The organism is Pseudomonas sp. IAC-BECa141 (genome assembly GCF_020544405.1).
Lineage (GTDB): Bacteria > Pseudomonadota > Gammaproteobacteria > Pseudomonadales > Pseudomonadaceae > Aquipseudomonas.
Map to the genome: position 1 here is coordinate 5,215,492 of NZ_CP065410.1, position 57,385 is coordinate 5,272,876.

Annotated in this window: 53 protein-coding genes, 4 tRNA genes and 1 pseudogene (1 of these 58 cut by a window edge); 33 read left to right on the forward strand and 25 right to left on the reverse strand. The window is 60.4% G+C overall.

Translation table 11 applies throughout. The annotated features are described in order from the left end of the window. Positions 1–23 precede the first annotated feature (23 nt). From ilvC to I5961_RS23870, 3 genes are read right to left on the reverse strand one after another with little or no spacing between them, the layout of a single operon-like run. Entirely contained in the window at positions 24–1,040 is a 1,017-nt protein-coding gene (gene ilvC, locus I5961_RS23860) for a ketol-acid reductoisomerase (protein WP_007959661.1), read from the reverse strand. Between the two features lie 48 nt (positions 1,041–1,088). Next, positions 1,089–1,580, reverse strand: coding sequence for an acetolactate synthase small subunit (gene ilvN, locus I5961_RS23865; protein WP_003205610.1), 492 nt, complete (start codon positions 1,578–1,580; stop codon positions 1,089–1,091). Positions 1,581–1,582: 2 nt separating this feature from the next. Beyond that, the gene (locus tag I5961_RS23870; RefSeq protein WP_085697686.1) at positions 1,583–3,307 is read right to left on the reverse strand and encodes an acetolactate synthase 3 large subunit; all 1,725 of its coding nucleotides are present in this window, start codon (positions 3,305–3,307) and stop codon (positions 1,583–1,585) included. A gap of 400 nt (positions 3,308–3,707) precedes the next feature. On the opposite strand from I5961_RS23870, the gene I5961_RS23875 reads away from it, so the two are divergent. Continuing rightward, positions 3,708–4,124, forward strand: coding sequence for a DUF4124 domain-containing protein (locus tag I5961_RS23875; protein ID WP_085697481.1), 417 nt, complete (start codon positions 3,708–3,710; stop codon positions 4,122–4,124). An 18-nt stretch (positions 4,125–4,142) separates the two neighbouring features. Here the strand turns inward: I5961_RS23875 and I5961_RS23880 are convergent, their stop codons facing one another. The 3 genes from I5961_RS23880 to mrcB are packed head-to-tail and all read right to left on the reverse strand — an operon-like array spanning position 4,143 to position 7,565. Continuing rightward, a complete protein-coding gene (locus I5961_RS23880; RefSeq protein ID WP_085703192.1) occupies positions 4,143–4,478 on the reverse strand; it encodes a YqcC family protein in 336 nt (111 codons plus the stop codon). Further along, entirely contained in the window at positions 4,478–5,224 is a 747-nt protein-coding gene (locus I5961_RS23885; protein ID WP_227233557.1) for a tetratricopeptide repeat protein, read from the reverse strand. The genes I5961_RS23880 and I5961_RS23885 overlap by 1 nt, the downstream gene beginning before the upstream one ends. Positions 5,225–5,240: 16 nt before the next feature. Beyond that, complete coding sequence (mrcB, locus tag I5961_RS23890) at positions 5,241–7,565, reverse strand: penicillin-binding protein 1B (protein WP_085697484.1); 2,325 nt, start codon at positions 7,563–7,565, stop codon at positions 5,241–5,243. Between the two features lie 118 nt (positions 7,566–7,683). On the opposite strand from mrcB, the gene I5961_RS23895 reads away from it, so the two are divergent. From I5961_RS23895 to I5961_RS23910, 4 genes are all read left to right on the forward strand, one after another. Beyond that, a complete protein-coding gene (locus I5961_RS23895) occupies positions 7,684–9,240 on the forward strand; it encodes an AAA family ATPase (protein ID WP_085703191.1) in 1,557 nt (518 codons plus the stop codon). A 91-nt stretch (positions 9,241–9,331) separates the two neighbouring features. Continuing rightward, positions 9,332–9,676: a pentapeptide repeat-containing protein gene (locus I5961_RS23900; RefSeq protein ID WP_007959639.1), complete on the forward strand. Its 345-nt coding sequence runs from the start codon at positions 9,332–9,334 to the stop codon at positions 9,674–9,676. Positions 9,677–9,896: 220 nt separating this feature from the next. Further along, entirely contained in the window at positions 9,897–10,169 is a 273-nt protein-coding gene (locus tag I5961_RS23905) for a TfoX/Sxy family protein (RefSeq protein ID WP_085697486.1), read from the forward strand. A 15-nt stretch (positions 10,170–10,184) separates the two neighbouring features. Continuing rightward, complete coding sequence (locus I5961_RS23910; protein WP_085703190.1) at positions 10,185–10,967, forward strand: Crp/Fnr family transcriptional regulator; 783 nt, start codon at positions 10,185–10,187, stop codon at positions 10,965–10,967. Positions 10,968–11,192: 225 nt separating this feature from the next. Here the strand turns inward: I5961_RS23910 and I5961_RS23915 are convergent, their stop codons facing one another. Genes I5961_RS23915 through I5961_RS23930 form a run of 4 tightly spaced genes read right to left on the reverse strand, consistent with a single transcriptional unit; the run spans position 11,193 to position 14,739 of the window. Continuing rightward, positions 11,193–12,044 carry a ChaN family lipoprotein gene (locus tag I5961_RS23915; protein WP_085703189.1) on the reverse strand — a complete coding sequence of 284 codons (852 nt, stop codon included), beginning with the start codon at positions 12,042–12,044 and terminating at the stop codon, positions 11,193–11,195. A gap of 21 nt (positions 12,045–12,065) precedes the next feature. Further along, positions 12,066–12,833, reverse strand: a complete 768-nt coding sequence (locus I5961_RS23920; RefSeq protein ID WP_085703188.1) for a heme ABC transporter ATP-binding protein — start codon at positions 12,831–12,833, stop codon at positions 12,066–12,068. After that, complete coding sequence (locus I5961_RS23925; RefSeq protein ID WP_227235637.1) at positions 12,833–13,816, reverse strand: FecCD family ABC transporter permease; 984 nt, start codon at positions 13,814–13,816, stop codon at positions 12,833–12,835. The genes I5961_RS23920 and I5961_RS23925 overlap by 1 nt, the downstream gene beginning before the upstream one ends. 50 nt (positions 13,817–13,866) lie before the next feature. Further along, the gene (locus I5961_RS23930) at positions 13,867–14,739 is read right to left on the reverse strand and encodes a heme/hemin ABC transporter substrate-binding protein (RefSeq protein ID WP_085697491.1); all 873 of its coding nucleotides are present in this window, start codon (positions 14,737–14,739) and stop codon (positions 13,867–13,869) included. 162 nt (positions 14,740–14,901) lie between these two features. On the opposite strand from I5961_RS23930, the gene I5961_RS23935 reads away from it, so the two are divergent. Beyond that, positions 14,902–15,219 carry a Rieske (2Fe-2S) protein gene (locus I5961_RS23935; protein ID WP_085703186.1) on the forward strand — a complete coding sequence of 106 codons (318 nt, stop codon included), beginning with the start codon at positions 14,902–14,904 and terminating at the stop codon, positions 15,217–15,219. On the opposite strand, the gene sfsA is transcribed toward I5961_RS23935, so the two are convergent. Both sfsA and I5961_RS23945 read right to left on the reverse strand, forming a co-directional pair. After that, on the reverse strand, positions 15,216–15,929 hold the full coding sequence (sfsA, locus tag I5961_RS23940; protein WP_085703185.1) for a DNA/RNA nuclease SfsA: 714 nt from the start codon (positions 15,927–15,929) through the stop codon (positions 15,216–15,218). The two genes, I5961_RS23935 and sfsA, sit on opposite strands and share 4 nt — an antisense overlap. Then, complete coding sequence (locus I5961_RS23945) at positions 15,929–17,101, reverse strand: pyridoxal phosphate-dependent aminotransferase (RefSeq protein ID WP_227233558.1); 1,173 nt, start codon at positions 17,099–17,101, stop codon at positions 15,929–15,931. The genes sfsA and I5961_RS23945 overlap by 1 nt, the downstream gene beginning before the upstream one ends. A gap of 334 nt (positions 17,102–17,435) precedes the next feature. On the opposite strand from I5961_RS23945, the gene dksA reads away from it, so the two are divergent. From dksA to I5961_RS24015, 14 genes are all read left to right on the forward strand, one after another. Then, positions 17,436–17,879, forward strand: a complete 444-nt coding sequence (dksA, locus tag I5961_RS23950) for an RNA polymerase-binding protein DksA (protein ID WP_085697495.1) — start codon at positions 17,436–17,438, stop codon at positions 17,877–17,879. Between the two features lie 83 nt (positions 17,880–17,962). Continuing rightward, positions 17,963–18,859 carry a tRNA glutamyl-Q(34) synthetase GluQRS gene (gene gluQRS, locus I5961_RS23955; protein WP_227233560.1) on the forward strand — a complete coding sequence of 299 codons (897 nt, stop codon included), beginning with the start codon at positions 17,963–17,965 and terminating at the stop codon, positions 18,857–18,859. Between the two features lie 77 nt (positions 18,860–18,936). Further along, a complete protein-coding gene (locus I5961_RS23960) occupies positions 18,937–19,113 on the forward strand; it encodes a hypothetical protein (protein ID WP_003176118.1) in 177 nt (58 codons plus the stop codon). Next, a complete protein-coding gene (locus I5961_RS23965; protein WP_166742304.1) occupies positions 19,097–22,051 on the forward strand; it encodes a sensor histidine kinase in 2,955 nt (984 codons plus the stop codon). The genes I5961_RS23960 and I5961_RS23965 overlap by 17 nt, the downstream gene beginning before the upstream one ends. Positions 22,052–22,073: 22 nt before the next feature. Then, on the forward strand, positions 22,074–23,507 hold the full coding sequence (locus tag I5961_RS23970) for a sigma-54-dependent transcriptional regulator (protein WP_227233561.1): 1,434 nt from the start codon (positions 22,074–22,076) through the stop codon (positions 23,505–23,507). A 733-nt stretch (positions 23,508–24,240) separates the two neighbouring features. Beyond that, a complete protein-coding gene (locus I5961_RS23975) occupies positions 24,241–25,641 on the forward strand; it encodes a polynucleotide adenylyltransferase PcnB (protein ID WP_085697498.1) in 1,401 nt (466 codons plus the stop codon). Between the two features lie 3 nt (positions 25,642–25,644). Next, a complete protein-coding gene (gene folK, locus I5961_RS23980) occupies positions 25,645–26,130 on the forward strand; it encodes a 2-amino-4-hydroxy-6-hydroxymethyldihydropteridine diphosphokinase (RefSeq protein ID WP_085697499.1) in 486 nt (161 codons plus the stop codon). Between the two features lie 379 nt (positions 26,131–26,509). Further along, positions 26,510–27,310: a 3-methyl-2-oxobutanoate hydroxymethyltransferase gene (gene panB / locus I5961_RS23985; RefSeq protein WP_085697500.1), complete on the forward strand. Its 801-nt coding sequence runs from the start codon at positions 26,510–26,512 to the stop codon at positions 27,308–27,310. After that, positions 27,307–28,167 (forward strand): pantoate--beta-alanine ligase, encoded by an 861-nt coding sequence (gene panC / locus I5961_RS23990; RefSeq protein ID WP_085703182.1) that lies wholly within the window; start codon positions 27,307–27,309, stop codon positions 28,165–28,167. Before panB ends, panC begins: the two co-directional genes overlap by 4 nt. A gap of 358 nt (positions 28,168–28,525) precedes the next feature. Continuing rightward, positions 28,526–30,190 carry a glucose-6-phosphate isomerase gene (pgi, locus tag I5961_RS23995; protein WP_085612637.1) on the forward strand — a complete coding sequence of 555 codons (1,665 nt, stop codon included), beginning with the start codon at positions 28,526–28,528 and terminating at the stop codon, positions 30,188–30,190. A gap of 191 nt (positions 30,191–30,381) precedes the next feature. Continuing rightward, complete coding sequence (acs, locus tag I5961_RS24000; RefSeq protein WP_085697501.1) at positions 30,382–32,319, forward strand: acetate--CoA ligase; 1,938 nt, start codon at positions 30,382–30,384, stop codon at positions 32,317–32,319. Between the two features lie 144 nt (positions 32,320–32,463). Beyond that, positions 32,464–33,480, forward strand: coding sequence for a class I SAM-dependent rRNA methyltransferase (locus I5961_RS24005; protein ID WP_227233562.1), 1,017 nt, complete (start codon positions 32,464–32,466; stop codon positions 33,478–33,480). Positions 33,481–33,589: 109 nt separating this feature from the next. After that, complete coding sequence (locus I5961_RS24010) at positions 33,590–36,541, forward strand: DUF748 domain-containing protein (RefSeq protein ID WP_227233563.1); 2,952 nt, start codon at positions 33,590–33,592, stop codon at positions 36,539–36,541. Beyond that, positions 36,541–36,837 carry a DUF2845 domain-containing protein gene (locus I5961_RS24015; protein WP_085697504.1) on the forward strand — a complete coding sequence of 99 codons (297 nt, stop codon included), beginning with the start codon at positions 36,541–36,543 and terminating at the stop codon, positions 36,835–36,837. Before I5961_RS24010 ends, I5961_RS24015 begins: the two co-directional genes overlap by 1 nt. Positions 36,838–37,002: 165 nt before the next feature. Here the strand turns inward: I5961_RS24015 and I5961_RS24020 are convergent, their stop codons facing one another. Further along, on the reverse strand, positions 37,003–37,359 hold the full coding sequence (locus I5961_RS24020; RefSeq protein ID WP_085697505.1) for a BON domain-containing protein: 357 nt from the start codon (positions 37,357–37,359) through the stop codon (positions 37,003–37,005). A 305-nt stretch (positions 37,360–37,664) separates the two neighbouring features. Next, the gene (locus tag I5961_RS24025) at positions 37,665–38,081 is read right to left on the reverse strand and encodes a pilin (protein ID WP_011335978.1); all 417 of its coding nucleotides are present in this window, start codon (positions 38,079–38,081) and stop codon (positions 37,665–37,667) included. 226 nt (positions 38,082–38,307) lie between these two features. Between I5961_RS24025 and pilB the strand changes: the two are divergent. From pilB to yacG, 5 genes and pseudogenes are all read left to right on the forward strand, one after another. Then, a pseudogene (pilB, locus tag I5961_RS24030) lies at positions 38,308–40,007 on the forward strand (type IV-A pilus assembly ATPase PilB). A gap of 2 nt (positions 40,008–40,009) precedes the next feature. After that, on the forward strand, positions 40,010–41,227 hold the full coding sequence (locus I5961_RS24035) for a type II secretion system F family protein (protein WP_227233565.1): 1,218 nt from the start codon (positions 40,010–40,012) through the stop codon (positions 41,225–41,227). A 1-nt stretch (position 41,228) separates the two neighbouring features. After that, a complete protein-coding gene (locus I5961_RS24040; RefSeq protein ID WP_227233567.1) occupies positions 41,229–42,101 on the forward strand; it encodes a prepilin peptidase in 873 nt (290 codons plus the stop codon). Next, positions 42,098–42,721 (forward strand): dephospho-CoA kinase, encoded by a 624-nt coding sequence (gene coaE / locus I5961_RS24045; protein ID WP_085697510.1) that lies wholly within the window; start codon positions 42,098–42,100, stop codon positions 42,719–42,721. Before I5961_RS24040 ends, coaE begins: the two co-directional genes overlap by 4 nt. Next, positions 42,718–42,918 (forward strand): DNA gyrase inhibitor YacG, encoded by a 201-nt coding sequence (gene yacG, locus I5961_RS24050; RefSeq protein ID WP_085703175.1) that lies wholly within the window; start codon positions 42,718–42,720, stop codon positions 42,916–42,918. The genes coaE and yacG overlap by 4 nt, the downstream gene beginning before the upstream one ends. A 6-nt stretch (positions 42,919–42,924) precedes the next feature. Here yacG and I5961_RS24055 read toward each other — a convergent pair whose 3' ends face one another. The 3 genes from I5961_RS24055 to I5961_RS24065 form a co-directional block, all read right to left on the reverse strand. Then, the gene (locus tag I5961_RS24055; RefSeq protein ID WP_227233569.1) at positions 42,925–43,140 is read right to left on the reverse strand and encodes a hypothetical protein; all 216 of its coding nucleotides are present in this window, start codon (positions 43,138–43,140) and stop codon (positions 42,925–42,927) included. A 65-nt stretch (positions 43,141–43,205) separates the two neighbouring features. Further along, entirely contained in the window at positions 43,206–43,895 is a 690-nt protein-coding gene (locus I5961_RS24060) for an energy-coupling factor ABC transporter permease (RefSeq protein ID WP_085703174.1), read from the reverse strand. Beyond that, positions 43,892–44,359, reverse strand: a complete 468-nt coding sequence (locus tag I5961_RS24065; protein WP_227233571.1) for an FAD/FMN-containing dehydrogenase — start codon at positions 44,357–44,359, stop codon at positions 43,892–43,894. Before I5961_RS24065 ends, I5961_RS24060 begins: the two co-directional genes overlap by 4 nt. A gap of 130 nt (positions 44,360–44,489) precedes the next feature. Here I5961_RS24065 and I5961_RS24070 point away from each other — a divergent pair, with 130 nt between their 5' ends. From I5961_RS24070 to I5961_RS24090, 5 genes are all read left to right on the forward strand, one after another. Next, on the forward strand, positions 44,490–45,116 hold the full coding sequence (locus I5961_RS24070; RefSeq protein WP_007959580.1) for a DUF1780 domain-containing protein: 627 nt from the start codon (positions 44,490–44,492) through the stop codon (positions 45,114–45,116). Further along, positions 45,113–45,640 carry an MOSC domain-containing protein gene (locus I5961_RS24075; protein ID WP_227233572.1) on the forward strand — a complete coding sequence of 176 codons (528 nt, stop codon included), beginning with the start codon at positions 45,113–45,115 and terminating at the stop codon, positions 45,638–45,640. Before I5961_RS24070 ends, I5961_RS24075 begins: the two co-directional genes overlap by 4 nt. A gap of 51 nt (positions 45,641–45,691) precedes the next feature. Next, positions 45,692–45,865 (forward strand): DUF3094 domain-containing protein, encoded by a 174-nt coding sequence (locus I5961_RS24080; RefSeq protein WP_007909875.1) that lies wholly within the window; start codon positions 45,692–45,694, stop codon positions 45,863–45,865. Between the two features lie 63 nt (positions 45,866–45,928). Further along, on the forward strand, positions 45,929–47,227 hold the full coding sequence (locus tag I5961_RS24085; protein ID WP_085703172.1) for an NAD(P)/FAD-dependent oxidoreductase: 1,299 nt from the start codon (positions 45,929–45,931) through the stop codon (positions 47,225–47,227). A gap of 210 nt (positions 47,228–47,437) precedes the next feature. After that, positions 47,438–47,845: a hypothetical protein gene (locus I5961_RS24090; protein ID WP_007959573.1), complete on the forward strand. Its 408-nt coding sequence runs from the start codon at positions 47,438–47,440 to the stop codon at positions 47,843–47,845. 72 nt (positions 47,846–47,917) lie between these two features. Here I5961_RS24090 and I5961_RS24095 read toward each other — a convergent pair whose 3' ends face one another. From I5961_RS24095 to rluD, 8 genes are all read right to left on the reverse strand, one after another. Then, positions 47,918–49,543, reverse strand: a complete 1,626-nt coding sequence (locus I5961_RS24095; protein ID WP_227233574.1) for a methyl-accepting chemotaxis protein — start codon at positions 49,541–49,543, stop codon at positions 47,918–47,920. A 159-nt stretch (positions 49,544–49,702) separates the two neighbouring features. After that, a tRNA-Pro gene (locus tag I5961_RS24100) sits at positions 49,703–49,779 on the reverse strand. A gap of 97 nt (positions 49,780–49,876) precedes the next feature. Continuing rightward, positions 49,877–49,952: transfer RNA gene (locus I5961_RS24105), tRNA-Lys, on the reverse strand. 5 nt (positions 49,953–49,957) lie between these two features. Then, positions 49,958–50,034 (reverse strand) — tRNA-Pro (locus tag I5961_RS24110). 9 nt (positions 50,035–50,043) lie between these two features. Then, positions 50,044–50,119 (reverse strand) — tRNA-Asn (locus I5961_RS24115). A 298-nt stretch (positions 50,120–50,417) separates the two neighbouring features. Further along, complete coding sequence (gene clpB, locus I5961_RS24120; protein ID WP_085697517.1) at positions 50,418–52,982, reverse strand: ATP-dependent chaperone ClpB; 2,565 nt, start codon at positions 52,980–52,982, stop codon at positions 50,418–50,420. Between the two features lie 131 nt (positions 52,983–53,113). Further along, complete coding sequence (gene pgeF / locus I5961_RS24125) at positions 53,114–53,848, reverse strand: peptidoglycan editing factor PgeF (protein WP_227233576.1); 735 nt, start codon at positions 53,846–53,848, stop codon at positions 53,114–53,116. Next, a complete protein-coding gene (gene rluD, locus I5961_RS24130) occupies positions 53,845–54,807 on the reverse strand; it encodes a 23S rRNA pseudouridine(1911/1915/1917) synthase RluD (protein WP_011335991.1) in 963 nt (320 codons plus the stop codon). Before rluD ends, pgeF begins: the two co-directional genes overlap by 4 nt. Before the next feature lie 152 nt (positions 54,808–54,959). On the opposite strand from rluD, the gene I5961_RS24135 reads away from it, so the two are divergent. The 3 genes from I5961_RS24135 to I5961_RS24145 all read left to right on the forward strand — a co-directional run. Further along, positions 54,960–55,976, forward strand: a complete 1,017-nt coding sequence (locus tag I5961_RS24135; protein WP_085697519.1) for an outer membrane protein assembly factor BamD — start codon at positions 54,960–54,962, stop codon at positions 55,974–55,976. A 125-nt stretch (positions 55,977–56,101) separates the two neighbouring features. Then, positions 56,102–56,335 carry a PP0621 family protein gene (locus I5961_RS24140; protein ID WP_085697520.1) on the forward strand — a complete coding sequence of 78 codons (234 nt, stop codon included), beginning with the start codon at positions 56,102–56,104 and terminating at the stop codon, positions 56,333–56,335. Continuing rightward, positions 56,325–57,385: the 5' portion of an ATP-binding protein gene (locus I5961_RS24145; RefSeq protein ID WP_085697521.1), read on the forward strand. It continues 529 nt past the right edge of the window; the window shows 1,061 of its 1,590 coding nt (coding positions 1–1,061); the start codon lies at positions 56,325–56,327; the stop codon falls past the right edge of the window. Before I5961_RS24140 ends, I5961_RS24145 begins: the two co-directional genes overlap by 11 nt.

The window sequence follows — 57,385 nt, forward strand, 5'->3', positions numbered from 1 at the left end:
TTTTTCATGCAAGGATCTACGACTTAGTTTTTGGCTTTGTCGACGATCTTGTTGGCACCGATCCACGGCATCATGGAGCGCAGTTGCTCGCCGATGATCTCGATACCGTGAGCGGCGTTGTTACGACGCTTGGCGGTCATCGAAGGGTAGCCGGTTGCGCCTTCGCTGATGAACATTTTGGCGTATTCGCCGTCCTGAATACGTTTCAGGGCGTTGCGCATGGCCTGACGGGATTCGGCGTTGATCACTTCCGGACCTGTCACGTACTCGCCGTATTCAGCGTTGTTGGAGATCGAGTAGTTCATGTTGGCGATACCGCCTTCATACATGAGGTCAACGATCAGTTTCAGTTCGTGCAGGCACTCGAAATAGGCCATTTCCGGCGCGTAGCCAGCTTCAACCAGGGTTTCGAAACCGGCTTTTACCAGCTCAACGGTGCCGCCGCACAGAACGGCTTGTTCGCCGAACAGGTCGGTTTCGGTCTCGTCCTTGAAAGTAGTTTCGATGATGCCGGTACGACCGCCACCAACACCGGCGGCGTAGGACAGTGCAACGTTCTTGGCGTTGCCGGAGGCGTCCTGGTAGATCGCGATCAGGTCAGGGATACCGCCGCCTTTCACGAACTCGGAACGTACGGTGTGGCCCGGGGCTTTCGGCGCGATCATGATCACGTCGAGGTCGGCACGCGGAACAACCTGGTTGTAGTGGATCGCGAAGCCGTGGGAGAAGGCCAGGGTGGCGCCTTTCTTGATGTTCGGCTCGATTTCGTTCTTGTAAAGCTGGGACTGGAACTCGTCCGGGGTCAGGATCATGACCAGGTCGGCACCGGCAACAGCGGCCGCCACGTCGGTCACTTTCAGGCCGTGGGCTTCAGCCTTGGCAACGGTAGCCGAACCTTTACGCAGACCAACAGTAACGTCGACACCGGAGTCTTTCAGGTTGCACGCTTGAGCGTGACCCTGCGAACCGTAACCGATGATGGCAACTTTCTTGCCCTGGATGATCGACAGGTCGCAGTCTTTATCGTAGAAAACTTTCATGAATTTCCCCTTTATATCCAGGCCGCTCAGGCCATTCGCTAATTTGGTTTAGATGCTGAGTACTTTGTCGCCGCGGGCAATACCGGTGACGCCACTGCGGACAGTCTCCAGAATCGATGCGGTGCCGATGGACTGAATGAAGCTGTCGAGCTTGTCGCTGGTACCGGTCAGTTGAACGGTATAAACGCTGGCGCTGACGTCGACGATCTGTCCACGGTAAATATCGGTGGTGCGTTTGATCTCGGCGCGCTGGGCGCCAGTGGCCTTGACCTTGACCAGCATCAGTTCGCGTTCGATGTGAGCGCTTTCCGACAGGTCCACCAGCTTGACCACTTCGATCAGCTTGTTCAGGTTTTTGGTGATCTGCTCGATGATTTCATCGTGGCCGACGGTGGTCAGTGTCAGACGCGACAGGGTCGGGTCTTCGGTTGGCGCCACGGTCAGGCTTTCAATGTTGTAGTTGCGCTGCGAGAACAGGCCGACTACGCGAGACAAAGCACCAGGTTCGTTTTCCAGAAGCAAGGAAATAATGTGCCGCATGATTAGGTACGCTCCGTCTTGCTCAGCCACATATCGCGCATGGAGCCGTCTTTGATCTGCATCGGATAGACGTGCTCGCTGGTGTCGACCGAAATGTCGATCACCACCAGGCGATCTTTCATGGCGAACGCCTCTTCCATCTTCGACTTCAAATCTTTCGATTCGGTGATGCGCACGCCGACGTGGCCATAGGCTTCAGCCAGCTTGACGAAGTCAGGCAAGGATTCCATGTAGGAGTGTGAGTGACGGCTGCCGTAACTCATGTCCTGCCACTGACGAACCATGCCCAGAACACCGTTGTTCAGGATCACGATTTTGACCGGCAAACCGTATTGCAGGCAGGTCGACAGTTCCTGGATGTTCATCTGGATACTGCCTTCACCGGTGACGCACGCAACATCGGTGTCAGGAAAGCTGAGAGCGATACCCATCGCCGCCGGCAGGCCGAAGCCCATCGTGCCCAGGCCACCGGAGTTGATCCAGCGGTTCGGCTTGTTGAACTTGTAGTACTGCGCAGCAAACATCTGGTGCTGGCCCACGTCGGAGGTCACAAAGGCGTCGCCCTTGGTCACTTCGCACAGGGTTTCAATCACGGTCTGTGGCTTGATCTTGCTGCCGTCGCCCTTGTCGTAAGGGAACAGGCCACGATCACCACGCCACTCGTCAACCTGTTTCCACCAACTGGCGACCGCTTCCTTGTTCGGGGTTTCGCCGATTTCCTTGAGGATCGAGACCATTTCGGTCAGGACACTCTCCACCGGACCAACGATCGGCACGTCGGCCTTGATGGTCTTGGAAATCGAAGCCGGGTCGATGTCGATGTGAATGATCTTGGCGTTCGGGCAGAACTTCGGCGCGCCGTTGATCACGCGATCATCGAAACGCGCACCGACCGCCAGGATCACGTCGGCATGGTGCATCGCCAGGTTGGCGGTGTAGCTACCGTGCATGCCGAGCATGCCGATGAACTGACGATCAGTGCCAGGGTAGGCACCCAGCCCCATCAAGGTGTTGGTAACCGGCAGGTTAAGCATTTTTGCCAGTTCGGTCAGCGGCGCGGAGCCGTTGCCGAGGATCACGCCACCGCCGGAGTACAGCACGGGACGTTTGGCCGCCAGGAGCATTTCTGCCGCCTTGCGGATTTGCCCGGAATGACCGCGAACGGCCGGACTGTAGGAGCGCAGTTTGGCTTTCTTCGGGAAGACGTATTCGAACTTCTCGGCCGGGTTGGTCATGTCTTTCGGAATATCGACCACGACCGGGCCCGGACGACCGGATTGCGCCAGGTAGAAGGCTTTCTTCATGACTTCCGGGATTTCCGAAGCGTGCTTGATCATGAAGCTGTGCTTCACGATCGGCCGGGAAATACCGATCATGTCGGTTTCCTGGAACGCATCGGTGCCGACCATGGTGCTTGGCACCTGACCGGAAATGATCACCATTGGAATCGAGTCCATATAGGCGGTGGCGATACCGGTGATGGCGTTCGTGGCGCCTGGACCGGAAGTCACCAATACCACGCCGGCTTTACCGGTGGCACGGGCGTAACCGTCAGCCATATGGGTAGCCGCTTGTTCGTGACGAACCAGGATGTGGGTCACTTCCGGTTCTTTGAACAGGGCATCGTAAACATGAAGAAGAGCACCACCCGGGTACCCGTAGATATATTTGACGCCTTCGTCACGCAAAAAGCGGACGAGCATCTCACCGCCAGATAAAAGCTCCACGTTGTTCACCTCTAAAACGCCAGAATACCGTCCACAAAAAAGCGAACGGGTCTTAATAGGTTTACTTCTCGGCAGAGCATGAGCGACGGTGGTCGCCGACTACGTCAGCACTGACTGAGCAAGTATTGGGATCGTCCCAAGTGTTGCGGGCCTTTCCCACCCAGCGCGAGGTAACGCGTTGCGGGTGTAACAGGTCGACGCGGATATGCGCCTCATGATCTGCCGAGAGGGTCTGCTTCTGGCAGTCCCTGTACAGCGGACTTTGGATTCTTCTGTTTCGCCCTCTCCAAGTCAAGTCGTGAATGTGCTTAATTGTGGGTAAGCACATGAGAACGCAAGAAAAAACCTGGAAACCGCTACTCTGTTAGCTTCAATTGCGCAGTTTTGCCAAGGAATCAGCATGCGAACGCTTCTCCTGACTCTACTAATCAGCGCCAGCCCATGGTGCATGGCCGCTCAAATCTACAAATGGGTCGACGCCCAGGGCATTACCCATTTCGATCAGCAGCCACCACAGGGGCAACCATCCACGGCCCTGGAGACACCCTCCTCACCTCCACCAAAACCGGCGGCGTTATCCGGCAGCGGCGCGGTGGGCGATCAGAAAGCCATCGATGACAAGGTCAAGCAGCAAGTGGCCGAGCAACAAAACCAACTCAGGGCATTTTGCGAACAGGCGCGCACGAACCTCGCGCAACTGCAGAACAATCCGCGCTTGAGGGAGGAAGTGGAGGGGGAATTGCGGCGACTGAGCGACGACCAGCGCCAGCAACGTATTGCGGAGGCACAAAAACAGATTGCGGAAAACTGCCAGTAACCACTGGCAGCTCCCGGTTCAGCGCGAAGCAGTAATCAACAGGTCGAACTCTTTGAGCAACACCTGAAGCTGCCGATCCTTGCCTTGCACGCTGCGCTGAGCAAAAACCATCTCGGCCATTTCCTGAATTCCCGAGGCATTGGGCAATGGCAGATTCTGCTCGAGGATCATCTTCATCCGCGGCAGGAAGATCCATTGCAGCCACTGCTCGAACTCGAGAGTATCGACCGAAAACGGCTCGACGCTGCTCAGGGCTTCGACCGAGGGCTGGACGTCATCCCACCAGCCCTGGGCGCGCAGTTCACGTTCGATCAACAGCAATTGATCGGCGACCTTGGAGAAGCGACTGTCCATCACAGCGACACCTTGGCCTTCTGACGGGCCAGAGTGGCGCCGGCGGAGTCACCTTGCTTCTCACGGGCCTGAGCGATCAATTCCCACAGGCTGGCCTGCAAGTCCGGACGACCATTGGCCATGGTCAGTGCACGACGTGCGGTCTGCTCGGCTTGCGGTGCATCGCCCTGGGCCATGCGCACCTGCGCCAGACGGTACAGCACTTGCGGCTCGCGCGGCGCTACACGCTGGGCGCGCTCCAGGCTGGAGGACGCTCCGTTGAGGTCGCCACCGGCCTGCTGCTGTTGCGCAGTGGTCAAAAGTGCGAGTACCGGGCCGTCCAGCTGTTCATCGGCAGACAGACCGCCGCCGCTGCTGGCTGAAGGAATGCCGCTCGGCGTCGAAGGCGTGCTGTAGCTGCCGGAGTTGATCGGCGCCGACTCGACCGGTGAAGGGTTATATGGCCCCGGCGTGATACCGCCAGACGCCGGGCCCGGAACGATCGGCGAGGTGCTGATCGGTGTCGACGTCGCTGCGCCGCCCGGCACCATTACCACCACACCGGTATCGCCTTGCGGAATTGCCTGGGTCTGGGCCTGTGCAGGACGTTTCACCGTCGTTTGACGGAAACCGCCATTGGCCGAAATGCGCTCGCTGTTGGACACGGCGGTACCGGCATCCACGACCGGAATCGAACCACGCTGTACGGTGGAACAGCCGCTGAGCAAAGCCACAGCGGTCACCGCTGGAATCAACCACTTGTTCACTTGAAACCCTCTTCGCTTAATTCATCCAGCCCTTGACCCAATCCATCACCGACTCGCCCGATGCCGGGCTTTCGCTCGCGCAGGAGGCGCCGGGTGGCGGTTCGCTGCCGCGAATATACGGCATCTGCACGGCGCCCGGACAGTTGGCATCGGAGCCTTGACCGGTGCGCGAATCAACCCAGGCCTGCACCACGTTGTCCGGCTGCGGCATGTCCAACGGCAGCGGATCGGCCTTGCGCATGAAGCTGGTCCAGACCTGCAACGCACCGGTGGCTCCGGTGAACGGGGTCTTGCCGTTGTCGTCGCGGCCGAGCCAGACCACCGCCAGCAGATCCTGGCTGAAACCGGCGAACCAGCTGTCGCGCGAATCGTTACTGGTGCCGGTCTTGCCCGCCAGTGTCAGGGTTCTTGGCAACACGTTATAAACCGAACTGCCGGTACCTTCACGCATGACCCGCTGCATGGCGTTCTGGATCAGGTAGATCGAGGCCGGATCGAAACGCTGCTCGATCTGGAACGGATAACGCTTGAGCGGCTCGCCCTCGGCAGTCAACACGCTGCGGATCCCGCGCATCGGCGTATTGAAGCCACCGTTGGCCAGGGTCTGGTACATCGTCGCCACTTCGATCGGGGTCATGCCCCCAGCGCCAAGCAGCATCGACGGGAACGCCGGAAATTCGCGGGTCACGCCCAGTCGAGCGAGCGTTTTGAGGACATTCGGAACGCCGACCGCCAGACCCAGACGCGAGGTCGACAGGTTGTAGGAATGCGCCAGCCCCTGGTACAGGAATACCGTACCGTGGGAGCGACGGTCATAGTTCTGCGGTTTCCAGACCTGACCGTCCGCACCTTTGATTGAAAGCGGGTCGTCCGACAGCCAACTGGTCAGCGTGTACTGGCTCGGTTTCTCCAGTGCCGTCAGATAAACCGCCGGCTTGATCAGCGAGCCGATCGGCCGCACCGCATCCAGTGCCCGGTTGAACCCGGCAAAACTCGCCTGACGGCTGCCGATCATGGCCTGGACTTCACCGGTTTCCGGATTGGTCACGACCATCGCCGCTTCCACGTCGTCGGAACCCTTGCGACCGGACAGACGCTTGAAGGTGTCGTTGACCGACGCTTCAGCTTTCATCTGCAGGATCGGATCGAAACTGGTGAAGATCCGCAGGCCTTCTTCGGTCAAGTCTTCGTCGCGATAGTCTTCACGCAACTGGCGCTTGACCAGATCGATGAAGCCCGGGAAAGAACTGTCCGCCAGTTTGCCGCGCGTGGTCACGCCAAGCGGCATTTTCTTCGCAGCGGCGACCTGTTCGGCGGAAGCGACGCCCTGTTGCTCAAGCACGTCGAGCACCAGATTGCGTCGTTCCAGCGCCCGTTCCGGGTTGCGACGCGGGTTGTAATAGGACGGGCCTTTGACCATGCCAACCAACAGCGCGACCTGGTGCAGCTTCAACTCGGACAAGGGCTGGGCGAAGAAAAACTGGCTGGCCAGACCGAAACCGTGGACCGCACGCTGACCGTCCTGACCGACAAAGACTTCGTTGAGGTAAGCCTCAAGGATTTCCTTTTTGTCGTAATGCAGCTCGAGCAGCATCGCCATCATCGCTTCGGTGAGCTTGCGGGTGAGGCTGCGTTCATTGGTGAGGTAGAAGTTCTTGACCAGTTGCTGGGTCAGCGTACTGCCGCCCTGAGTCATCTTGCCGCCCGAGGTGTTGACCCAAACGGCGCGGGCAATCGATTTCGGCGACACGCCCCAGTGGCTGTAGAAATCCCGGTCTTCGACGGCGACCAGGGTTTCCAGCAGATACGGCGGCACCTGATCGAGCTTGATCAGAATCCGGTCTTCCAGGTTTTTCGGGTAGATGCCGCCGATCATCAGCGGCTCCAGGCGCACCACGGAGAGCTTCGAACCGTTGGTCGCCGAGAGTTCGGCCACGTAATCGCCGGAGAAACGCACGCGCACCGACTGCGGTTTCTCGAGGCCTTCATAGAACTGGAAGCCGCGGGTATTCAGATCAACCGTGTTGCCATTGACCGATGCCGCGCCAGGACCGTTGCTGACGGCTTCGCGGCGATAGCCCAAGGCATCGAGCTCGGTCAGGAAATCGTCCTTGCTCAGCTTCTGTCCGACGAACAGCTCGAGCGGACGCGCGTACACCTTGGCCGGGATGGTCCAGCGCTTGCCGGAGAACTTCTCCTGCACCACGGCATCGAGGTAAACGGCGAAGCCAGCCAGCACAACAAGGCCGACCAGACTGAGTTTAAGGGCCCAGCCCAACCATGGGCGCAGGCCCCGGGAAGCTGGTTTTTTTGGGGTACGGGAGGATCGAGTACGAGTCATGGCGGCGGATTATACGCACTTTATTCATACTCAACAGGAGCGCGCCGAGGTTTGCGTCGGGCTGGCGAGCGGCCATAATGAGCGCCTTGAATTTCCCCCAGTCTCTGAAGGATCGTCCGTGAGCCAGTCCCTGATCGCTGCCCTGCAAAACCCGGCCCTCTACCCGCATCCCGTCGAAGGGTTCCAGGTCATCGAAACCCATATCTCGTGGGTGCTGCTCACCGGTCCCTACGCTTATAAAGTGAAGAAACCGGTGAATTTCGGTTTCCTCGACTTCACCAGCCTCGACTCCCGTGAGCACTTCTGCGGCGAAGAGCTGCGCCTGAACCAGCGCCTGACCGACGACTTGTATCTGGAAGTGATTCCAGTGACCGGCAGCGCCGAAGCCCCGCAACTGGGCGGTGAAGGTCCGGCCATCGAATACGTGCTGAAAATGCGCCAGTTCCCGCAAACCGGCCTGCTCAGCACCCTGCAAGCCAACGGCGAGTTGACCACCGCGCACATCGACGCGATGGCCGAGCAGATCGCCCGCTTCCACCTCAACGCGCCGAAAGTCCCGGCCGAGCACGATGCCGGCACGCCTGACAGCGTGATGGCGCCAGTGCGTCAGAACTTCGAACAGATCCTGCCATTCCTCAGCGACAAGAACGATCTGCTGCAACTCGACGCCCTGCAAGCGTGGGCTGAAAGCAGTTTCGATCGTCTGAAACCGCTGTTCGCCCAACGCAAGGCCGACGGTTTCACTCGCGAGTGCCACGGTGACATTCACTTGGGCAACGCCACGCTGATCGACGGCAAGGTCGTGATCTTCGACTGCATCGAATTCAACGAACCGTTCCGCTTCACCGACGTGTGGGCCGACACCGGCTTCCTGGCGATGGATCTGGAAGACCGTGGCCTGAAATCCTTGGCCCGTCGCTTCGTCAGCCAGTACCTGGAACTGACCGGCGACTACCAAGGCCTGGAAGTGCTGAACTTCTATAAGGCTTACCGCGCCCTGGTGCGTGCGAAAGTCGCACTGTTCAGCATGCCGGCCGATGCGACTCCGGTGCAGCGCGCCACAACCCTTCGCCAATACCGCAACTATGCCAACCTGGCGGAAAGCTACAGCACCATTCCTTCGCGCTTCATGGCAATCACCCATGGCGTTTCCGCTGTCGGCAAAAGCCATGTGGCCATGCGCCTGGTCGAAGCGCTGGGCGCGATCCGTCTGCGTTCCGATGTCGAGCGCAAACGTCTGTTCGGCGAGCAAACGGTTGCAAATGATGTTCAGGCCGGGATCTACAGCGCCGATGCCAGCGCTGCGACTTATGCTCGGCTGCATGAAATCGCCGAAGTGATCCTGCACGCCGGTTTCCCGGTGGTGATCGACGCCACTTACCTCAAGCGCGAACAACGCGACAACGCCGCCAAGGTCGCCGAAGCCACTGGTGCGCCGTTCCTGATCCTCGACTGCAACGCTCCACAGGCAGTGATCGAGAGCTGGTTGGCGATTCGCCAGGCGGACAAGAAAGATCCGTCCGACGCCACCCTCGCCGTGATCGAAGCACAACAGGCGAACCGCGAAGCCCTGACACCGGAAGAAATCCTGCGCAGCAAACGCGTGCAGACCAATGAATCCGGCACTCTGGACACCGTCGTGGCGCAAATCCGCCAGCGCCTGCCAGGTCTGTAAGAAACTATTTCGGCCGTGAAGCCCTTGCTCGCTTCACGGCCGTCAAATAGTGGCACTATACTGGCGTCATAAAACCAACAGGTGATTTGACATGAGCCAGCCGAAACTTCTCGACACCCCGCTTTATGCCTTGCTGCACAAAGACGACATCACAGGTTTCAACAATGAACGCCCGAAAGACGGCCCGATCGACATGGTTGGCGGTGATTTTCGTGGCCTCGACCTGCGTGAACTGAACGCCGATGGTGTGGATTTCCGGGACGCCTACTTCCGTTCCGCCGACCTGCGCGGCATCGATTTTCGCAATGCTTCGCTGGAAGGTGCGAGCCTGGCTCATGCGCAGATCTCCGGTGCTTACTTCCCGCCGGAGCTGAGTGCCGACGAAATCCTGATGTCGATGAATTTCGGTACGCGCCTGCGTTATCGCACTCGCTGAGTCTCGGAACTTCCAAACTCGTCCAGCGCCCCCGCCTTGCGCTGGACTGCGTGCTATTCGTAACTCTCGCTCGTCCTCCCCAACCTGACTCATCAGCAGAAACTGACGTTTCTTAGAAGCGTTTGCGTTGAATCCGACCAAACAACCACGCTTTTCCTACTGATGGCTACACTCCTCAGAAGCTCGCCCACGCACCATTCGGCCGTCGCAAGGAGGCTTGATGAATGATGAACTGCAACACCTGAAGAATCTTGGCAAGACGTCGGCGCAATGGCTGCATGCCGTGGGCATCCATAGCGCCTCGGATCTGCGCCGCCTGGGCGCTGTGGATGCCTACCGGGCCGTGCGCACTCGCGGGTTTCGGGCGTCGAAGGTGTTGTTGTACGCGATCGAAGGGGCGTTGATGGATGTGCACTGGAATGACATCCCCGCCGAACGCAAGGATGCGCTGAACCGGCAGCTGGAAGCCATTTCCTCTCGCCACAAGAACTAACCGGTATCGACCGTCATGTACTTGCTCGGGGAACAATCGGCACAGGCCGACGCATTGATCAACCGCTTGCAGAGCCTGCCTGCGCAATTGCTGGAAGGCCTCGCATCGTGTGGGCCGGCCCTGGAACTGGAAGCGACGGATGACCTATTGGCGCGCTTGCCGGACGACCAGTTGTTTTTGCTGACGGAGGGTGTCATCACCGGCCGACTCAGTGGTCGCGGCTTGTTCTACTGGCACGAAGGAGATTTGATCGGCCTGCAACAGGGGCCGGAATGGGCGGATTGCAGCTTGTGCGCGGAAAACCCGGTGACATTAATGCCTTTTCGCCGAGGCGATTTGTTTCAGCATGTGTACAGCGACTCGTCGCGCTCGGAGCAGTTTCTGCATTACCTGCTCGGGCAAATGGCACTGTTGGCTCACGCCGTTGCCGAGTTCAAGCCACGTGAGTTTCGCAGCACCAATGGTTTCAAGCGAGTCGAGGCCGGGGACGTCCTGATTCGCCAGGGCGACACCGCCGATCATGTGTTCGTGATCATCGAAGGACACGCCGAAGCGTTTGTGAACGGGCACAAGGTAGGTGACGTGCTCAAGGATGAAATATTCGGCGCAATGGCGGTGTTCACTGGCGAGCCGCGCAACGCGACGGTCATTGCCCGGGAGGCGAGCACTGTAATGCTGATTCCCGGCGATCAGTTTCTGAGCATGACCCGCACCAATCCGAAAATTGCCCACAGCCTGATCGAAAGCATGGCGCGGCGTATCGACCAGCTCAACAAACAGCTCACAGCCCAGACCTGACTCTCATATTCAGAGGGCGTCAACGCCATTGCCGGGACAAAACGACAGAAATGAAAAAACAGCAGTTGACTTGGTAATGAGAATCGCTATGATTATCACAACTGGTCGCGAGATCAGTCGATATTCTGAAAAGCCCTTGGTTCGGACTCTCAGATTATCTCCTCATCAGGCTAATCACGGTTATTTGACCCGGTTTTTACCGGGTCTTTTTTGCCTGTGGAAAAGTCATTGCTTACTGAACTGCTTACGCATTTCGGCGCAATAATCCGGTTTCGGTCTGGCCGGTGTGTACCAGACATAATCAGCCATCGCCGCCGTAACCTGACTGCCCTGCTCCGCCAGCATCAACACCGTGGGCGCTTCGGGCGCGCCCAGATCCAGCACATGCAGCGGCACGCCCACATCCTTGCGCGCATGAAACGCCCCCGCCAATAACAACGCAGGCGCGGGCGCCGCCAACAAACGCGAGGCCATGCGCCGATCCCGTTGTTGCTGAACGGCCAGCATCGCCGGCATTTGTGATGACGGCATCAAGCCGCAGTGAGAATCGCCAATCTGCTCCAATAGCGCCTCTTTCACCGACTCAGCGTTGCTGCGCTCACCGCTCAAAACCGGAGGATCACGATAGAACGCGCGAATTTCGATGTTATCGAGATTGGCCGCCAGCAACGGCCAGGATTGCGTCAGGGCGAATCGCACAATCGGTCCGTAGAGATTCCAGTCCCAACCGTCCTGCCAGGCCAATGCAGCAGGAAGATCGGCCGGCGGCGTTGCGGCATGCCGCACTTCATCAACCCGCGACTGTTGATCGGGCGTCAACATTTCCAGCAGGAGACTGCCCTGAGGGCGCGTTTCTTGAAGATTGCGCAGCAACCACAATTGAAGGGCATGGTGATCGGCGCTGTCATGCTGTTCGCCGATAATCATCCGCGCCGATCTGCTGAGCTGCGTCAGTAATTGCTGCGCCGTCAGACTCTCGCCGCTGCGCAAATCACGGATCTCGCCCACGACCGGCGGCGCCGCAACATGCTGGCAACCCGCAAGCCACAACACCGCCAATAGCAAAATCCCGCGCATACCCTCACCTCGATGACGAAATCAACGGGCGATGATCAGCGGATGCCCGCGCTCCGGGTGCGACTGCACCAACACTTCCAGACCGAAAACCGCCTTCAGCGATTCCGGACGCAACACCTGTTGCGGCGTATCCAGCGCCACCGGGCGCCCGCCCTCCAGCAGCAGGATGCGATCACAATAGCGCGCCGCCAGATTCAGATCATGCAGGATCACCAGCACCGCTGCGCCACGATCGGCAAATTCGCGCACCGCCTGCAGCGTCGTGTGTTGATGTAACGGATCAAGCATCGACGTCGGCTCGTCGAGCAGCAACGTCTGCCCCGTCTGCCCCGGCCACAGTTGCGCCAGCACCCGCGCCAGATGCACCCGCTGACGCTCGCCGCCAGACAGCGCCAGATAACTGCGGCCGCTCAGATGCCCCGCATCGGCCGCCCGCAAAGCGTCAGCGACGATCTCCGCATCGCGCAAACGTCCGCTCTGATAAGGCAGCCGCCCCATGCCGACCACTTCTTCGACACGAAAAGCGAAATCCAAGGTCGATACCTGCGGCAACACGGCCAGCCGCTGGGCGCGCTGAGTGCCGCTCCAATGGCTCAATGCCTCACCGTCCAGCAGCACTTCCCCGTCGTGTGCACTCAGCTCACCGCATAACGCGCCGAGCAAGGTACTTTTGCCGGCGCCATTGGGGCCCAGCACACCAAGCACCTCGCCCGGTTCGAGTTGCAGGCTGACGTCGACCAGAACGGTCTTGCGGCCACGGCGGATATGCAGGTTGTGCGCACGCAACATCAGGCACGCCCTCGCAGCAACAGATAAAGGAAGAACGGCGCACCGATGAACGCCGTGACAATGCCGATCGGCAGTTCCGCCGGCGCCAGCGCCAGCCGCGCCACCAGATCCGCCAACAGCAACAGACTGGCCCCCGCCAGCACCGATGCCGGCAGCAATACCCGGTGATCCGGCCCCGCGAGCAAGCGCACCAGATGCGGCACCAACAATCCGACAAAACCGATCATCCCCGCCGCTGCCACTGCCGCGCCGACACCCAGCGCCGTGCAGAACACCAGTTCGCGCTTGAGCCGCTCGACATCGATCCCCAGATGCCCGGCTTCCGATTCGCCGAGCAGCAACGCATTGAGCGCCTTCGCCCGACGTGGAAGCCAAAGTGCAACACCGGCAGTGATGATCAGCAGCGGCCACAACCGCGCATAGCTCGCGCCGTTAAGGCTGCCCAGGTTCCAGAACGTCAACGTGCGCAATGTCGCGTCGTCGGCCAGATAGGTAAACAGCCCCACCGCCGAGCTGGCCAGCGCCGTCAGAGCAATGCCCGCCAGCAACATGGTCGCGACATTTGTCTGCCCGTTACGTCGGCCTAGTCGATAGACCAGCGCTGTAACTCCCAGACCACCGAGAAACGCACACACCGACAGCAGATAAGGCCCGAACCACTCCGGCAATCCGCCAAAAAACGAACCACCGACAATCGCCACCGCAGCGCCCAACGCCGCGCCGCTCGAGACGCCGACCAACCCCGGATCGGCCAGCGGATTGCGAAACAGCCCCTGCATCGCCACCCCGGACAGCGCCAGGACTCCACCAACGGCCAATCCGAGCAATGTACGCGGCAGACGAATCTGCCCGAGAATCAGTTCAGCCTGTTCCAGACCGTCCGGCGCCAGCGGCACCCCGATCAGGCGCAGTGCAGCGCGCAAGGTATCGAACAACGGCAGACTGACCGGCCCCAACGCCAGCGACAGCCAGATCGCCAACAGACACAACAGGATCAGGCCAATAAACAAACCACGGGGTTTGACCAGCGTGGTCATTGGCCGCTCTGGGTCGGGTAGAAACCGTCAGACAGGGTCTTCAGTGCAGCCGGCAAACGCGGCCCGAGCCCGCCTACCAGCAGCGTCGGGTCCAGCTCCAGCACCCGTCCGGTCCTGGCCGCACGGCTGGAATCGAGGATCGGGTTTTCCTTGAACAGCGCCGCTTTTGCCGCCTCGCCGGTCAGCGCACGGTCGGCGAACACCAGCACTTCAGGATCGAGACTGGCCAGGGACTCGACGGAAAACGGCTTGTAACCGGTGTGGGTCGCAAGGTTATGCCCGCCCGCCTGTTGCAGCAGCCAGTCGGCGGCGGTGTCCTTGCCGGCGATCAGCGGTTTGCCGCCGGCATGGCCGAGCACCAACAGCACGCCCGGCGCTTTCTGCTTGGTCTGGGCTTCAGCTACACGAGTCTTTTGCGCATCGAGTTGCTGTTGATAACCTTGCAACAACTGGGCGGCCTGGCTTTCGGCGCCCAACAACTGCCCCAGATGGGTAACGTTTTTCTCCAGCGTCGGCAGATCCGGCTGAGCCGAGAACAACTCCACCTGCACCTTGGCACTGCGAACCTGCGAGATCACTGGCGGCGGGCCCATTTCCTCGGTGCCGATCAGGATGTCCGGGCGCAGGCTGAGAATGCCTTCGGCCGACAGACTGCGCTGGTAACCAATACTCGGCAGCGACTTGAGAGATTGCGGATGCTGGCTGGTGGTGTCGACGCCCACTAACCTGGACTCACCACCCAGCGCACTCACCCACTCCGACAACGCGCCGCCGGCGCTGACCCAACGTTGCGGCAACTCGGCCGCTGCAGCCTGGTGGCTGACCAAAAGTCCGACACACAGCACGGCAACGCGGGTAGTCAGGCGCATAAACAGCTTCCTTGAAAGGTTTTCCCGGGCATCGTAACGGCAGGCCAAGTATCCTCGGCAGCGGCCACCTCGCGACGGGCGAAGGCGGCCATTTGATAATTGTTTGCATTTGAACGTCAAGCTCGGACATATCCGGACACGAGCCGACACTTGAGGATAGTCATGAAGTTTCTCTGCGCGGGCGCCGATCTGGTTGAGGGCGGCAGCCGCGGTTTCGACATCGACGGGAAAAAACTGTTTGCCGTGCGCCGCGCGGGGCAGGCGTATGTCTACCTCAATCGGTGCCCGCATCGGGGCGTTGGCCTGGAATGGCACCCCGACCAGTTTCTGGATCCGAGCAACAGTCTGATCCAGTGCGCCACCCACGGCGCACTGTTTCTGATCGAGGACGGAGAATGTGTCGCCGGTCCGTGCGCCGGGCAATCGCTGACGACCATCCCCTGCCGTGAAGACGCACAAGGGCTGTGGATCGATGTTTAACCGCCGAGCAGCACGTCCAGTCGCCGGTCGACCACCATTTCTTCATGGCTCAAACGCACGCCGTACGCCAGGACTTCGACCCCGCACGCCACAGCCTCGCGCAGCGCAGCGGCGTAGGCCGAGTCGATTTCCTCGGCCGGTCGCACTGCTTCGATACCGGTGAGATTGACGCAGTACAACTGCACCGCACGAATCCCGTCCCGGGCCAGATGCGCCAGTTCACGCAAATGCTTGGCGCCGCGCTCTGTCACCGCATCGGGAAACGCCGCTACTGCCGTACCGTCGAACCCGAGGGTGACGCTTTTCACTTCCACATACGCCGGGCCCGTCGGGTAGTCGAGGCGAAAGTCGATCCGGCTCTTTTCCTGTCCGTACGCCACTTCGCGCTTGAGCCCGGTGAACCCGTTCAATTCACTGATGACGCCGGCCTGCAAGGCCTCTTCGACCAGTGCATTGGCGCGTCCGGTGTTCACGCAAAACAGCCGGCCTTGCGGGGTTTCACCGACTTCCCAGGTGCCGGGCAGCTTGCGCTTCGGATCACTGGAACGGCTGAACCAGGCCTGCCCGCCCTCAACCTGACAATTGAGCATCGAGCCGGTGTTCGGGCAATGAATGGTCAGCAACTCGCCGCCAACGGTTTCGATATCGGCGAGAAAACGCTTGTAACGACGGATCAAGCGGCCTTCTTCGAGAGGAGGATGAAAACGCATCAGCTTTGCCAGCTCTTCAAGCCACGAGCGATGCGTTCCACCGCTTCCTGTAAGCGAGGGAGGTTTTGCGTGTAGGCAAAGCGCACATGATGACCGGCCTGATAGCGACCGAAGTCCAGCCCCGGCGTAAACGCTACATGTTCGGTTTCAAGGAAATGTCGGCAGAAAGCGAAGGCATCGCCGCCGAACTGGCTGATATCGGCATACAAATAGAACGCGCCTTCCGGCTCTACGGCAATGTTGAAACCCAGTTCACGCAATGCCGGCAGCAGGAAGTCGCGACGACGGCCGAATTCGGCGCGGCGCTCTTCAAGAATCGCGATGGTGTCCGGCTCGAAACAGGCCAGCGCCGCATGCTGGGCCATGCTTGGCGCGCTGATGTAGAGGTTCTGCGCGAGTTTTTCCAGCTCACTGACCGCCGCATCCGGCGCCACCAGCCAGCCAAGACGCCATCCGGTCATGCCGAAATATTTGGAGAAACTGTTGAGGACAAATGCACTGTCGTCCACTTCCAGCACACTGGCTGCGTCGGTGCCATAAGTCAGGCCGTGGTAGATCTCGTCCACCACCAGATGCCCGTGACGCGCCTTGATGGCTGTGGATAACCCGGCCAGTTCATCGCGGGTCAGAATCGTACCGGTCGGGTTGGCTGGCGAGGCAACCAGCGCACCGACGCTGTCGTGATCCCAGTGGCGCGCCACCAGATCCGGCGTCAGTTGATAGCGAACGTCCGGGCCCACCGGTACAAGCTGCGCCGCGCCCTCGACCAGTCGCAGAAAGTGCCGGTTGCAAGGATAGCCCGGGTCGGCCAGCAGCCAGTGTTTGCCCGGATCCACCAGCAACGCGCTGGCCAGCAGCAGCGCGCCGGAACCGCCGGGCGTGATGAGAATCCGGCGAGGATCGATGCTCAGGCCGTAGCGCGTTTGATAGAAGCCGGAAATCGCCTCGCGCAGCTCGGGAATGCCACGGGCCGCGGTGTAGCGGGTTTTGCCCGCCGTCAGGGCTTGTTGCCCGGCGCGGATGATCGGCTCGGCCGTGGTGAAGTCCGGTTCGCCGATTTCCAGGTGGATCACGTCGTGGCCGGCGGCCTGCAATTCATTGGCCCGCGCCAGCAGCGCCATCACATGGAACGGTTCGATCGCACGACTGCGCGCACTGTAGGGCTGAGCCATTGGCCTTCCTTCAACGAGGGAAAAGAAACGATTCTACCCATCTGCCGGAACGAGCGAGAACCCGCAGCGGTCACAGCCTCAAGAACACTGGACTGTAACGACCCGAGCGTACATTCCAGGATTGACTAAAATCATTGATTGAGCAGGTCTGCAACATTGCCCGACATGGCTTGGCAAACATTTGCAAGCCCCACCGGCCGCGCGCTCGACATCCGGGAGTAGCGCGGGCCGAATTGATCTGGTAAGTTCGCCCGCTTGCAGCCGCAGGGCCGGCAGGTGTCGGTGATGGAGCAATCCTGCGCAATGGATTACAAGAGTAGAGGCGGTCCATTTCATGCCCACCCAAGCAAAGCAACAGGCAAGTCAGACACTCAGCGGTTTCGAACCCTACGTCCCGGAAGCGGGCGAAGAGTACATGGGCGCTCCAATGCGCGCGCACTTCACCAAGATCCTGACCAAGTGGAAACTGGACTTGATGCAGGAAGTCGACCGCACTGTTGATCACATGAAAGACGAAGCGGCCAACTTTCCTGATCCGGCCGACCGTGCCAGCCAGGAAGAAGAGTTCGCCCTCGAGCTGCGCGCCCGCGATCGCGAGCGCAAACTGATCAAGAAGATCGACAAGACCCTGCAACTGATCGAAGACGAAGAGTACGGCTGGTGCGACTCTTGCGGCATCGAGATCGGGGTCAAGCGCCTTGAGGCCCGTCCGACTGCCGACATGTGCGTCGACTGCAAGAATCTGGCGGAAATCAAGGAAAAGCAGGTCGGCAAATAATCCCGGCCTGAACGAAAAACGGAGCGTGCGAACGCTCCGTTTTTGTTTCTGCTGTTTTTGGACTCTCAAGTAACATCGCCCTCATGACTGCCAACACCTCCCCCGCCTACATTGGCCGCTTTGCCCCGACCCCCAGCGGGCACCTGCATTTCGGTTCGCTGGTTGCCGCCCTGGCCTCTTATCTGGACGCACGCTCGGTGGGCGGCCGCTGGCTGGTGCGCATGGAAGACCTCGATCCGCCCCGCGAAGAGCCGGGCGCGCAAGCGGCGATTCTCAAGGCACTGGAAAGCTATGGCTTCGAATGGGACGGCGAAATGGTCCGCCAGAGCGATCGGCACGAGGCCTACGCTCAGGTGCTCGACAGCCTGTTCAATCACGGCCTGGCCTACGCCTGCACCTGTTCGCGCAAGCAACTGGAGCCGTACCACGGCATTTACCCGGGACTGTGCCGCAACGCCGGCCATGGTCAGGAAGACGCGGCGATTCGCCTGCGCGTGCCGGAGCTGGAATATCACTTCATCGACCGGGTGCAGGGCGAATACCGTCAGCATCTGGGCCGCGACGTGGGGGATTTCGTGATCCGCCGCCGCGACGGTCTTTACGCCTATCAACTGGCGGTGGTACTGGACGACGCCTGGCAGGGCATCACCGACATCGTGCGCGGTGCCGATCTGCTCGACTCCACACCGCGCCAGCTCTATCTGCAGGAATTGCTGGGCCTGCGCCAACCGCGCTATCTGCATCTGCCACTGATTACTCAGCCGGACGGCCACAAGCTCGGCAAGTCCTATCGCTCGCCACCGCTGGAAGCCGATCAGGCCACACCGCTGTTGCTGCGGGCCCTGCGTGCACTGGGGCAAAACCCTGGGCCCGAACTGGCCCACGCCTCGCCGCAGGAACTGTTGAACTGGGGCAGCGGCCACTGGGATGCCTTGAAAATCCCGCGCACACTGACCCTGTCCGAAGCGCAACTGCTGTGACGACACTTGCAGTGGCGCGCCCATCCGTTACCATCGCCGCACGTTTTCGGGCACGCGCATAAAAAAGAGAGGCCGGGATGTACATCTATCGCTTGGTCCTGCTTCTGGTCGTGGGGATCTACCTGTTTTCTCCCGCCATCATGGACTGGTGGATCGACGCTACGGGCGCCTGGTATCGCCCTTATCTGCTCTGGCTGATCCTGATTGTCGTGACCTTCATCCTGCAGAGCCAAAAAGATGCCGATGAGCTTTAGCCTGACCCAGATGCTGCTGATCAGCGCCGCCTACCTGGCCGCGCTGTTCGGCGTGGCGTGGATCAGTGAACGAGGCATGATCCCGCGGGCGATCATTCGCCATCCGTTGACCTACACCCTGTCGCTCGGGGTCTACGCCAGTGCGTGGGCGTTTTATGGCACGGTGGGGCTGGCCTATCAGTACGGCTACGGCTTCCTGTCCAGTTATCTCGGGGTATCCGGCGCGTTTTTGCTGGCGCCGGTGCTGCTGTATCCGATCCTCAAGATCACCCGCACTTATCAACTGTCGTCGCTGGCGGACCTGTTCGCCTTCCGCTTCCGCAGCACCTGGGCCGGTGCGCTGACCACGATATTCATGCTGATCGGCGTCTTGCCGTTACTGGCGTTGCAGATCCAGGCCGTGGCCGACTCGATCGGCATCCTCACCGGCGAGCCGGTGCAGAATCGCGTGGCCCTGGCGTTTTGTGCGCTGATCATTCTGTTCACGATTTTCTTCGGCTCCCGGCACATCGCCACCCGTGAAAAGCACGAAGGACTCGTGTTCGCGATTGCTTTCGAATCGGTGATCAAACTGGTGGCCCTTGGCGGCGTCGGCCTCTACGCGCTGTACGGCGTATTCGACGGCCCGCAACAGCTTGAACTGTGGCTGTTGCAGAACCAGACCGCACTCGCCGCCCTGCACACGCCATTGCAGGAAGGCCCGTGGCGCACGTTGCTGTTGGTGTTTTTCGCCTCGGCGATCGTGATGCCGCACATGTATCACATGACCTTCACCGAAAACCTCAACCCGCGCTCGCTGGTCAGCGCGAGCTGGGGCCTGCCGCTGTTCCTGCTGTTGATGAGCCTGGCGGTGCCGCTGATTCTCTGGGCCGGCCTGAAACTCGGCGCCACCACCAATCCGGAATACTTCACCCTCGGCATCGGCATCGCCGCCAACAGCAAATCGCTGGCATTGCTGGCGTATGTCGGCGGCCTGTCGGCGGCCAGCGGCCTGATCATCGTCACCACGCTGGCCCTGTCGGGCATGGCCCTGAACCATCTGGTGCTGCCGCTCTACCAGCCGCCGGCCGAAGGCAATATCTATCGCTGGCTGAAATGGACCCGCCGGGCGCTGATCGTCGCGATCATCATGGCCGGCTTCTGCTTCTACCTGATGCTCGGCGCCGAGCAGGACCTGGCCAACCTCGGCATCGTCGCCTTCGTAGCGACCCTGCAATTCCTGCCGGGTGTACTGTCGGTGCTGTACTGGCCGACCGCCAATCGCCGCGGCTTTATCGCCGGTCTCCTGGCGGGAATTGTGGTGTGGGTCGTGACCATGCTGTTGCCGCTGGTCGGTAATCTGCAGGGTTTCTATATTCCGCTGCTGAACATGATCTACGTGCTGGACGATACGAGCTGGCACATGGCGGCCATCGCCTCGCTGGCGGCCAACGTCCTGATGTTCACGCTGATTTCGCTGTTCACCAATGCCAGCCCGGAAGAGGCCAGCGCTGCCGAAGCCTGTGCTGTGGATAACGTGCGCCGTCCGCAGCGCCGCGAATTGCACGCCGCCTCTCCGCAGGAATTCGCCACGCAACTGGCCAAGCCGCTGGGCGCCAAGGCTGCGCAGAAAGAAGTCGAACAGGCCCTGCGCGACCTTTATCTGCCGTTCGACGAGCGCCGCCCTTACGCCCTGCGCCGCCTGCGCGACCGGATCGAAGCCAACCTCTCCGGCCTGATGGGACCGAGCGTCGCCCAGGACATGGTGGAAACCTTCCTGCCGTACAAGGCCGGCGGAGAAAACTACGTCACCGAAGACATCCACTTCATTGAAAGCCGCCTGGAGGACTACCACTCGCGCCTGACCGGTCTGGCCGCCGAACTCGATGCACTGCGCCGCTACCACCGCCAGACCCTGCAGGAATTGCCAATGGGCGTCTGCTCGCTGGCCAAGGATCAGGAGATCCTGATGTGGAACAAGGCCATGGAAGAATTGACCGGGATTGCTGCGCAACGGGTGGTCGGCTCGCGCCTGAGCACCATCGCCAATCCGTGGAAAGACCTGCTGCAAGGCTTCATTCACCTGCCCGACGAGCACTTGCACAAACAGCATCTGGCCCTTGACGGCCAGACCCGTTGGCTGAACCTGCACAAAGCCGCGATCGACGAACCGCTGGCACCGGGCAACAGCGGCCTGGTGCTGCTGGTGGAAGACCTGACCGAAACCCAGATGCTCGAAGACAAGCTGGTGCACTCCGAGCGTCTGGCCAGCATTGGACGGCTCGCGGCCGGTGTGGCCCACGAAATCGGCAACCCGATCACCGGCATCGCCTGCCTCGCACAAAACCTGCGGGAAGAGCGCGAAGAAGATGGTGAGCTGACGGAAATCAGCGGTCAGATCCTCGAACAGACCAAACGCGTGTCACGCATCGTCCAGTCGCTGATGAGTTTTGCCCATGCCGGCAGTCATCAGCACAGTGACGAGCCCGTCTGTCTGGCGGAAGTGGCTCAGGACGCCATCGGCCTGCTGGCCCTGAACCGGCGCAATTTCGAAGTCCAGTTCTACAACCTGTGCGATCCCGATCACTGGGTCGAAGGCGACCCGCAGCGGCTCGCCCAGGTGCTGATCAATCTGCTCTCCAACGCCCGTGACGCCTCGCCTGCCGGCAGTGCAGTGCGGGTCAAGAGCGAAGCCGGCGAACACACGGTCGATCTGATCGTCGAAGACGAAGGCAGCGGTATTCCGTCGAGCATCATGGACCGATTGTTCGAACCCTTCTTCACCACCAAGGATCCTGGCGAAGGCACCGGTCTGGGCCTTGCACTGGTCTATTCCATCGTTGAAGAGCATTATGGACAAATCACCATCGACAGCCCGGCTGATGTTCAGAGCCAGCGCGGCACCCGTATCCGGGTGACATTGCCGCGCCATGTCGAAGCGACGTCCGCTGTGAACTGAGACCGTCGAGAGTATCGAATCAATGCCGCACATTTTGATCGTCGAAGACGAAACCATTATCCGCTCCGCCTTGCGCCGCCTGCTGGAACGTAACCAGTACCAGGTCAGCGAAGCCGGTTCAGTGCAGGAAGCACAAGAACGCTTCAGTATTCCCACGTTCGATCTGATCGTCAGCGACCTGCGACTGCCGGGCGCTCCGGGCACCGAGCTGATCAAGCTCGGCGAGGGCACGCCGGTTTTGATCATGACCAGCTACGCCAGTCTGCGCTCGGCGGTCGACTCGATGAAGATGGGCGCGGTGGATTACATCGCCAAGCCCTTCGACCACGACGAAATGCTTCAGGCTGTCGCGCGGATCCTGCGTGATCGCCAGTCGGCGCCTGCCGCCAGCGAAGCAGCTCCCGCCAAATCGGCCAATGGCAGCGGTAAATCCGCCATCGACAACAGCAACGGCGAAATCGGCATCATCGGCTCGTGTCCGCCGATGCAGGACCTTTACGGCAAGATCCGTAAAGTCGCGCCAACCGATTCCAACGTGCTGATCCAGGGCGAGTCCGGTACCGGTAAAGAACTGGTGGCCCGCGCTCTGCACAACCTGTCGAAACGCGCCAAAGCACCGATGATCTCGGTGAACTGCGCAGCCATTCCGGAAAGCCTGATCGAGTCCGAACTGTTCGGTCACGAAAAAGGCGCGTTCACCGGCGCCAGCGCGGGTCGCGCCGGTCTGGTGGAAGCGGCGGACGGCGGCACGCTGTTCCTCGACGAGATCGGCGAATTGCCACTGGAAGCCCAGGCCCGGTTGCTGCGCGTACTGCAGGAAGGCGAGATTCGCCGGGTGGGCTCGGTTCAGTCGCAGAAAGTCGATGTCCGGTTGATCGCCGCGACCCACCGGGATCTCAAGAGTCTGGCGAAAATCGGCCAGTTCCGCGAAGACTTGTACTACCGCCTCCACGTGATCGCGCTGAAACTGCCCGCCCTGCGCGAGCGCGGCGCCGACGTCAACGAAATCGCCAATGCGTTCCTCGCTCGTCAAAGCGCCCGCATCAACCGCACCGACCTGAAATTTGCCGCCGATGCCGAGCAGGCAATCCGTCACTATTCCTGGCCGGGTAACGTGCGGGAGCTGGAAAACGCCGTTGAGCGCGCGGTGATTCTGAGCGAAAGCCCGGAAATCTCTGCCGACCTGCTGGGCATCGACATCGAACTGGGCGATCTGGAGGACGACGAATTCATCGGCCTGCCGGCGCAAACGCCCGGTAACGCCAGCAGCAGCCACGAGCCGACCGAAGACCTGTCGCTGGAAGACTACTTCCAGCACTTCGTGCTCGAACATCAGGACCACATGACCGAGACCGAACTGGCGCGCAAACTGGGCGTCAGCCGCAAATGCCTGTGGGAACGCCGTCAGCGTCTGGGCATTCCACGGCGCAAGACCGGGGTCGCCAGCGAGAGCTGAACGTGACCTGTCGAGTGTGCGGGTGACCGTTGAAGATGTGAAAAAACTGTTACCTCAGTCTTTTCACGTAACAGAAGCCGGGGTTATCGGTAACGAAACCCCGGCTTTTTTTCGCCCTGCGAAAACGGTTATATCGACCTAACCCCTTGTTTTATTGGGGTTCGCAAAAGTTGGCACGGCACCTGCTATATGTTTGGTACAAGAACAATAACAAGCAATGCACAAGACAATAAAAATAAGACGAATCGACTCACGCACAATAAAAACAAGACGGCGAGAGGCGCAGCTAACTGATTCTTTTGGAGAGGCGTTGTATTTGGGGCCAGCCCCACGACCAGGCCGAGAACAACAAAAACTGTCTTAAGACAGAGCCTGTACTGGTTGGATCGCAAGATCACTGCAACACAGCGACCAAAGCAATCCGTTTGCTCTTGGCTCCCGATTGGGAGGGTCATGAAGAAAAAGCTTCATGGCGAGGGCACTCAACAAAAACAAAAAGCCCGAATCAATAATAAAAAGAGCACGCAACTACTTCTTGGGGAGCTTCGGCTCCCCTTGTAGTTTCTCCTTCACGGAAAATCTTCCTTCCGATACATCTTCCCCCCCTCTAGCCTGAGGCTTGCAGCGCAAATCGGCAGCGTCCTACACCATCCCTCGACTAAATGCTAGAATCCCGGCCCATCATGCGGTCATTCTCTGGTATGGCCGAACATTCCTTCAAACAGTGCATCCCATGCTGAAGAAGCTGTTCCAGTCATTCCGAACTCCCCTGCGTCGTACGCAACACATCCGTAGCACGCCTGAAGTCCTCAACAGCGGCCAACATTCGCTGCAGAAGGCGCAATTCAGCCGTTATGCGGTCAACATCGTCGAACGTCTGCAGGGCGCCGGCTACCAGGCCTACCTGGTTGGCGGTTGCGTGCGAGACATGCTGCTGGGCATCACGCCCAAAGACTTCGACGTCGCCACCAGCGCCACCCCCGAGCAGGTGCGTGCCGAATTCCGCAATGCGCGAATCATCGGTCGCCGCTTCAAGCTGGTACACATCCATTTCGGTCGCGAAATCATTGAAGTCGCGACCTTCCGCGCCAATCACCCGCAAAACGAAGACGACGAAGACAGCAACCAGTCTTCGCGCAACGAGAGCGGGCGCATTCTGCGTGACAACGTTTACGGCACCCTGGAAGAGGACGCGCAACGCCGCGACTTCACCATCAATGCTCTGTATTACGATCCGGTCAGCGAGCGCATCCTCGACTACGCCAATGGCGTGCACGACATCCGTAACCAGTTGATCCGTCTGATCGGCGATCCGACGCAGCGTTATCAGGAAGACCCGGTGCGGATGCTGCGGGCCGTGCGTTTCGCCGCCAAGCTCAATTTCGGCATCGAGAAGCACACCGTCCAGCCGATCCGCGAACTGGCGCCGATGCTGCGCGAGATCCCGTCGGCCCGCCTGTTCGAGGAAGTGCTCAAGCTGTTCCTCTCCGGTCATGGCGCCATCACCTTCGAGATGTTGGTCGACCTGCAACTGTTCGCGCCGCTGTTCCCGGCCAGTGCCGATGCGCTGGAACACAACCCGGAATACACCCACACGCTGATCAGCGAAGCACTGACCAACACCGACCTGCGGATCAAGCAGAACAAACCGGTGACCCCGGCGTTCCTGTTCGCCGCCCTGTTGTGGCCAGCCCTTCCCGCTCGCGTGTTGCGTCTGCAGGAACGTGGCATGCCGCCGATTCCGGCCATGCAGGAAGCCGCTCACGAACTGATCGCCGAACAGTGCCAGCGCATCGCGATCCCAAAACGCTTCACCATGCCGATCCGCGAGATCTGGGACATGCAGGAACGCCTGCCACGCCGCAGCGGCAAACGCGCCGACCTGCTGCTGGACAATCCGCGCTTTCGCGCCGGCTACGATTTCCTGCTGCTGCGTGAGAGCGCCGGTGAACAGACTGATGGCCTGGGCGACTGGTGGACCGATTATCAGGACGCCAACGACAGCGAACGCCGCGACATGATCCGTGACCTCAGCGGTAAGGGTGATGACGCCAGTGGTGCACCGCGCAAGCGTCGCCGCAGCAGCGGTTCCAAGCGCAAGCGCGCCGGCGCACCGAGTGCTACGGGCGAATAAGCGATGGAACGCATCTACATCGGCATGGGCAGCAACCTGGCTGACCCGGCCGAACAACTGCGCAACGCGGTCGACGCGCTGGGGCAATTGCCCGACACCAAACTGGTCGGCGTGTCTGCCTTCTACCAAAGCGACTCGTTGCTGCCGGGCCAACCGCGTTACACCAACGCGGTCGCCGCACTCGACAGCGCGCTCGCCCCGCTGGATCTGCTCGATGCCTTGCAGGCGATCGAAAACGATCAAGGCCGCGAACGCCTGGAACGCTGGGGCCCGCGCACACTGGATCTGGACATTCTGCTGTTCGGTGATCGACTGATCGACGAGCCGCGCCTGAAAGTCCCGCATTACCACATGCAGGAGCGCGCGTTCGTTCTCTATCCCTTGGCCGAACTGGCTGCCGAGGATCTGCGCCTGGCCGATGGCCGCACCCTTGCCGATCTTCTCGCATCATGCCCGTTCGTCGGCCTGGAACGCATTACCTCAAACTGATACCACACCCTGTGGGAGCGAGCTTGCTCGCGAAGGCAATCTAACCGTCAATGTCTGCATTGGCTGACTGACCGCTTTCGCGAGCAAGCTCGTTCCCACAAGTGTTTTTGTAGGACAAAAAAGCGCGAATCTCCCGGCCCGGCCCGCTGAATCGCATCAGTAACGCAGGTAACACTCCCCTCGTAACAATGCGGTAACACACGCAATTGACTTCCTGAGGCCTCATCACGACTATAGGCGTCCCGCTGCCGCCAACCCGGCATACAAGGGCGCAATCCAGGCCTTATAAGCACGACAAAAGAGCGTGCGCCTGAATAGATGACGAATCACGCGCGTTACTCGCAGTAGTTTCCAGAGCGCCTGAACGAGGATTTCTTACATGCCAGCCATCACCCTGACCACGCTCCAGAGCCTCAAGCAGAAAGGTGAAAAGATCACCATGCTGACCTGCTATGACGCGACCTTCGCCCACGCCTGCAACGAGGCCGGTGTCGAAGTGCTGCTGGTGGGCGACTCCCTCGGCATGGTTCTGCAGGGTCATGACAGCACCCTGCCGGTGACCACCGCAGAAATGGCCTACCACGTTGCCAGCGTCAAACGCGGCAACTCTGATGCACTGATCCTGGCGGACCTGCCGTTCATGGCCAACGCCACCCTCGAGCAAACCATGGCCAACAGCGCTCTGCTGATGCAGGCCGGCGCGCACATGGTCAAGGTCGAAGGCGCCTTGTGGCTGGCGGATTCGATCCGCCTGCTGGCCGAGCGCGGTGTGCCGGTCTGCGCCCACATGGGCCTGACCCCGCAAGCCGTGAACATTCTTGGTGGCTATAAAGTGCAAGGTCGCAACGAGAACCAAGCACGCCAGATGCGCGCCGACGCGATCTCCCTGGAGCAGGCCGGTGCAGCCATGCTGTTGCTCGAATGCGTGCCGAGCGAACTGGCGGCTGAAATCAGCCAGGCGGTGAAGATTCCGGTGATCGGCATTGGTGCCGGCAACGCCACCGACGGTCAGGTGCTGGTACTGCACGACATGCTCGGCCTGTCGATCAGCGGCCGTGTGCCGAAGTTCGTGAAGAACTTCATGCAGGGTCAGGACAGCATCCAGTCCGCGCTGAAGGCTTACGTCAGTGAAGTCAAAGCCACCACTTTCCCCGGAATCGAACACGGATTCTCTGCATGAACACCGTCAAAACCGTACGTGAACTGCGCGCCGCCGTGGCGCGCGCCCGCAGCGAAGGCAAACGCATCGGCTTCGTGCCGACCATGGGCAACCTGCACAGCGGCCATATTGCCCTGATCACCAAGGCCACCCAGCGCGTGGACTTCGTGGTCGCGAGCATTTTCGTCAACCCGCTGCAGTTCGGCGCAGGCGAAGACCTCGACAAGTACCCGCGCACCCTGGCGGCGGATCAGGAAAAACTGCTGGAAGCCGGATGCGATCTGCTGTTCGCCCCGACCGTCGAAGAGATGTACCCCGACGGCATGGCCGGTCAGACCCGGGTCAGCGTGCCGCAACTTTCCGAAGGCCTTTGCGGCGCCAGCCGTCCGGGGCACTTCGAAGGCGTGGCGACGGTGGTCAGCAAGCTGTTCAACATGGTCCAGCCGGACCTGGCGATCTTCGGCCAGAAAGACTTCCAGCAACTGGCGGTAATCCGCGCACTCGTGCATGACCTGAACATGCCGATCCAGATCATCGGCGAGCCGACCGTACGCGCCGCCGACGGCCTGGCGCTGTCCTCGCGCAACGGCTTCCTCAGTGAAGAGCAACGCGCCGTGGCGCCGGTGGTCTATCGCACCCTGAACAGCATTGCCGAGTCTATCAAGCAGGGTGAACGCGACTTCCCTGCCCTGATTCAGGCGCAACGCCAGCAACTGGAAGCCGCCGGCCTGCGTCCGGACTACCTGGAAATCCGCCACGCCCTGACCCTGCGTCCGGCCACGGCGGAAGATCGTGATCTGGTGATTCTGGTTGCAGCATTCCTCGGCACCACCCGGTTGATCGACAACCTGCACCTGAACCTCGATACCCCCGCCTGAACACTGCAACAGCAGCATGTGGGAGCGCGCCTGTTCGCTCCCACATTCGTGCCAACTCCCCTTCCTGATCGCATTGCTGAGCACCTGACCATCGGGCAAACTGCCCGCCGGTCCACTGCGCGCGAACGCAGGAACTTGCTCGCATGACTTGCCGTCCGTCGGCCCCCGTCTGTTATCAATGTTAAAAAAGTACCGAAAACAGGTCAGACAAAGCCAAGACAGATCGCGGCGCTGGGTTTACTGTATTCGCCCTGCGCCAAAGTAATCGTGTCGACGCAGTTGCCCCCTCGCCCAAACCTGGCGGGGAGGTCTTTTCAGTGTTCAAAAGGCCGTTCAAGTAAAAAGGAAAACCGCAGCGATGGCGTACTACCGCACTCCTCATGACGTTACCGCTCTGCCTGCCTGGCAAGCGTTGAAAGATCACCGCCAAGCCATGCAGGATTTCAGCATGCGCGAAGCCTTCAACGCCGATCCGCAGCGCTTCAATCAGTTCACTCTCAGCAGCTGCGGACTGTTTCTCGACTATTCGAAGAATCTGATCAACGCCGAGACCCGTAACCTGCTGGTGGGTCTGGCCAATGAAGTCGATCTCAAGGGCGCGATCAAGGCGCTGTTCGACGGCGAAATCGTCAATTCCTCCGAAGGCCGCCCGGCGCTGCACACCGCCCTGCGTCGCCCGGTCGGCGACAAGCTGTCGGTCAACGGCGTCAACGTGATGCCTGAAGTACACAAGGTGCTGAACCAGATCACCGATCTGGTGGGCCGCATCCACGACGGTCTGTGGCGTGGTTACACCGAGAAGCCGATCACTGACGTTGTGAATATCGGCATCGGTGGCTCGTTCCTCGGCCCCGAGCTGGTCTCCGAAGCCCTGCTGTCCTACGCCCAGAAAGGCGTGCGTTGCCACTATCTGGCGAACATCGACGGCAGCGAGTTCCACGAGCTGACGCAAAAACTGCGCGCCGAGACCACGCTGTTCATCGTGTCGTCGAAGTCGTTCAACACCCTCGAAACCCTGAAAAACGCCCAGGCCGCCCGTGCCTGGTACCTGGCCCAGGGTGGTTCGGAAGCCGAGCTGTATCGCCACTTCATCGCCGTATCGAGCAACAACGCGGCAGCCGTGGCCTTCGGTATCCGCGAAGAAAACATCTTCCCGATGTGGGACTGGGTCGGCGGTCGTTACTCGCTGTGGTCGGCCATCGGTCTGCCAATTGCGCTGGCCATCGGCATGTCCAACTTCAAGGAACTGCTGTCCGGTGCGTACACCATGGACCAGCATTTCCAGAGCGCGCCGTTCGAACAGAACATGCCGGTGCTGCTGGCCCTGCTCGGCGTGTGGTACGGCAACTTCTGGGGCGCGCAAAGCCACGCGATCCTGCCGTACGACCACTACCTGCGTAACATCACCAAGCACTTGCAACAGCTGGACATGGAATCCAACGGCAAGAGCGTGCGTCAGGACGGCACCGCCGTGTCGACCGACACTGGCCCGGTGATCTGGGGTGGCGTCGGCTGCAACGGTCAGCACGCTTACCACCAGTTGCTGCACCAGGGCACCCAACTGATTCCGGCCGACTTCATTGTGCCGATCGTCAGCTTCAACCCGGTCTCCGACCACCATCAGTGGCTGTACGCCAACTGCCTGTCGCAGAGCCAGGCGCTGATGCTCGGCAAGACCCTGCCGGAAGCCGAAGCGGAACTGCGCGACAAGGGCATGAGCGAAGACCAGGTGCAGAAACTCGCGCCGCACAAGGTGATCCCGGGCAACCGTCCGAGCAACACCCTGGTGGTCGAGCGAATCAGCCCGCGTCGTCTCGGCGCACTGGTGGCGATGTACGAACACAAAGTCTTCGTGCAAAGCGTGGTCTGGGGCATCAACGCCTTCGACCAGTGGGGCGTGGAACTGGGTAAGGAACTGGGCAAAGGCGTCTACAACCGCCTGGTCGGCAGCGAGGAAACCGCCGCCGAAGATGCATCCACCCAAGGCCTGATCAACTACTTCCGCGGCCGTCACCGCGGCTGATTTGATCGCTCTGCAGTCACCCTGTGGGAGCGAGCTTGCTCGCGATTGCGGTTATTCACTCAACATCCACGTTGACTGACATTCCGCCTTCGCGAGCAAGCTCGTTCCCACAGTCGTTTGTGGATGACTTGAACCTGTTGGACTCTCGGCGCATCTTTATCCTTGTCGCACAACAAGAATAAGGAACCGTCATGTTCGATATCAGCACGTTCCCCAAAGCCGATGCCGTCCGCCGGGCTGCACAGTTGAGTCAGGACGACTACCAGCGCCTGTACCGCGAATCCATTGAACACCCCGGCACCTTCTGGGCCGAACAGGCCACCCGCTTCCTCGACTGGAGCACACCGTGGCAGACCGTCCAGCGCTATGACCTGAAGACCGGTGAAGCCGCCTGGTTTGCCGGCGGCAAGCTGAACGTCAGCTACAACTGCATCGACCGCCATCTGGAAACGCGCGGCGATCAGACCGCCATCCTCTGGGAAGGCGACGACCCTGCCGAATCGACGCAAATCACCTACAGCAAACTCCATCACCACGTCTGCCGCCTGGCCAACGTGCTGAAAAGCCGTGGCGTGAAGAAAGGCGACCGAGTGTGCATCTACATGCCGATGATCCCCGAAGCGGCCTACGCCATGCTCGCCTGCGCGCGGATCGGCGCGATTCACTCGGTGGTGTTTGGTGGTTTCTCCCCGGACTCCCTGCGCGACCGTATTCTCGATGCCGACTGCCGCACCGTGATCACCGCCGACGAAGGCGTGCGCGGTGGCAAGTTCGTGCCGCTGAAACAGAACGTCGACAAGGCCCTGCAGAGTTGCCCGAATGTCAGCACCGTCGTGGTGGTCGAGCGCACTCAGAACAAAGTTGACTGGGTCGAAGGCCGCGACCTCTGGTATCACCAGGCCGTGCGTGATGTCAGCGACGATTGCCCGCCGGAACCGATGGACGCCGAAGACCCGCTGTTCATCCTCTACACCTCCGGCAGCACCGGCAAACCCAAGGGCGTGCTCCACACCACCGGCGGTTACCTGTTGCAAGCGGCGATGACCTTCAAGTACGTGCTCGACTACCGCGACGGCGAAGTGTTCTGGTGCACCGCCGACGTCGGCTGGGTCACCGGCCATAGTTACATCGTCTACGGCCCGCTGGCCAACGGCGCAACCACGCTGATCTTCGAAGGCGTACCGAGTTACCCGAGCACTTCGCGATTCTGGCAGGTGATCGACAAACACAAGGTCAACATCTTCTACACCGCGCCGACAGCATTGAGGGCGTTGATGCGTGAAGGCGCCGGCCCCTTGCAGGAAACGTCACGCGAAAGCCTCAGATTGCTCGGCAGCGTCGGTGAGCCGATCAACCCGGAAGCGTGGGAATGGTATTTCAACGTGGTCGGCGAACAGCGCTGCCCGATCGTCGATACGTGGTGGCAGACCGAAACCGGCGGCATCATGCTCAGCCCGCTGGTCAGCGCCCAGCGAATCAAACCGGGCTGCGCCACCCAACCGATGTTCGGCGTGCAACCGGTGCTGCTCGATGAACACGGCAAGGAAATCAAGGGCGCCGGCAGCGGCGTATTGGCGATCAAGTCGAGCTGGCCGGCGCAGATCCGCAGCGTCTACGGCGATCCGCAGCGCATGGTCGACACCTACTTCAAGCCCTACCCCGGTTACTACTTCACCGGCGACGGCGCCCGCCGCGACGAGGATGGCGATTACTGGATCACCGGGCGCATCGATGACGTAATCAACGTTTCCGGCCATCGCATCGGCACCGCCGAGGTGGAAAGTGCGCTGGTGCTGCACGACAGCATCGCCGAGGCCGCCGTGGTCGGTTATCCCCACGACGTCAAAGGCCAGGGGATCTACGCGTTCGTTACACCGATGAACGGCACCGAGCCCACCGATGAACTGAAGAAAGAACTGCTGGCCCACGTCAGCAAGGAAATCGGCAGCTTCGCCAAACCGGACCTGATCCAGTGGGCCCCGGCCCTGCCGAAGACCCGCTCGGGCAAAATCATGCGGCGGATCCTGCGCAAGATCGCCTGCAACGAACTCGACAGCCTCGGCGACACCTCGACGCTGGCGGATCCGAGCGTGGTGCAGGGCTTGATCGATAAACGCTTGAACCGGTAACGGCGCAAAAGCATCGCGAGCAAGCTTGCTCCCACCAGGACTTTTGATCGTCTGCGGGAGCGAGTCTGCTCGCGATGGCTACCCTCGACTGCCTGCCAAACTGCTAAACTCCCGCGCCCCGATTCCCTCCAGCAAGGCGCCCGCATGTCTTCCTTGAACCTGGCGCTGCGCGCCGCACTCGATCAACGCCAGGATCTGCTCGCCGAGCTGCACCGCCAGGGCACCGACTGCTATCGGCTGTTCCACGGCAGCCAGGAAGGCGCCGGCGGCCTGACCATCGATCGCTACGGCCCGCAACTGATGGTGCAAAGTTTCCACCAGACGCTGGCGCGCGAAGACCTGCTGCAACTGCACGCCATGGTCAACCAGACCCTGGGACTGGAAACGCTGCTGGTCTACAACGACCGCTCCCGTGGCAACTCGCGGATCGACCGTGAAGACAGCGTCTACCGTGCCGAAGACGCGGCGCTGGTCGATCTGGTCGGCCACGAATGGGGCCTGAACTATCGTGTACGCGGACGCCATGCCGGGCAGGATCCGCTGCTGTTCCTCGACCTGCGCAACACCCGCGGCTGGGTCAAGGATCACGCCAAGGGCAAAAGCGTGCTCAACCTGTTCGCCTACACCTGCGGCGTCGGTCTCAGCGCAGCGGCCGGCGGTGCGCGCGAGGTGTGCAACCTGGATTTCGCCGAGGGCAATCTGGCGGTCGGCCGCGAGAACGGTCAGCTCAACCCGCACCTGCCGACCATGGAATTCATCCAGTCCGACTACTTCCCGGCGATCCGCCAACTGGCCGGCCTGCCGATCAGCCAGCGTCGCGGGCAGAAACTGCCGAGTTATCAACGCCTGGAACAGCGCCGGTACGATCTGGTGCTCCTCGACCCGCCCGCGTGGGCCAAGAGTGCGTTCGGCACCGTCGACCTGCTGCGCGATTATCAAAGCCTGCTCAAGCCCGCCCTGCTGACCACCGCCGAGCATGGCGTGCTGATCTGCTGCAACAATCTGGCGAAAGTCAGCATGGACGACTGGCGCGAACAAGTGCTGCGCTGCGCTGAAAAAGCCGGGCGGCGGGTTCGCGAATGGAGCGTGATGACCCCGGGCCGGGACTTCCCGTCAATGGATCAGCAGCCACCGCTGAAGACCCTGATTCTTCAGCTCTGATTGCTGCGAAGGAAATTTCCCACGGAAAAATCTGAACAATCCTGAGCATGGGCATTTGCTTCGGAACCGGAATCGCGTGCCATACTCCAAGGCACTCCGATTCAGACAGATGAAGCCACACATGCCCAAAGGATTGATTCGCGCGATTGGCGCCCTGTTGACTGCTCTGGCCCTCTACAGCCTGCTGGGGTTCCTGATTTTGCCGGGCATTGCGCTCAGGGTGGTGAATCAGCAACTGGCCAACTACGCCACGGTGCCCGCGCATCTGCAGCGCATCGAACTCAACCCGTTCAGTCTTGAGCTCACGCTATGGGGCCTGGTGATCGGCGAGCCGGGCAAGGAACAGGTCGGATTCGAACGTCTGTACGCCAACCTGCAACTCGACAGCCTGTGGACCAAAGCCCTGCATCTGTCGGACATCGAACTGGAAAAATCCAAGACCGAGATCCTGTTCGCCAAGGACGGCCAGCTCAATCTGCTGGGCCTGTTCAAGCTCCCGGCCAGCGAACCCACCCCGACCGATCCGGACGCCAAACCATTTCCGCTGCGCATCGACCGGATCCAGCTGGCCGGCGGCAACCTGCATTTCGTGGATGCACGCCCCAGCGAGCCGATCGAATTTCTTTACGACAAACTCGATTTCGAACTGAAAAACCTCAGCACTCTGCCCGAAGACAACGCCGACATGACCCTCGTCGCGATCGGACCGGCCGGTGGACAGATCGACTGGAAAGGCAACTTCAGCCTGGTTCCGATCGCCTCTGAAGGCACTCTCAAGATCACCGACGGCCAGATGAAAGCGTTCTGGCCGTACGTGCGCGACGCCGTGCCACTGGTGCTGGAAAACGGGGTGGTCAGCCTGAGCACCGATTACAAGCTCAACCTGTCCAAGGAAACCGAACTGCTGCTGAGCAACGTGGCGGTCAACATCGCGCCGTTCGCCATCAAGGCGCCGGACGGGCGTCAACTGGCGAAACTCGAGCGCCTCGACGTCAGCGACACCACCGTGGATCTGGCCAAACAGCAAGTGGTGGTCGGCAAGATCCGCAGTCAGAAACTGGAGACCTGGGCAGCGCTGGAAGCGGACGGACAGCTGGACTGGCAAAAACTGTTCGCCAGCCAGCCATCGAAACCCGCCGCCAAAGCTGCGGCGGAACCGAAAAGCACTCCAGCGGCCGCCGACTCGCCGAAACCCGAGCCGACCGCGCCGAGCAAACCGTGGCAAGTGCTGCTCAAGGACGTGCAACTGCGTGACTATAAAGTACATCTGGCCGATCGCTCGGCGAAGCCGGAAGTGACTCTGGATGTCACCCCGCTGAACGTCGATCTGCAGAATTTCGACAGCCTCAACGGCTCGCCCTTCAACCTCAGGCTCGACACCGGGCTGGGCAAGCAAGGCAAGATCAGCGCCGACGGCGTGGTCAATCTGGCCCCGGTCACCGCGCAGCTCAACGTGAAAACCCAGGACATCGACCTGCGGGTCGCGCAGTCCTACATCAACCCGTTCATTCGCCTCGAACTGCGCAGCGGCATGCTCGGCAGCGACCTGAAAGTGAACCTGAAAAGCACCGACCCGCTGGCCCTCAGCGTTACCGGTCGTGCTCAGGTCGATCAGTTGCACACCCTCGACACCCTGAAAACCCGCGACTTCCTCAAGTGGCAGCAAGTGGTGGTCGAAGGCCTCAACTATCAGCACGGCGACAGCCTGTCGATCGACAGGATCAACCTGTTTCAGCCGTATGCACGGTTCATGATCAACGATGACCGCACCACCAACATCGACGACCTGCTGATCCCGCAGCCAGCCGATTCCGGGGCGAAGACCGCTGCGGCGAAACCGGCGAGCAATGACAAACCTCTGGGCATTCACATTGGTGGCATCGCGATCAATGACGGCTCGGCCAACTTCGCCGACTTCAGCCTGACCCCGAACTTTGCCACCGCAATCCAGCAGCTCAACGGCCAGATCGGCACCATCGACAGCCGTCAGGCGAAACCGGCCAGCGTCGACGTCAAGGGCAAGGTCGACCGCTATGCGCCGGTAACCATCAAGGGCGCGGTCAATCCGTTCGATCCGATGGCCAGCCTCGACATCGCCACCAGTTTCAAACGCGTCGAACTGACCACCCTGACCCCCTACTCCGGCAAGTTCGCCGGCTACCGTATCCGCAAGGGCCGGCTCAACCTCGACCTGCATTACCTGATCACCAAAGGCCAGCTCAAGGCCGAGAACAAAGTGGTGGTCGAGCAACTGCAACTGGGTGAGAAGGTCGACAGCCCGGATGCCGTGAGCCTGCCGCTGAAACTGGCGATCGCGCTGCTCAAGGATGTCGACGGCAAGATTTCCATCGAGCTGCCGGTGACCGGCGACCTGAACAATCCGCAATTCAGCGTGATGCCGATTGTCTGGCAGACCCTGCGCAACCTGATCGTCAAAGCCGCCGCCGCACCGTTCAAGCTGATTGGCGGTCTGGTCAGCGGTGGTGGTTCCGAAGACCTCGGCACCGTGTCCTTCGCACCGGGTTCCAGCGACCTGAGCAAAGACGCCGAAGCGGCGCTGGTGAAGCTGTCGCAAGCGCTGAAGGAACGTCCGGCCCTGCGTCTGGAAATCGAAGGCACTGCTGCGAAAAGCAGTGACGGCCCGTTACTTGCCGAACAGCGTCTGGAACGTGAATACCAGTACAACTACTACAAGATGCTCCAGCGCCGGGGCGACAAGGTGCCGGCTCAGGCTTCGCTGATCCAGGTACCGGAGAACGAAAAAGGCCCGCTGCTCGAGGGCATCTACCGTACCCGTCTGAAAACCCAGCCACCGGCCGAATGGAAGGATCTTGGCAAGGAAGAACGCACGGCGAAAATGCGCGCCGACGTGATCAAGTTCTGGAGTTCCAGCGACGTGCTGTTGCGCCAGCTCGGTCAGGACCGGGCCAGCAGCATCAAGGATTACCTGGTGGACAAGGGCCAACTGGCCGACGACCGCGTGTACTTCATCGACGCCAATCTCGGCGAAGCGGAGAGCGACGGCCGCGTGGTGACACAAATGCATCTGGATGCCGAGTGATGAACGGCAAATGGCTGACGGCACTGGGGCTGGCGTTGATCGCCAGCCAGGCTGCGGCGTCCGATACCCTGCGCTGCGGCAGCCAGCTGGTAAGCCTCGGCGACCGCGCCAGCGAGGTCCTGCAAAAATGCGGAGAGCCGGTCAGTCGCGATCTGCTCGGCTACAAGCGCAGCGCCAACCGCCGGGAAGAGTTTCAGGTCGAGGAATGGACCTATGGCCCGAGCAACGGCATGTATCAGTACCTGCGCTTTGAAGGCAATCGCCTGAAACAGATCAACAGCAAACGCGGCAACTGACCTTCCACTTTTTCTGCCCCTGAAATAGAACAGGCCCCGACATGAATGCCGGGGCCTGTAATGGCCACAATCCGTGTGGCCGTTCGCATGAACTCTAAAGTGCGGCAGACGTATTGCTCGGCCCGCCTGTCGCGTCTTCTCCCGGTCCAGGCGAGAAGTCTTGCCTTACTCGGCTTTCAGGCCGTCAGCGGAGACCGCTTTAACGCCTTTGATTTTCTTGGCGATGGCAACGGCCATTTCTTTTTGCGAGTCGGTCACGGCAACCGTGGAGGACAGCGACACGACGCCTTTGTTGGTTTCTACTTTGATATCAGTGCCTGGAATACCTTTTTCGGTGACCAGATCCGCTTTTACTTTGGTCGTGATCCAGGTATCGGAAGTAGCTTCTTTCGCTTTGGTGACTTCACCGGCAGCCAGGGTCATCGGCGCCTGAGTGGTTTGAGTCGATTGAGCAAATGCACCGGAAGCCATGGTCAGGGTCAGCGCGGTAGCAGCAGCGGCAGTGATAGCGAACTTCTTCATACGAGTAACTCCTGTTTTTTCTGGAAAGTCTGCTGGTTGTCTTGTCAGCAGGGTTACTGGAGATATTGCGAACGCTGTGCCAACTTTTAAAAAATCAATAAATCTTTATAAATCAATATGTTATGAACAATGAAAATTTCCGGAATCATGCAATTTGCATGACCTAATGCAAAAAGACATGCAAGTTGCGGCTTTTCTGAAAGTTCCTAACTCGCTGAAATTATTGAAGCTTTTATCAAACACAAAGCCATAAAAAATGCCCCGCGGTGCGGGGCATTCTGGCAGAGAGCCTGGGCTGAGTTGAATCAGACGCCTGGGCAACTGGTGGTCGAATAGTCTTTCGAACCCGAGAACTTGCACGACCAACCTGCTGCCGCCGTACGGGTCAGGGTGACGGTTTGCCCCAACACAGGCGCCGGAGCGTTGAGCAAGGTGCAGGTGATGGTCCCTGTGCCGTCGGCAACTTTACCGCTCGCCGCCAGCGTGCAATTTTGTGTCGCAGTCGTACCCGCATTGACGTTAGTAATGCTCGGATCAGTAGAGCCGGCATTGATGACATCTTCAAAGTTGACCTTCAGCGCCGACGCTTCGGCAATCCCCGCCGTGACCTTGGCCCGCGCCTGATATTTGGAGTACTGCGGCAAGGCAATCGTCGCCAGAATCCCGATGATCGCCACAACGATCAGCAGCTCGATCAGAGTGAAACCTTGTTGTTTCTTCATAGACACGCTCCATGCATGAGTCGGAATCTCATGATCTGAACAGGACTCAGCACAGCCCGTGCCAAGCGCTCGCAGCCCCCGCCCACGGGGCGCCATCCGGCTGACGTGCCGATTCCTACAACCCGAAACCGCACTATCTGACACTTTTTGTCACCTGCACCCCGCGTGTTTGGCGCTGTCACTTGTCTAGGCTATAAGTCATGAACGGCAAGCACGTGGAAACCCCATGAATGACATCGCTCTGAGCGGTCTGGCCAAACAGCTGGTCAAGGCCGAATTGCTCACGGAAAAGAGTGCCCAGCAAGCCTGGCAACAGGCGCAGCGCAATCGGCTGTCGCTGGTCAGTTACCTGGTGCAGAACAAACTGGTGAAGAGCTGGCAGGTCGCCGAGATTGCCTCGGAGCATTTCGGCATGGCATTTCTCGACCTCAATTGCCTCGACAAGGAAACCCAGCCCAAGGGCCTGGTCAGTGAAAAACTGGTGCGCCAGCACCACGCCCTGCCCCTCTGGCGGCGCGGCAACAAACTGTTCGTGGGGATTTCCGACCCGAGCAATCATCAGGCGATCAATGACATTCAGTTCAGCACCGGGCTGAGCACCGAAGCCATTCTGGTCGAGGACGACAAGCTCACCGACGCTATCGAAAAGTTCTTCGACACCCACGCCACCGGCCTGGAGGAGATGGCCGATGTCGATCTCGACGGGCTGGACATCGAGTCGGTCGACGACAGCAAGCAGGACACGCTCGGCGGAATCGACGCGGACGATGCCCCGGTGGTGCGCTTCGTTCACAAGATGCTGCTCGATGCGATCAAGAGCGGCTCGTCCGACCTGCACTTCGAGCCTTACGAAAAGAACTACCGCGTGCGGGTGCGCACCGACGGCATTCTGCGGGAGGTGGCCAAGCCGCCGATTCAACTGGCCGGGCGCATTGCCGCACGCCTGAAAGTCATGGCCAGCCTGGACATTTCGGAACGGCGCAAACCCCAGGACGGGCGGATCAAGATGCGTCTGTCGAAGAGCAAATCGATCGATTTCCGGGTCAACACCCTGCCCACCCTATGGGGCGAGAAAGTGGTGATGCGGATCCTCGACCCGTCCAGCGCCCAGATCGGCATCGATGCCCTCGGCTACGAGCCGGAGCAGAAAGACCTGTACATGGCCGCCCTCAAGCAGCCGCAAGGCATGATTCTGGTGACCGGCCCCACGGGGTCGGGCAAGACCGTTTCGCTGTACACCGGGCTGAATATCCTCAATACCGTCGACATCAACATCTCCACCGCTGAAGACCCGGTGGAGATCAACATGGAAGGCATCAACCAGGTCAACGTCAATCCACGTCAGGGGATGGACTTTGCCCAAGCCCTGCGCTCGTTCCTGCGCCAGGACCCGGACGTGATCATGGTCGGCGAGATCCGCGACCTCGAGACCGCCGAAATTGCGATCAAGGCTGCCCAGACCGGGCACCTCGTGTTGTCCACCCTGCACACCAACAGCGCGGCGGAAACGCTGACCCGCCTGCACAACATGGGCATTCCCGGCTTCAACATCGCAACGTCGGTGAGCCTGATCATTGCCCAGCGGCTGGCGCGAAAACTCTGCAGCCATTGCAAGAAACCCATCGAGATCCCCGCGAGACACTGATCAAGGAAGGCTTCCCCGAGGAACGCGTCGGCCATTTCACGATCTATGAGCCCTCCGGTTGCGATCACTGCAACGGCGGGTACAAGGGTCGCGTGGGGATTTATGAAGTGGTGAAGAACACTCCCGAGCTGCAACGGCTGATCATGGCCGAAGGCAACTCACTGGAAATCGATACCCAGATGCGCCGGGACGGCTTCAACGACCTGCGCACCTCGGGCCTGATCAAGGCCATGCAAGGCATTACCAGCCTTGAAGAAATCAACCGGGTCACCAAGGACTGAACATGGCGGTCAAGGCAGCGAAAATCAGCGTCTACGCCTGGGAAGGCACGGACCGCAAAGGCAGCAAGGTGACCGGCGAGTTGAGCGGCCAGAACCCCGCACTGGTCAAGGCCCAATTGCGCAAGCAGGGCATCAACCCCGGCAAGGTGCGCAAGAAATCCGCCTCGCTGCTGAGCTTCGGCAAACGCATCAAGGCCCAGGACATTGCCCTGTTCACCCGGCAGATGGCGACCATGATGAAGGCCGGCGTACCACTGTTGCAGTCGTTCGACATCATTGGCGAAGGCTTCGAAAACCCGGCCATGCGCAAACTGGTGGACGAGGTGAAACAGGAGGTCGCCGCCGGTAACAGTTTTGCCGCCGCACTGCGCAGGAAGCCGCAACATTTCGACGAGTTGTACTGCAACCTGGTGGATGCCGGCGAGCAGTCCGGCGCCCTCGACACCCTGCTGGAACGGGTTGCGACCTACAAGGAAAAGAGCGAAAGCCTCAAGGCCAAGATCAAGAAGGCCATGACCTACCCCACGGCCGTAGTGCTGGTGGCGGCGGTGGTCACCGGGATTCTACTGATCAAGGTGGTGCCTCAGTTTCAGTCGGTGTTCTCCGGCTTCGGTGCCGAACTGCCGGCTTTCACGCTGATGGTCATCAGCCTGTCCGAATTCATGCAGCAATGGTGGTGGGCGATTCTCGGTTTGCTGGTGGCCGGTTTTTTCGGCACCCGCCATGCCCTGAAAAAATCCCAGGCCTTGCGCGACCGGCGCGACGGCTGGTTTCTCAAGCTGCCGCTGGTGGGCACGCTGATGTACAAGTCCGCCGTGGCGCGGTTCGCCCGGACCCTGTCAACCACCTTCGCGGCCGGCGTGCCGTTGGTGGAGGCGCTGGATTCGGTGGCCGGGGCCACCGGCAACGTGGTGTTCAAGCGCGCCGTGCTGCGCATCCGCCAGGACGTTTCCACCGGCATGCAACTGAATTTCTCGATGCGCGCCACCGGCATCTTTCCGAACATGGCGGTGCAGATGACCGCCATCGGCGAGGAATCCGGCGCACTGGACGAGATGCTCGACAAGGTCGCGGGTTTCTATGAGGACGAAGTGGACAATATGGTCGACAACCTCACCAGCCTGATGGAGCCGTTCATCATGGTGGTGCTGGGGGTGATCGTCGGCGGTCTGGTGGTGGCGATGTACCTGCCGATCTTCCAACTCGGCTCAGCGATCTGACATGCCTATCGACGAACTCTTCAGTCTGTATCCGCTGGCCTTTGTTTTCACCGCCTTGCTGCTCGGGCTGGTGGTCGGCAGTTTTCTCAACGTGTTGGTCTGGCGCCTGCCAAAAATGCTCGAACGCGAATGGCGCCAGCAGGCTCACGATGTTCTGGGACTGCCCGGCGAAACGTCGTTGCCCACCTACAATCTGATGCTGCCGCACTCGCAATGCCCCCATTGCGGCCACCGGATCCGCGCATGGGAAAACATTCCTGTATTGAGTTACGTGTTCCTGCGCGGGCGCTGCTCGAGTTGCACCACACCGATCAGCAAGCGTTACCCGCTGACCGAACTGGCCTGCGGCCTGCTCTCGGCATTTATCGCCTGGCACCTGGGTTTCGGCTGGCCGGCGTGCCTGCTGATCGTGCTGACCTGGGGCCTGTTGGCCATGAGCCTGATCGATATCGAGCACCAGTTGCTGCCTGACGTACTGGTGCTGCCGCTGCTGTGGCTGGGGCTGATCGTCAACAGCTTCGAGCTGTTCGTATCGCTGCACGACGCACTCTGGGGGGCGGTGCTGGGCTATATGGCGCTGTGGTCGGTGTTCTGGCTGTTCAAGCTGATTACCGGCAAGGACGGCATCGGCCACGGCGATTTCAAGTTGCTGGCACTGCTCGGAGCGTGGGGCGGCTGGCAGATTCTGCCGCTGACCATCCTCCTGTCCTCACTGGTGGGCGCCGTGCTCGGGGTGATTTTGCTCAAACTGCACGACCAGAAAACCTCGACCCCGATCCCCTTCGGCCCGTATCTGGCAATTGCCGGCTGGATTGCCTTGCTCTGGGGTGGTCAAATAACCGGCTTCTATTGGCAGTTTGTCGGTTTGAAATGAATAGCCCTGTGGAAAAACCCTGGATTCTCGGCCTGACCGGTGGCATCGGCAGCGGCAAAAGCGCCGCCGCCCAGCACTTCATCGATCTTGGTGTTCACGTGGTGGACGCCGATCACGCGGCGCGCTGGGTGGTCGAACCGGGCCGCCCGGCGTTGGCGAAGATCGCCGAGCACTTCGGCCCGGAGGTGTTGCAGGCCGACGGCACGCTGGATCGTGCGGCCCTGCGCAAATTGATTTTTGAAGTGCCGGAGCAACGACGCTGGCTCGAAGCCCTGCTGCATCCGCTGATCGCCGAGGAAATCGCCCATCATCTGGCGCAGGCACAATCGCCTTACGCGATTCTGGTCTCGCCGCTGCTGATCGAATCCGGGCAATACGCGATGACCCAGCGAATCCTGGTCATCGACGCCCCGCAACAATTGCAGATCGAACGGACCTTGCAGCGTGACCAGACCAGCGAACAGCAGGTCCAGGCGATCCTCAAGGCCCAATTAAGCCGCGAAGACCGCGTCAGCCGTGCCGATGACGTGGTGGTCAACGACCGCGACCTCGCCTGGCTGCACAGCGAGGTCGAGCGCCTGCATCACTTTTACCTGACTTTATCCGGAGGCCAATCATGAGCCAGACCCCAACCGTCAACTGCCCGACTTGCGGTGCGCCCGTGGAATTCACCCCGCAAAACCAATACCGTCCGTTCTGCTCGGACCGCTGCAAACTGATCGACCTCGGCGCCTGGGCGTCGGAAGAGCACAAGATTCCGGTGGCCCCGGATGCCGAGGACGAACTGTTTTCCGGCGATTTCGACCCGCGTCACTGATCCCGTTCAGGGCCGCATGAAGCCGTAATCCTGATCGTCGTCGAGGTTTTCCGCCAGAAAACGCAACTCGTCGGCCAGGTCTTCGGCGTTACGCACCGCCTTGCTCTGCTGCACCACCGCACTGAGCAAGGCGCGCAGGCTCAGGCCCGGATCGAACCCCACCTCCTGCGCCATCTCCAGAATCTGCCGGGTTTCCTGCCTCGCCCACTCGTACACGCTCATGCCGCTGCTCCTGAAGGAATTTGGCCGAGCATGAAATGCCGCGCACCGGGTGGATTTGATGTGGATCAAGACTTGGGATCGTCGTCCTTCCAGGGCGCCGAAAGGTAGCGGGTGCGGTTGAAGGTCTCCAGCCATTCCGGGCAGAACACCACCAACGCGCTGACCACCATGCCGTTGATGAAGGCTTCAGGAAAAATCAGCAGCCACAGGTAACCGATGAAGTCTTCCAGCCATTCGGGCATCGCAAACAGGCCGTCGTACCAGAGCAGCGTCAGGCTCAGCGACAGGCAGAACAACGCCGACAGCGCGGCGGCGAAAAAGCCGGAACAAAAGATGTACACGAACGGATTGCGCGGCTGGGCGCGCTCGACCAGGATCGCCACGCATTCGGTAATCAACACCGGGAGCAGAATCAGCAAGGCACCGTTGACCCCGACGGCCACCAGATCCTGACGCCCCAACAGCACCAGCCCCAGCTGCGCCACCAGTGCCCCGACAATTGCCAGCGGCCAGTCCAGCAGCAGCGTCACTGCCGTCATGCCAATGAAGTGGTAAGACACGCCGGTATCGAAATCCCTGCGCACCAGCCACAGCAGAAACAACGCGAACACCGTACCGAACAGCAAATGCTGACGTCGGTTGTCACTGAACAACTCGACCCACGGTGCGCGTGCAATCGCCCAGAGCAGCACCGGCAGGTAAATCAGCCATCCCAGCAGCAGGCTCGCAGACGACAGCAGCTCGGCGCCGATCATGGGCGAGCCTGCTCCAGTGCCTCACGCAGTTCAGCCGCCTGGGTGTATTCATGCCGGGCCAGCAAGCGTCCGTCCTTGAGTTGCAACCAGAGCACCGCGCCTTCAGCCCCGGGGTAGCGCGAGGCCACGCGACTTTCGCGATCAAGCAACACTCGATAGCTGTAGTCACGCATGGCCGGAACGGCGAACATCTTCGCGATCAGCGCCGGCATGCGCTGGATATCGGCGACAAACACCGCATGCCGCGCTTCCAGATAGCCCTTGGGCTGATCGGCCATGGCTTGCTTGAGCAGTTTCGCGCCGTCCATGTCCCGCGCCACCAACAGCGTCGTAGTGCGGTTATCGAGGGTAAACGGCTGATCGTACTGATCCAGCAACGTCCAGGGTGCCAGTCGCTCGCCGATTTCCAGCGCATGGGCCCACAACGGAACGACAGCGAACAACCACAGCCAGCGAAATTTCACATTCAGCCCCTTTCATTCGACGTTGATAAACGGAGCCATCAGTCTACACCGCCCCTACCGACTGCCCACTGATGCACTTTGCTGCGCGAACGCTTTCTGCTTGTCGCAATTGAACGCTAAGCTTGGGCTTATGGATGACTCAGATTATTTACGCCTGCTGACCATCGCGGCCGAGCAAGCCAACGCTTTCCTGTCCAATGCCCGCAAATGGGAGCGTGAGCGTTGGGTCTGCCAGCGCCTGCTGCAAGGCTTGAACATTCCCTATCGCGCCGACGAGTTCGCGCCTGCCGGGGAACCGCCGGACGTTTTGTTTCGCGACGCCAACTTCGAGGTATTTTTCGTCCTCGACGAGGGCCGTCGGCTCAACGACGAATGGCGCGATGAGCTGCAACGTCGGCGCAGTGCGTTTTCCCTCAGCCAACTGGTGCGGCGTGAAGCCAAGCCGCGGCGGATTCCGGCCAATGAATTTCTGCTGAGACTGGCGCCGACCTTGCGCAAGAAAGCGCACAACTACAAGGAACGCGGCATGGATCTGGGCGAGCTGGACATCATTGCCTTCGCCAGCCTCAAACGCGAAGTGCTCGACCTCAACAGCCATTTTCCGCCGCCCACCGAATATTTGCGTCAGGGCTGGCGCTCGCTGTCGCTGGTCGGGCCGACGTTTGCCCGGGTGCTGTTCGCCCACCCCGATGCCCCGGATTTTCTGCGCGGCAACCTGGGGCGCAGCATCGTGTTCGATGTCGGGATCAGCCTGTGACGCCACTTCAACAATTGATTGCCGATGTCCCGCAGACCGGTTGCGTGCGCTGGATTGGCGTGCGCCCCGAGTCACGGGGGCCGATGCTCGCACTCGATGCGGTGGAGGCGCGGCTTGAGGCCGGGCTCACCGGCGACCACGCTCGGCCCGGGGTGCGAAATGCGCGGCAGGTGACGCTGATTCAGTGGGAACACCTGGCCGTGATCAGTGCCTTGATGGGGCGGTCGGCCGAACAACCGGTCATGCCTGAAGATCTGCGGCGCAATCTCGTTATAAGCGGGATCAACCTGTTCAGCCTCAAGGGGCGGCGCTTTCGCATCGGTCAGGCGATTTTCGAAACCACGGGCTGGTGCCAGCCGTGCGCGCGCCTGCAGAACTACCTCGGCCCGGGGACGTTCCAGGCCGTGCGCGGGCATGGCGGAATCACCGCGCGAGTGTTACAAAGCGGGATCATTCGCCTCGGGGACGGTGTGTCTGTCGAACCGGTTCCGGACAGTGGCTATGCTGCGTTCAATCCCGGTTGAAAACCGCTGTAGCGTGTTCTCATTCAGTAACGTCTACCTGACGAGGCCTTTATGACCAGCCGCCTGAACCCAGAAGACCAGAAGCATGTCGAAGAGTACCTGCAGTTGTCCCAACACCGTGTCGAGCGCCGCCCATTCCGGCCATGGATGCTCCTGGTGCTGGTGCTGGCAGTGACCATTGGTCTGGGCCTGTTGAGCCGATTTATCAGTTACCTGACGCTATGAGCTGCATCGCGCTCGCTCGGGTAACCGCACCGATTTCCTTTAAAAACCTTGCGAGCTATCCCCATGTCCCATCGTATTGTCATTGTCGGCGGCGGCGCCGGCGGTCTGGAGTTGGCTACCCGTCTGGGTAAGACTCTGGGCAAACGCGGCACTGCCAGCATCATGCTGGTCGACGCGAACCTCACGCACATCTGGAAACCGCTGCTGCACGAAGTGGCCGCCGGATCGCTGAACTCTTCCGAAGACGAACTCAACTATGTCGCCCAGGCCAAATGGAACCACTTCGAGTTCCAGCTGGGGCGCATGAGCGGGCTTGACCGTGAGCAGAAAAAGATCCAGCTCGCTGCCACGTACGACGAAAACGGCGTGGAACTGGTACCGGCGCGGGAAGTGCCGTATGACTCGCTGGTGATTTCGGTCGGCAGCACCACCAACGATTTCGGCACCCAGGGCGCTGCGCAACACTGCCTGTTCCTCGACACCCGCAAACAGGCCGAGCGTTTCCATCAGCAACTGCTCAATCACTATCTGCGTGCCCACGCCGGGCAGACCGATACGGTCCAGCAGATCAGCGTGGCCATCGTCGGCGCGGGCGCCACGGGCGTCGAACTGGCGGCCGAACTGCACAACGCTGCCCATGAACTGGCGGCTTATGGTCTTGACCGGATCAAACCGGAAAACATGCACATCACCCTGATCGAAGCCGGGCCGCGGGTGCTGCCAGCGTTGCCGGAGCGCATCAGCGGGCCGGTGCACAAGACTCTGGAGAAACTCGGGGTCAACGTGATGACCAACGCTTCGGTCAGCCAGGTCACTGCCGACAGCCTGATCACCGCCGATGGCAACGAGATCAAGGCGAGCCTGAAAGTCTGGGCCGCCGGGATCCGCGCACCAGGTTTCCTCAAGGACATCGACGGTCTGGAAACCAACCGCATCAATCAGCTGCAAGTGCTGCCGACGCTGCAGACCACCCGCGACGAAAACATTTTCGCCTTCGGTGACTGCGCCGCCTGTCCGCAACCAGGCTCGGATCGCAACGTTCCGCCACGGGCCCAGGCTGCGCATCAACAGGCGTCGCTGTTGGCCAAATCGCTGAAACTGCGCATCGAAGGCAAGACCCTGCCGGAGTATAAGTACACCGACTACGGCTCGCTGATTTCGCTGTCGCGCTTTTCGGCTGTGGGTAACTTGATGGGCAACCTGACCGGCAGCGTAATGCTCGAAGGCTGGCTGGCGCGGATGTTTTACGTGTCGCTGTACCGCATGCACCAGATGGCGCTGTACGGGCCGTTCCGCACGGCGATGCTGATGCTGGGCAGCAAGATCGGACGCGGCACCGAGCCGCGCCTGAAGCTGCACTGATATAAAAACACCGCGGGGGCTGACTCGCTCCCGCGGTGTTTTGTCTTTTACTGTATCTGCCCCCGCTTTCCCCACCTTCGCTTACAAACGCCCCGCTCCTCGACACAGACGCGATACACCGCCATCGCCTAATGGCCACACCCGAGCACACCTGCTCCGGCTTGATCGCCCTTAACGTGTGGTTGCGCTGTGCAACCGAAGGAGAATGCAATGTCCCGTACTTCGAAAATCGGCAAAAACTCCCTTGGCCTGGTCGGTGCCGTACTGGCCGGCGGCCTGATGCTGTCCGGCTCGGTGTTCGCTGCGCAACCGCTGGCTCAGGGCTACATGGTCGCCTCGGCCGAGACCTCGGTGAAAACCCCGGAAGGCAAATGCGGTGAAGGCAAATGCGGCGATGCGTCGATGGCCAAGACCGACACCGATGGCGACGGCAAGGTTTCGCGCGCCGAGTTCCTGAAAGTCGCGCCGAAGTCCGACTTCGACAAGATCGACACCAACCACGACGGCTTCATCGACGAGCAAGAGGCGTACAACAACGTCAAAGCCAACTTCGAAGCCAATGGCAAGAAAATGCCGAAAGGTCTGTTCGAACATCTGAAAGACCAGGACGGTGCCTGATTTTTCAAGTGCCCGACCAATCAAAGCCGCGCTTTCTCTGACGAGAAGCGCGGCTTTTTCACACCTGCATGATTACAACTGGAAGCGTCGCACCATGCCCTGCAACGCATTGGCCAGTTGCGACAGCTCATGGCTCGACGCGTTGGTTTGATCGGCGCCAGCCGCCGAACGCACCGACAGATCGCGAATGTTCACCAGATTGCGGTCCACTTCCCGCGCCACCTGCGCCTGTTCTTCAGCGGCGCTGGCGATCACCAGATTGCGCTCGTGGATTTCGTGTACCGAGGCGGTGATCGTCTGCAACGCTTGACCGGCCCGCTCGGCCAGCACCAGCGTGGTGGCAGCGCGCGAGGCACTGGCCTGCATTGACTCCAGCGCCAGGCTCGAGCCATTGCGCATGCCCTGCACCATCTGCTCGATTTCCTGGGTCGATTGCTGAGTGCGATAAGCCAGCGCCCGGACTTCGTCGGCGACCACCGCAAACCCCCGCCCGCTCTCCCCGGCCCGCGCTGCTTCGATGGCGGCGTTGAGCGCCAGCAGGTTGGTCTGTTCGGCGATCGCTCGGATCACGTCCAGCACTTTGCCGATGTTCTGAGACTGATTGGCCAGTGATTGCACCAGCTCGCCAGTGTGTTCGACTTCGCTGGCCAAGGCGTTGATGGCGCCAGCAGTTTCACTGACCCGCTCCTGACCCAACTGCGCCGATTCGCTGGACTGACGGGTGGCGTCGGAGGTCGACACCGCATTGCGGGCAACTTCCTCGACCGCCGTGGTCATCTCGTTGACGGCGGTGGCGGCCTGTTCGATTTCGTTGTTCTGCTGTTGCAACCCTTGCGTGCTGTCATGGGTGACCGCGCTCAGTTCGTCGGAAGCTGTCGCCAATTGCGTGGCCGAACCGCTGATGCCCTGCAGGGTTTCGCGCAGGTTCTGCTGCATGGTCGCCAACGCCTTGAGCAGACGGCTGACTTCATCGTTACCGTGGTTTTCGATCGGACGGGTCAGATCGCCTCTGGCGACGTGTTCAGCAGCGTCGACAGCGGAGCTCAGGGGGCGAACGATACTGCGGGTGAGCAACATGGCCAGGGCGACGGTGGCCAATGCCGCCAGAGCGATGAATAAGCTCACGATGGTGCGCGAGGTTTCGTAGTGGGCGGCAGAATTCTGGCTTTCGGCAGCGACCTGCCGGGTGAACAGGTCTGCCAGGTCATTAAGTTGTTTGCCAGAGCCGTCGACCACGGTTTTCATGTCGACCAGCAGCAACTTGGTCAGCTCATCGCGCTTGCCTTGCTCGGCCAGCGTGAACGACTGGGCGATTCCGGTGCGGTAGGCAGCGAAGGTTTTCTTGAACTGATCGTATAACTGCTGGCCTTCCGGAGTAGTCACCAGTCGGTCGTAAGCGGCGATTTTCTCGCTCAGTTCCTTGTCGCGGGTGTCCATCTGGCTGCGGTACGTGGCGATGTTGGCCGGATCCTGATCCAGCGCCATGCGCAGGGAAATGGTGCGAATGCGCAACATGATCTCGCGAATCTCGTCGCCACCACGAATGCTCGGCAGCCACTGCGTCTCCACTGCCACTTCGCTGTCGCGGATGCTCGACATCTGCCCCAGCGCAAACACCCCGAGCAACGCCACCAGCACCGCGATCAGGGCAAAGCCCAGGGCGGCACGGGGAGCAATATTCAACTGACGAAGCAACATGACGAACGCCCTTTTTCTTGTATTGGCCGGATTCAAGGGACGATCAATGGCAGCCCCCTTTTGTTAGCGGGCTATCGGCAAGTTGTACGATGACTTGAATGAAACATTTCCGGAGGCCAAAAAAAATCCCCGTATCTTTCGATACGAGGATTTTCAATATGGTCGGGGTAGGGGGATTCGAACTCCCGACATCCTGCTCCCAAAGCAGGCGCGCTACCGGACTGCGCTATACCCCGGTAAAAAAAAGGCGACCTTTCAAAGATCGCCTTCTTCGATCAGCGCTTTTGGCCTCTGATCTTAAGATTCGATCCCAGCGCAAACTGGTTTCAAAAATGGTGGGTCGTGTGGGATTCGAACCTACGACCAATTGGTTAAAAGCCAACTGCTCTACCAACTGAGCTAACGACCCAAAAATGGTCGGGGTAAGGGGATTCGAACTCCTGACATCCTGCTCCCAAAGCAGGCGCGCTACCGGACTGCGCTATACCCCGGTTTGAAATTGGCTCCGTGACCAGGACTCGAACCTGGGACCCAATGATTAACAGTCATTTGCTCTACCGACTGAGCTATCACGGAACTACATATTTCAATTTACAACGGTGAAACTTTCAGCTTCTCGACATCGTTTTCGCATCGCTGCGTTCGTGTGTCTGAGGCGCGCTATTCTACAACCTAGAACACCTCTGTCAACCCCCTAAATTGCTTTCAAGTTAATGATTTGCAACTTATTTCAGATTTCTGCCCAGTGAGCTGAAACCGTGTTGGTGACTGACTGCGGGGCGCACTTTACAAGCCTTTTCCTTTGAGTTCAACAGCCTGGCGAAAAAAAAGGCCTCGCAGTGCGAGGCCTTACTTACTTCACCACCGGCAGGTGTCAGTTGAACGTGATCTCGTCGTTCTCCACGACGCCGGTCGCGGTCTCCCCTGGCATGAAGCGTCCCGACAGAATCAACTGCGCCAACGGGTTCTCGATCCAGCGCTGGATCGCCCGCTTCAGCGGCCGTGCGCCATAGACCGGGTCGTAACCGACCGCAATCAGCTTGTCCATCGCTTCGGGGCTCAGCTCCAGCTTCAGCTCGCGCTCGGCCAGACGACTGCGCAGACGGCCCAGCTGGATCTCGGTAATGCCCGCGATCTGATCCCGCGCCAATGGCTCGAAGATCACCACTTCGTCGACCCGGTTGATGAACTCCGGACGGAAGTGGGTGGAAATCGCATCCATCACTGCTGCCCGTTGTGCTTCACGATCGCCGACCAGTTCCTGAATCTGCATCGAACCGAGGTTGGAGGTCATGACGATCACGGTATTGCGGAAATCCACCGTACGACCGTGACTGTCGGTCAGACGACCATCCTCCAGCACTTGCAGCAGGATGTTGAACACATCCGGGTGCGCCTTCTCGACTTCGTCCAGCAGGATCACCGAGTAAGGCTTGCGCCGTACCGCTTCGGTCAGGTAACCGCCCTCTTCATAACCGACGTAGCCCGGTGGTGCACCGATCAGCCGTGCCACGGAATGTTTCTCCATGAACTCGGACATATCGATCCGCACCATCGCCTCTTCAGTATCGAAGAGGAATTCGGCCAGCGCCTTGCACAGCTCGGTTTTACCGACACCGGTCGGGCCGAGGAACATGAACGAGCCGCTCGGGCGGTTCGGGTCGGACAACCCGGCACGGGAACGCCGCACCGCGTTGGCCACCGCAACCACCGCTTCGTCCTGGCCGATCACGCGTTGGTGCAACAGGCTTTCCATCTTCATCAGCTTGTCGCGCTCGCCTTCGAGCATTTTCGAAACGGGAATGCCGGTCCACTTCGAAACGACTTCGGCGATTTCCTCTTCGGTCACCTTGCTGCGCAGCAACTGGTTCTCGCTCTTGCCGTGCTGGTCGACCATCTGCAGGCTGCGTTCCAGATCCGGGATCACCCCGTACTGCAACTCCGCCATGCGGTTCAGGTCGCCTTTGCGGCGCGCGGCTTCCAGTTCCTGACGGGCCTGTTCGATCTTCTGCTGAATCTGTGCAGAACCTTGCACCTCGGCTTTTTCCGAGTTCCAGATTTCTTCCAGATCCGAGTACTCACGCTCGTGGCGATCGATTTCTTCCTGAAGTTTCTCCAGACGTTTCTTCGCCGCGTCGTCGCTTTCTTTCTTCAGGGCCTGGGATTCCACCTTCAGCTGAATCAGGCGCCGCTCCAGACGATCCAGCACTTCCGGCTTGGAGTCGATCTCCATGCGGATGCGGCTGGCCGCTTCGTCGATCAGGTCGATCGCCTTGTCCGGCAACTGCCGGTCCGTGATGTAGCGATGGCTGAGCCTGGCTGCAGCAATGATCGCACCGTCGGTGATCGCCACTTTATGGTGAACCTCGTAACGCTCCTTGAGGCCACGCAGGATCGCGATGGTGTCTTCTTCGCTCGGCTCGTCCACCAGCACTTTCTGGAAGCGTCGTTCGAGGGCTGCGTCCTTCTCTATATATTGGCGGTACTCGTTGAGCGTGGTCGCGCCGACGCAATGCAGCTCGCCACGGGCCAGGGCCGGTTTGAGCATATTGCCGGCATCCATCGAGCCTTCGCCCTTGCCGGCGCCGACCATGGTGTGCAGTTCGTCGATGAACAGAATGATCTGCCCTTCCTGCTTCGACAGCTCGTTGAGCAGCGCTTTCAGGCGTTCTTCAAACTCGCCGCGATACTTGGCACCGGCAATCAGCGCCCCCATATCCAGGGACAGCAGACGCTTGCCGCGCAGACCATCCGGCACTTCGCCGTTGATGATGCGCTGGGCCAGACCTTCGGCAATCGCGGTTTTACCCACGCCAGGTTCGCCAATCAGCACCGGGTTGTTCTTGGTGCGGCGTTGCAGAACCTGAATGGTGCGGCGGATCTCGTCGTCACGGCCGATCACCGGGTCAAGCTTGCCTTCCTCGGCGCGCTTGGTCAGGTCGACGGTGTACTTGTCCAGCGCCTGACGCGACTCTTCGTGGTTGGCGTCATTGACCGCTTCGCCACCGCGCAGGTTGTTGATTGCATTCTCCAGCGCTTTTTTGCTCACGCCCTGGCCGAGCAGCAACTTGCCGAGCTTGCTGTTCTCGTCCATCGCGGCGAGCAGCACCAGCTCGCTGGAAATGAACTGGTCGCCCTTCTGCTGAGCCAGGCGATCGGCCTGGTTGAGCAGGCGCGCCAAGTCCTGCGACATGTTGACGTCGCCGGTCGGATTCTGGATTTTCGGTAATTGATCGAGCTCTTTGGTCAGCTCTTTACGCAAGCTGTTGACGTCGAAGCCCACCTGCATCAACAGGGGTTTGATCGAACCACCCTGCTGTTCCAGCATTGCTTGCATCAAATGTGTCGGCTCAATGGCCGGATGATCGTGGCCGACAGCCAGGGATTGGGCATCGGACAACGCCAACTGTAACTTGCTGGTTAAACGGTCTATACGCATGGGTCACCTTCCTTTTGAGCAGGCCGGACCTAAAAAACCATCCTGAATAAAGAAACCTGCCAGATACCGCTATAGATGCGGTCGATTCTGGAAGATTCAAGCGCCAGGGAGTTGATGCAGATCAGACAAGCTTAGCGGGCGTCGGGCGACTCAAGCCAAACGAGGGAGGCGAAGCGACCAGTGCGCGATGCACGGCGATAAGAGAAGAAGCGCGGATCGGTCACGGTACAGAAACCGCCGCCATAAACAGCAGTGACACCGCGAACCGCCAGACGCAGCCGCGCCAGCTTATAGATGTCAGCCATGAACTTGCCGGCGTTGTGGCTCGGGACAAAGGCTGTCTCGGCTTCAGGCAATTGATTGATGAAGACTTCCCGGACTTCCGGGCCGACTTCGAAGGCTTGCGGGCCGATGGCCGGGCCGAGCCAGACCAGAATGTCCTCAGCGGCAACATCCAGACTGTCCAGCGTGGCTTCCAGCACGCCAGCCGCCAAACCACGCCAGCCCGCGTGCGCCGCCGCCACGCGAGTACCGGCACGATCGCAGAAAAGCGCCGGCAGGCAATCGGCAGTCATCGCTGCACAAGCGATGCCTGGTGTTGCGGTCCAGCTGGCATCCGCCGTGGCCACCACGGACGGATCCGCATGCGCCACGGCAATCCCGTGCACTTGCTGCAACCAGGCAGGTTTTATGGAGAAGTGTTCGGTCAGGCGCCGACGGTTTTCGGCGACGGCCTCCGGGCGGTCATCGACGTGATCGCCCAGGTTGAGGCTGTCGAACGGCGCCTCGCTGACGCCGCCCTCGCGGGTGGTGACACAGGCCTTGACGCTGGCCGGCGCAGGCCAGTCCGGCGTCAGCCAGTTCATCCGACGAATGCCTCGCGATCCTGCTTGAGCAGGGTCAGCAACCACACCAGATCTTCCGGAAGCGGCGATTCCCAGCTCATGCGTTCACCGGTGGTCGGGTGATCCAGCTCGAGGAACCGCGCGTGCAGGGCCTGACGCGGGAAGTGCTTTAGGGATTCGACCATGGTCTGGCTCGCAGCCGGCGGAATGCGGAAACGACCGCCGTACGCCGGGTCACCGACCAACGGGAAGTTGATGTGTGCCATATGTACGCGAATCTGGTGAGTACGACCGGTTTCCAGCTTCACCCGTACATGAGTGTGGGAACGGAAGCGCTCCAGCACGCGGTAGTGGCTGACGGCAGGCTTGCCGCCTTCCATCACCGCCATGCGCTGACGCTGCTGGCCGTGACGGCCGATCGGGGCATTGATCTTGCCGCCGGCGGTGACCACGCCGATCACGATGCACTCGTAGATCCGGCTGACGCTGCGGCTTTGCAGCTGGGCGACCAGTTTGGTCTGCGCCTGAATGGTCTTGGCCACCACCATCAGACCGGTGGTGTCCTTGTCCAGACGATGCACGATACCGGCGCGCGGGACATTGATGATGTCCGGCACGTGGTGCAGCAAGGCGTTGAGCAAGGTGCCATCAGCGTGACCGGCGGCAGGGTGCACCACCAGGCCGGCAGGCTTGTTGATCACCAGAATGTCGTCGTCTTCATAGACGATGTCGAGTTCGATGTCCTGAGCGACCCATTCACCCTGGGCCTCCTGCTCGGCAGTCAGCTCAAGGATGGCACCGCCATGAACGATGTCGCGCGGGCGGATGACCGCCCCGTCCACAGTCAGGCGACCTTCTTTGATCCAGGCGGAAAGGCGCGAGCGCGAGTGCTCGGCGAAGAGTTGGGCGGCGACTTGATCGAGGCGTTGGCCGCCCAATTCGGACGGCACCTCTGCGCGAAGTTCAATTTTATCGGACATGCTCGGACTGGGCGTCGGCTACAGCCTTTGGTTTCGGCTGCGCGCTTGTGGTTAAATACGGCGTCTTTTGCCCCGGGGCTTTTCAACGGGGCGCTCATCATAACAGGACGGCCCCGCCCAAGACAGCGGCCGTCATAGGGACGCAAGCCGCCATGCAAGTGAAACACCTGCTGCTGATCGCCATCCTCGCATTGACCGCTGCTTGCTCATCGAAGGAAGTCGTAGACGAAAACCTGAGTGAAGCCGAGCTGTACCAGCAGGCTCAACAGGACCTGGATAACAACAGCTACACCAGCGCCACAGCCAAGCTGAAGGCCCTGGAGTCGCGTTATCCGTTCGGTCGCTATGCCGATCAGGCGCAGTTGGAGCTGATCTACGCCAACTACAAGAACGCCGAGCCGGAAGCTGCAAAGTCCGCTGCCGAGCGTTTCATTCGTCTGCATCCGCAGCACCCGAACGTGGATTACGCCTACTACCTGAAGGGCCTGACTTCGTTCGACCAGGACGTCGGCCTGCTGGCGCGCTTCCTGCCGCTGGACATGACCAAGCGTGACCCGGGTGCCGCTCGTGACTCCTACAACGAGTTCGCCCAGCTGACCAGCCGCTACCCGAACAGCCGCTACGCGCCGGACGCCAAGCAGCGCATGATCTACCTGCGCAACCTGCTGGCCGCCTACGAAATCCATGTGGCCGACTACTACCTGACCCGTCAGGCTTATGTCGCCGCTGCCAACCGTGGTCGTTATGTAGTGGAAAACTTCCAGGAAACCCCATCGGTCGGTGACGGCCTGGCGGTGATGACCGAAGCCTATCAGCGTCTGCATCTGGACGAACTGGCGGCCACCAGCCTGGAAACCCTGAAGCTCAACTACCCGAACCATCCGAGCCTGCAGGACGGCCAGTTCGTACCTCGCGTTGCCGAAGCAGACAACCGCTCGTTCCTGAGCAAGGCCACGCTGGGCCTGATCGAATCCCGTCCGCCGCTGCCGCCGGGAGAAACCCGCGCCAACCAGGACGTGCAGAAACAGTTCCAGGATGCGAAAGACGCGATCCCGAACGAGCTCAAGCCGAAAGACGAAAACGGCGACGTGATCGAAGAGCCGGAACCGGAGTCGAGCGACAGCGATCGTTCCATCTTCAGCTACCTGACCTTCGGTCTGTTCGACTGATCACGTCGGTGATGCCAAAAAGGGAGATCTTCGGATCTCCCTTTTTATTGCGGCGTGTGATTGGGCTGTGCGCTCGTCGGGTCCTTGGCTAAACTGCCGAATCATTAGCCGAAAAGCCGCCCATCATGCTTCGTTTACTGTTCTGGATTGCCTTGATCGCCGCCGCTGTCTGGTTGTGGCGCAAATTCAATTCCCCCGCCTCGTCCGCCCGATCACCTCGCGAACAGGATGCCGCGCCGATGGTGCGTTGCGCCCATTGCGGCGTGCACCTGCCCCGCGACCGCGCGCTGAATCTTCAACAACAGTGGTATTGCAGCCAGGCTCACCTTGAGCAAGGCCCAGGCTCCAGTGAGCGCTGAGGCCGACAACGCCGACAGCAAACAGGCCCAGCGACTGCTGCGCCTCTATCATCTGTACCGTTTGAGTGTCGGCATCACCCTGGTGTTGCTGATCTCCAGCAACATGGACAACCGCCTGCTGAACTCGACCAACGACGAGTGGCTGCGCAATGGCAGCTGGTTGTACCTGGTGCTGAACATCCTGCTAGTGGTGTTCCTCGAGAACATCCGCCGCCCCGCCCAGTTGTTCGGCCTGGCACTGGTCGACATCCTGCTGCTGTGTGGCGTGTTCTATGCGGCCGGCGGCGTGGCCAGCGCGATCGGCAACCTGCTGATCGTCTCGGTGGCCATCAGCAACACCTTGCTGCGACGACGTATCGGTTTGCTGATCGCCGCCATCGCCACCCTCGGCATCGTCGGGCTCAGCTTTCTGCTGAGTTTCAGCCATCCCCTGAGCGCCAACGATTATCTCCAGGCCGGCACACTCGGCGCCCTGTGCTTCGCAGCGTCATTGCTGGTGCAAGGATTGATGCGCCGTCTGGAGGTCAGCGAGAACCTGGCCGAGCAGCGCGCCAGCGAAGTCGTTGGGCTCGAAACCCTCAACGCGCTGATCCTGCAACGCATGCGCACCGGCATTCTGGTGCTCGACGAACAGCGCCGGGTGCAACTGGCCAACCACAGCGCCAAGACCCTGCTGGGCCAGACACACCTTGAAGGCGAGTTGATCGACGAGCACTCGAGCGCATTGGTCGAGCGCCTGCAACTGTGGCTGAACAACCCGACGCTGCGCCCGCAAAGCCTGAAGATCGGCGGCAACGGTGTGGAGCTGCAACCGAGCTTCATTGCCCTGGAACAGAGTCCGAACCGCCAGACCCTGGTATTTCTCGAAGACCTCGCACAGATCGCCCAGCAGGCCCAGCAATTGAAACTCGCCGCGCTGGGCCGGCTGACCGCCGGTATCGCCCATGAAATCCGCAATCCGCTGGGGGCCATCAGTCATGCCGCGCAGCTGTTGCGGGAGTCCGAGGAACTCGACGGCGCGGATCGGCGTCTGACGCAGATCATTCAAGA

Coding starts and splice junctions, on each gene's coding strand:
- sfsA (WP_085703185.1), bottom strand. CDS start 15,929: ATGCGTTTTCATCCTCCTCTCGAAGAAGGCCGCTTGATCCGTCGTTAC.
- I5961_RS23965 (WP_166742304.1), top strand. CDS start 19,097: ATGCCGATGAGCTTTAGCCTGACCCAGATGCTGCTGATCAGCGCCGCC.
- I5961_RS23945 (WP_227233558.1), bottom strand. CDS start 17,101: ATGGCTCAGCCCTACAGTGCGCGCAGTCGTGCGATCGAACCGTTCCAT.
- I5961_RS24025 (WP_011335978.1), bottom strand. CDS start 38,081: ATGAAGAAACAACAAGGTTTCACTCTGATCGAGCTGCTGATCGTTGTG.
- I5961_RS24135 (WP_085697519.1), top strand. CDS start 54,960: ATGCAAGTGAAACACCTGCTGCTGATCGCCATCCTCGCATTGACCGCT.
- I5961_RS24070 (WP_007959580.1), top strand. CDS start 44,490: ATGGATGACTCAGATTATTTACGCCTGCTGACCATCGCGGCCGAGCAA.
- I5961_RS24010 (WP_227233563.1), top strand. CDS start 33,590: ATGAAGCCACACATGCCCAAAGGATTGATTCGCGCGATTGGCGCCCTG.
- coaE (WP_085697510.1), top strand. CDS start 42,098: ATGAATAGCCCTGTGGAAAAACCCTGGATTCTCGGCCTGACCGGTGGC.
- folK (WP_085697499.1), top strand. CDS start 25,645: ATGGAACGCATCTACATCGGCATGGGCAGCAACCTGGCTGACCCGGCC.
- gluQRS (WP_227233560.1), top strand. CDS start 17,963: ATGACTGCCAACACCTCCCCCGCCTACATTGGCCGCTTTGCCCCGACC.
- I5961_RS24060 (WP_085703174.1), bottom strand. CDS start 43,895: ATGATCGGCGCCGAGCTGCTGTCGTCTGCGAGCCTGCTGCTGGGATGG.
- ilvC (WP_007959661.1), bottom strand. CDS start 1,040: ATGAAAGTTTTCTACGATAAAGACTGCGACCTGTCGATCATCCAGGGC.
- I5961_RS23905 (WP_085697486.1), top strand. CDS start 9,897: ATGAATGATGAACTGCAACACCTGAAGAATCTTGGCAAGACGTCGGCG.
- I5961_RS23900 (WP_007959639.1), top strand. CDS start 9,332: ATGAGCCAGCCGAAACTTCTCGACACCCCGCTTTATGCCTTGCTGCAC.
- panC (WP_085703182.1), top strand. CDS start 27,307: ATGAACACCGTCAAAACCGTACGTGAACTGCGCGCCGCCGTGGCGCGC.
- I5961_RS24005 (WP_227233562.1), top strand. CDS start 32,464: ATGTCTTCCTTGAACCTGGCGCTGCGCGCCGCACTCGATCAACGCCAG.
- I5961_RS24020 (WP_085697505.1), bottom strand. CDS start 37,359: ATGAAGAAGTTCGCTATCACTGCCGCTGCTGCTACCGCGCTGACCCTG.
- pgeF (WP_227233576.1), bottom strand. CDS start 53,848: ATGAACTGGCTGACGCCGGACTGGCCTGCGCCGGCCAGCGTCAAGGCC.
- I5961_RS24015 (WP_085697504.1), top strand. CDS start 36,541: ATGAACGGCAAATGGCTGACGGCACTGGGGCTGGCGTTGATCGCCAGC.
- I5961_RS24095 (WP_227233574.1), bottom strand. CDS start 49,543: ATGTTGCTTCGTCAGTTGAATATTGCTCCCCGTGCCGCCCTGGGCTTT.
- I5961_RS23930 (WP_085697491.1), bottom strand. CDS start 14,739: ATGCGCCTGACTACCCGCGTTGCCGTGCTGTGTGTCGGACTTTTGGTC.
- dksA (WP_085697495.1), top strand. CDS start 17,436: ATGCCCACCCAAGCAAAGCAACAGGCAAGTCAGACACTCAGCGGTTTC.
- I5961_RS23920 (WP_085703188.1), bottom strand. CDS start 12,833: ATGTTGCGTGCGCACAACCTGCATATCCGCCGTGGCCGCAAGACCGTT.
- I5961_RS23935 (WP_085703186.1), top strand. CDS start 14,902: ATGAAGTTTCTCTGCGCGGGCGCCGATCTGGTTGAGGGCGGCAGCCGC.
- I5961_RS24035 (WP_227233565.1), top strand. CDS start 40,010: ATGGCGGTCAAGGCAGCGAAAATCAGCGTCTACGCCTGGGAAGGCACG.
- I5961_RS24090 (WP_007959573.1), top strand. CDS start 47,438: ATGTCCCGTACTTCGAAAATCGGCAAAAACTCCCTTGGCCTGGTCGGT.
- panB (WP_085697500.1), top strand. CDS start 26,510: ATGCCAGCCATCACCCTGACCACGCTCCAGAGCCTCAAGCAGAAAGGT.
- mrcB (WP_085697484.1), bottom strand. CDS start 7,565: ATGACTCGTACTCGATCCTCCCGTACCCCAAAAAAACCAGCTTCCCGG.
- yacG (WP_085703175.1), top strand. CDS start 42,718: ATGAGCCAGACCCCAACCGTCAACTGCCCGACTTGCGGTGCGCCCGTG.
- I5961_RS23910 (WP_085703190.1), top strand. CDS start 10,185: ATGTACTTGCTCGGGGAACAATCGGCACAGGCCGACGCATTGATCAAC.
- rluD (WP_011335991.1), bottom strand. CDS start 54,807: ATGTCCGATAAAATTGAACTTCGCGCAGAGGTGCCGTCCGAATTGGGC.
- I5961_RS23880 (WP_085703192.1), bottom strand. CDS start 4,478: ATGGACAGTCGCTTCTCCAAGGTCGCCGATCAATTGCTGTTGATCGAA.
- ilvN (WP_003205610.1), bottom strand. CDS start 1,580: ATGCGGCACATTATTTCCTTGCTTCTGGAAAACGAACCTGGTGCTTTG.
- I5961_RS23970 (WP_227233561.1), top strand. CDS start 22,074: ATGCCGCACATTTTGATCGTCGAAGACGAAACCATTATCCGCTCCGCC.
- I5961_RS24040 (WP_227233567.1), top strand. CDS start 41,229: ATGCCTATCGACGAACTCTTCAGTCTGTATCCGCTGGCCTTTGTTTTC.
- I5961_RS24140 (WP_085697520.1), top strand. CDS start 56,102: ATGCTTCGTTTACTGTTCTGGATTGCCTTGATCGCCGCCGCTGTCTGG.
- I5961_RS24080 (WP_007909875.1), top strand. CDS start 45,692: ATGACCAGCCGCCTGAACCCAGAAGACCAGAAGCATGTCGAAGAGTAC.
- I5961_RS23975 (WP_085697498.1), top strand. CDS start 24,241: ATGCTGAAGAAGCTGTTCCAGTCATTCCGAACTCCCCTGCGTCGTACG.
- pgi (WP_085612637.1), top strand. CDS start 28,526: ATGGCGTACTACCGCACTCCTCATGACGTTACCGCTCTGCCTGCCTGG.
- I5961_RS23960 (WP_003176118.1), top strand. CDS start 18,937: ATGTACATCTATCGCTTGGTCCTGCTTCTGGTCGTGGGGATCTACCTG.
- I5961_RS23875 (WP_085697481.1), top strand. CDS start 3,708: ATGCGAACGCTTCTCCTGACTCTACTAATCAGCGCCAGCCCATGGTGC.
- acs (WP_085697501.1), top strand. CDS start 30,382: ATGTTCGATATCAGCACGTTCCCCAAAGCCGATGCCGTCCGCCGGGCT.
- I5961_RS24055 (WP_227233569.1), bottom strand. CDS start 43,140: ATGAGCGTGTACGAGTGGGCGAGGCAGGAAACCCGGCAGATTCTGGAG.
- I5961_RS24085 (WP_085703172.1), top strand. CDS start 45,929: ATGTCCCATCGTATTGTCATTGTCGGCGGCGGCGCCGGCGGTCTGGAG.
- clpB (WP_085697517.1), bottom strand. CDS start 52,982: ATGCGTATAGACCGTTTAACCAGCAAGTTACAGTTGGCGTTGTCCGAT.
- I5961_RS23915 (WP_085703189.1), bottom strand. CDS start 12,044: ATGCGCGGGATTTTGCTATTGGCGGTGTTGTGGCTTGCGGGTTGCCAG.